Annotated in this window: 58 protein-coding genes and 4 pseudogenes (1 of these 62 running past the window's edge); 52 read left to right on the top strand and 10 right to left on the bottom strand. The window is 44.3% G+C overall.

The window, feature by feature from the left end:
* The 10 genes from BTA30_RS10015 to BTA30_RS09970 all read left to right on the top strand — a co-directional run.
* Positions 1-770: the 3' portion of a murein hydrolase activator EnvC family protein gene (locus BTA30_RS10015; RefSeq protein ID WP_076761111.1), read on the top strand. It extends 481 nt beyond the left edge of the window; 770 of the gene's 1251 nt are visible here — the last part of the coding sequence; its start codon lies beyond the left edge, outside the window; its stop codon occupies positions 768-770.
* A gap of 190 nt (positions 771-960) precedes the next feature.
* Positions 961-2019 carry a tartrate dehydrogenase gene (locus BTA30_RS10010; RefSeq protein WP_076761110.1) on the top strand — a complete coding sequence of 353 codons (1059 nt, stop codon included), beginning with the start codon at positions 961-963 and terminating at the stop codon, positions 2017-2019.
* Between the two features lie 133 nt (positions 2020-2152).
* Positions 2153-3598 (top strand): carboxy-terminal processing protease CtpB, encoded by a 1446-nt coding sequence (ctpB, locus tag BTA30_RS10005; protein ID WP_076761109.1) that lies wholly within the window; start codon positions 2153-2155, stop codon positions 3596-3598.
* A gap of 353 nt (positions 3599-3951) precedes the next feature.
* Complete coding sequence (gene swrA, locus BTA30_RS10000; RefSeq protein ID WP_034326694.1) at positions 3952-4305, top strand: swarming motility protein SwrAA; 354 nt, start codon at positions 3952-3954, stop codon at positions 4303-4305.
* Positions 4306-4600: 295 nt separating this feature from the next.
* Positions 4601-5809: a PDZ domain-containing protein gene (locus BTA30_RS09995; protein WP_076761108.1), complete on the top strand. Its 1209-nt coding sequence runs from the start codon at positions 4601-4603 to the stop codon at positions 5807-5809.
* Positions 5810-5948: 139 nt separating this feature from the next.
* Positions 5949-6242, top strand: a complete 294-nt coding sequence (locus tag BTA30_RS09990; protein WP_076761107.1) for a DUF5316 domain-containing protein — start codon at positions 5949-5951, stop codon at positions 6240-6242.
* A gap of 124 nt (positions 6243-6366) precedes the next feature.
* The gene (locus tag BTA30_RS09985) at positions 6367-6600 is read left to right on the top strand and encodes a CsbA family protein (RefSeq protein WP_076761106.1); all 234 of its coding nucleotides are present in this window, start codon (positions 6367-6369) and stop codon (positions 6598-6600) included.
* Positions 6601-6779: 179 nt separating this feature from the next.
* Entirely contained in the window at positions 6780-8765 is a 1986-nt protein-coding gene (uvrB, locus tag BTA30_RS09980) for an excinuclease ABC subunit UvrB (RefSeq protein WP_076761105.1), read from the top strand.
* Between the two features lie 7 nt (positions 8766-8772).
* Positions 8773-11646: an excinuclease ABC subunit UvrA gene (uvrA, locus tag BTA30_RS09975; protein ID WP_076761104.1), complete on the top strand. Its 2874-nt coding sequence runs from the start codon at positions 8773-8775 to the stop codon at positions 11644-11646.
* Positions 11647-11786: 140 nt separating this feature from the next.
* Positions 11787-12170 (top strand): VOC family protein, encoded by a 384-nt coding sequence (locus BTA30_RS09970; protein WP_076761103.1) that lies wholly within the window; start codon positions 11787-11789, stop codon positions 12168-12170.
* 46 nt (positions 12171-12216) lie between these two features.
* Here BTA30_RS09970 and BTA30_RS09965 read toward each other — a convergent pair whose 3' ends face one another.
* Positions 12217-12450: a hypothetical protein gene (locus tag BTA30_RS09965; protein WP_076761102.1), complete on the bottom strand. Its 234-nt coding sequence runs from the start codon at positions 12448-12450 to the stop codon at positions 12217-12219.
* 227 nt (positions 12451-12677) lie between these two features.
* Here BTA30_RS09965 and BTA30_RS09960 point away from each other — a divergent pair, with 227 nt between their 5' ends.
* The 5 genes from BTA30_RS09960 to BTA30_RS09940 all read left to right on the top strand — a co-directional run bounded on the left by BTA30_RS09960 (position 12678) and on the right by BTA30_RS09940 (position 18995).
* Positions 12678-13004 (top strand): hypothetical protein, encoded by a 327-nt coding sequence (locus BTA30_RS09960; RefSeq protein ID WP_076761101.1) that lies wholly within the window; start codon positions 12678-12680, stop codon positions 13002-13004.
* Between the two features lie 21 nt (positions 13005-13025).
* The gene (locus BTA30_RS09955) at positions 13026-14120 is read left to right on the top strand and encodes a DUF4097 family beta strand repeat-containing protein (protein ID WP_076761100.1); all 1095 of its coding nucleotides are present in this window, start codon (positions 13026-13028) and stop codon (positions 14118-14120) included.
* Between the two features lie 4 nt (positions 14121-14124).
* Positions 14125-14322 (top strand): PspC domain-containing protein, encoded by a 198-nt coding sequence (locus tag BTA30_RS09950; RefSeq protein ID WP_076761099.1) that lies wholly within the window; start codon positions 14125-14127, stop codon positions 14320-14322.
* Positions 14323-14682 carry a phage holin family protein gene (locus tag BTA30_RS09945; RefSeq protein ID WP_076761098.1) on the top strand — a complete coding sequence of 120 codons (360 nt, stop codon included), beginning with the start codon at positions 14323-14325 and terminating at the stop codon, positions 14680-14682.
* A gap of 230 nt (positions 14683-14912) precedes the next feature.
* On the top strand, positions 14913-18995 hold the full coding sequence (locus tag BTA30_RS09940) for a lamin tail domain-containing metallophosphoesterase family protein (RefSeq protein ID WP_076761097.1): 4083 nt from the start codon (positions 14913-14915) through the stop codon (positions 18993-18995).
* Positions 18996-19009: 14 nt separating this feature from the next.
* Here the strand turns inward: BTA30_RS09940 and BTA30_RS09935 are convergent, their stop codons facing one another.
* Positions 19010-20596 carry an MFS transporter gene (locus tag BTA30_RS09935; protein ID WP_076761096.1) on the bottom strand — a complete coding sequence of 529 codons (1587 nt, stop codon included), beginning with the start codon at positions 20594-20596 and terminating at the stop codon, positions 19010-19012.
* 221 nt (positions 20597-20817) lie between these two features.
* On the opposite strand from BTA30_RS09935, the pseudogene BTA30_RS09925 reads away from it, so the two are divergent.
* The 9 genes and pseudogenes from BTA30_RS09925 to BTA30_RS09880 form a co-directional block, all read left to right on the top strand.
* Positions 20818-21315, top strand: a pseudogene (locus BTA30_RS09925) (IS3 family transposase).
* Between the two features lie 186 nt (positions 21316-21501).
* Positions 21502-22155 (top strand): YIP1 family protein, encoded by a 654-nt coding sequence (locus BTA30_RS09920; protein WP_076761094.1) that lies wholly within the window; start codon positions 21502-21504, stop codon positions 22153-22155.
* A 24-nt stretch (positions 22156-22179) separates the two neighbouring features.
* On the top strand, positions 22180-22524 hold the full coding sequence (locus tag BTA30_RS09915) for an uberolysin/carnocyclin family circular bacteriocin (RefSeq protein WP_083696964.1): 345 nt from the start codon (positions 22180-22182) through the stop codon (positions 22522-22524).
* 72 nt (positions 22525-22596) lie between these two features.
* Positions 22597-24291: a hypothetical protein gene (locus BTA30_RS09910; protein ID WP_076761093.1), complete on the top strand. Its 1695-nt coding sequence runs from the start codon at positions 22597-22599 to the stop codon at positions 24289-24291.
* Positions 24288-24995, top strand: a complete 708-nt coding sequence (locus tag BTA30_RS09905) for an ABC transporter ATP-binding protein (RefSeq protein ID WP_076761092.1) — start codon at positions 24288-24290, stop codon at positions 24993-24995. The genes BTA30_RS09910 and BTA30_RS09905 overlap by 4 nt, the downstream gene beginning before the upstream one ends.
* Positions 24992-25546: a stage II sporulation protein M gene (locus tag BTA30_RS09900; RefSeq protein ID WP_076761091.1), complete on the top strand. Its 555-nt coding sequence runs from the start codon at positions 24992-24994 to the stop codon at positions 25544-25546. The genes BTA30_RS09905 and BTA30_RS09900 overlap by 4 nt, the downstream gene beginning before the upstream one ends.
* Positions 25547-26008: 462 nt before the next feature.
* Complete coding sequence (locus tag BTA30_RS23795; RefSeq protein ID WP_239693710.1) at positions 26009-26149, top strand: hypothetical protein; 141 nt, start codon at positions 26009-26011, stop codon at positions 26147-26149.
* A 36-nt stretch (positions 26150-26185) separates the two neighbouring features.
* The gene (locus tag BTA30_RS24235; RefSeq protein ID WP_478209651.1) at positions 26186-26329 is read left to right on the top strand and encodes a hypothetical protein; all 144 of its coding nucleotides are present in this window, start codon (positions 26186-26188) and stop codon (positions 26327-26329) included.
* Positions 26320-27030: pseudogene (locus BTA30_RS09880) on the top strand (IS3 family transposase); the annotation flags it as partial. The gene BTA30_RS24235 and the pseudogene BTA30_RS09880, both read left to right, overlap by 10 nt.
* A 68-nt stretch (positions 27031-27098) precedes the next feature.
* On the opposite strand, the gene BTA30_RS09875 reads toward BTA30_RS09880, so the two are convergent.
* Positions 27099-27581 (bottom strand): MarR family transcriptional regulator, encoded by a 483-nt coding sequence (locus BTA30_RS09875; protein WP_076761089.1) that lies wholly within the window; start codon positions 27579-27581, stop codon positions 27099-27101.
* A 198-nt stretch (positions 27582-27779) separates the two neighbouring features.
* Between BTA30_RS09875 and hprK the strand changes: the two genes are divergently transcribed.
* From hprK to BTA30_RS09850, 5 genes and pseudogenes are all read left to right on the top strand, one after another.
* Positions 27780-28712 (top strand): HPr(Ser) kinase/phosphatase, encoded by a 933-nt coding sequence (gene hprK / locus BTA30_RS09870; RefSeq protein WP_076761088.1) that lies wholly within the window; start codon positions 27780-27782, stop codon positions 28710-28712.
* 11 nt (positions 28713-28723) lie between these two features.
* Positions 28724-29536: a prolipoprotein diacylglyceryl transferase gene (gene lgt, locus BTA30_RS09865; RefSeq protein WP_076761087.1), complete on the top strand. Its 813-nt coding sequence runs from the start codon at positions 28724-28726 to the stop codon at positions 29534-29536.
* A 24-nt stretch (positions 29537-29560) separates the two neighbouring features.
* A pseudogene (locus BTA30_RS09860) lies at positions 29561-30510 on the top strand (nucleoside recognition domain-containing protein).
* Entirely contained in the window at positions 30500-31147 is a 648-nt protein-coding gene (gene ppaX, locus BTA30_RS09855; RefSeq protein WP_076761086.1) for a pyrophosphatase PpaX, read from the top strand. The pseudogene BTA30_RS09860 and the gene ppaX overlap by 11 nt, the downstream one beginning before the upstream one ends.
* Positions 31144-31662: an acyltransferase gene (locus tag BTA30_RS09850; RefSeq protein ID WP_076761085.1), complete on the top strand. Its 519-nt coding sequence runs from the start codon at positions 31144-31146 to the stop codon at positions 31660-31662. The genes ppaX and BTA30_RS09850 overlap by 4 nt, the downstream gene beginning before the upstream one ends.
* A gap of 18 nt (positions 31663-31680) precedes the next feature.
* Here BTA30_RS09850 and BTA30_RS09845 read toward each other — a convergent pair.
* Positions 31681-32247 (bottom strand): annotated as a pseudogene (locus BTA30_RS09845) (pectate lyase).
* Between the two features lie 261 nt (positions 32248-32508).
* Here BTA30_RS09845 and BTA30_RS09840 point away from each other — a divergent pair.
* Positions 32509-33540, top strand: a complete 1032-nt coding sequence (locus BTA30_RS09840) for a glycosyl hydrolase family 18 protein (protein WP_076761084.1) — start codon at positions 32509-32511, stop codon at positions 33538-33540.
* A 119-nt stretch (positions 33541-33659) separates the two neighbouring features.
* Here the strand turns inward: BTA30_RS09840 and BTA30_RS09835 are convergent, their stop codons facing one another.
* Complete coding sequence (locus BTA30_RS09835; protein WP_076761083.1) at positions 33660-34409, bottom strand: C39 family peptidase; 750 nt, start codon at positions 34407-34409, stop codon at positions 33660-33662.
* A gap of 232 nt (positions 34410-34641) precedes the next feature.
* Here BTA30_RS09835 and BTA30_RS09830 point away from each other — a divergent pair, with 232 nt between their 5' ends.
* The 8 genes from BTA30_RS09830 to hisIE are packed head-to-tail and all read left to right on the top strand — an operon-like array spanning position 34642 to position 41066.
* Positions 34642-35817 carry an ATP phosphoribosyltransferase regulatory subunit gene (locus tag BTA30_RS09830; protein WP_076761082.1) on the top strand — a complete coding sequence of 392 codons (1176 nt, stop codon included), beginning with the start codon at positions 34642-34644 and terminating at the stop codon, positions 35815-35817.
* Positions 35810-36451, top strand: coding sequence for an ATP phosphoribosyltransferase (hisG, locus tag BTA30_RS09825; protein WP_076761081.1), 642 nt, complete (start codon positions 35810-35812; stop codon positions 36449-36451). Before BTA30_RS09830 ends, hisG begins: the two co-directional genes overlap by 8 nt.
* Positions 36448-37728, top strand: coding sequence for a histidinol dehydrogenase (gene hisD, locus BTA30_RS09820; protein WP_076761080.1), 1281 nt, complete (start codon positions 36448-36450; stop codon positions 37726-37728). The genes hisG and hisD overlap by 4 nt, the downstream gene beginning before the upstream one ends.
* Positions 37728-38312 (top strand): imidazoleglycerol-phosphate dehydratase HisB, encoded by a 585-nt coding sequence (gene hisB / locus BTA30_RS09815; protein ID WP_076761079.1) that lies wholly within the window; start codon positions 37728-37730, stop codon positions 38310-38312. Before hisD ends, hisB begins: the two co-directional genes overlap by 1 nt.
* Positions 38313-38951 (top strand): imidazole glycerol phosphate synthase subunit HisH, encoded by a 639-nt coding sequence (gene hisH, locus BTA30_RS09810; protein WP_076761078.1) that lies wholly within the window; start codon positions 38313-38315, stop codon positions 38949-38951.
* A complete protein-coding gene (hisA, locus tag BTA30_RS09805; protein WP_076761077.1) occupies positions 38948-39685 on the top strand; it encodes a 1-(5-phosphoribosyl)-5-[(5-phosphoribosylamino)methylideneamino]imidazole-4-carboxamide isomerase in 738 nt (245 codons plus the stop codon). Before hisH ends, hisA begins: the two co-directional genes overlap by 4 nt.
* Complete coding sequence (gene hisF / locus BTA30_RS09800) at positions 39682-40440, top strand: imidazole glycerol phosphate synthase subunit HisF (RefSeq protein WP_076761076.1); 759 nt, start codon at positions 39682-39684, stop codon at positions 40438-40440. Before hisA ends, hisF begins: the two co-directional genes overlap by 4 nt.
* The gene (gene hisIE / locus BTA30_RS09795; RefSeq protein WP_076761075.1) at positions 40437-41066 is read left to right on the top strand and encodes a bifunctional phosphoribosyl-AMP cyclohydrolase/phosphoribosyl-ATP diphosphatase HisIE; all 630 of its coding nucleotides are present in this window, start codon (positions 40437-40439) and stop codon (positions 41064-41066) included. Before hisF ends, hisIE begins: the two co-directional genes overlap by 4 nt.
* Positions 41067-41144: 78 nt before the next feature.
* Here hisIE and BTA30_RS09790 read toward each other — a convergent pair whose 3' ends face one another.
* Complete coding sequence (locus BTA30_RS09790; RefSeq protein ID WP_076761074.1) at positions 41145-41624, bottom strand: GNAT family N-acetyltransferase; 480 nt, start codon at positions 41622-41624, stop codon at positions 41145-41147.
* 327 nt (positions 41625-41951) lie between these two features.
* On the opposite strand from BTA30_RS09790, the gene BTA30_RS09785 reads away from it, so the two are divergent.
* The 9 genes from BTA30_RS09785 to BTA30_RS09740 all read left to right on the top strand — a co-directional run bounded on the left by BTA30_RS09785 (position 41952) and on the right by BTA30_RS09740 (position 49527).
* Entirely contained in the window at positions 41952-43412 is a 1461-nt protein-coding gene (locus BTA30_RS09785; RefSeq protein WP_076761073.1) for a tetratricopeptide repeat protein, read from the top strand.
* A gap of 178 nt (positions 43413-43590) precedes the next feature.
* Positions 43591-44541, top strand: coding sequence for a thioredoxin-disulfide reductase (gene trxB / locus BTA30_RS09780; protein ID WP_076761072.1), 951 nt, complete (start codon positions 43591-43593; stop codon positions 44539-44541).
* A gap of 418 nt (positions 44542-44959) precedes the next feature.
* Complete coding sequence (locus BTA30_RS09770) at positions 44960-45433, top strand: 8-oxo-dGTP diphosphatase (RefSeq protein ID WP_094777312.1); 474 nt, start codon at positions 44960-44962, stop codon at positions 45431-45433.
* A 20-nt stretch (positions 45434-45453) separates the two neighbouring features.
* Entirely contained in the window at positions 45454-46341 is an 888-nt protein-coding gene (gene rapZ / locus BTA30_RS09765; protein ID WP_076761070.1) for an RNase adapter RapZ, read from the top strand.
* 1 nt (position 46342) lies between these two features.
* Positions 46343-47296, top strand: a complete 954-nt coding sequence (locus BTA30_RS09760) for a gluconeogenesis factor YvcK family protein (RefSeq protein WP_076761069.1) — start codon at positions 46343-46345, stop codon at positions 47294-47296.
* A gap of 27 nt (positions 47297-47323) precedes the next feature.
* Positions 47324-48274 carry a DNA-binding protein WhiA gene (gene whiA / locus BTA30_RS09755; RefSeq protein ID WP_076761068.1) on the top strand — a complete coding sequence of 317 codons (951 nt, stop codon included), beginning with the start codon at positions 47324-47326 and terminating at the stop codon, positions 48272-48274.
* Positions 48275-48297: 23 nt separating this feature from the next.
* Entirely contained in the window at positions 48298-48555 is a 258-nt protein-coding gene (locus tag BTA30_RS09750; protein ID WP_076761067.1) for an HPr family phosphocarrier protein, read from the top strand.
* A 47-nt stretch (positions 48556-48602) separates the two neighbouring features.
* Positions 48603-49361, top strand: coding sequence for an arylamine N-acetyltransferase (locus BTA30_RS09745; RefSeq protein WP_076761066.1), 759 nt, complete (start codon positions 48603-48605; stop codon positions 49359-49361).
* Positions 49327-49527 carry a hypothetical protein gene (locus tag BTA30_RS09740; protein ID WP_076761065.1) on the top strand — a complete coding sequence of 67 codons (201 nt, stop codon included), beginning with the start codon at positions 49327-49329 and terminating at the stop codon, positions 49525-49527. The genes BTA30_RS09745 and BTA30_RS09740 overlap by 35 nt, the downstream gene beginning before the upstream one ends.
* Here the strand turns inward: BTA30_RS09740 and BTA30_RS09735 are convergent.
* Complete coding sequence (locus tag BTA30_RS09735; RefSeq protein ID WP_076761064.1) at positions 49522-49815, bottom strand: barstar family protein; 294 nt, start codon at positions 49813-49815, stop codon at positions 49522-49524. The genes BTA30_RS09740 and BTA30_RS09735 overlap by 6 nt on opposite strands.
* Before the next feature lie 4 nt (positions 49816-49819).
* A complete protein-coding gene (locus BTA30_RS09730) occupies positions 49820-50221 on the bottom strand; it encodes a ribonuclease (protein ID WP_411813140.1) in 402 nt (133 codons plus the stop codon).
* A gap of 242 nt (positions 50222-50463) precedes the next feature.
* On the opposite strand from BTA30_RS09730, the gene BTA30_RS09725 reads away from it, so the two are divergent.
* The 4 genes from BTA30_RS09725 (at position 50464) to BTA30_RS09710 (ending at position 55025) form a co-directional block, all read left to right on the top strand.
* On the top strand, positions 50464-51168 hold the full coding sequence (locus tag BTA30_RS09725) for a response regulator transcription factor (protein ID WP_076761062.1): 705 nt from the start codon (positions 50464-50466) through the stop codon (positions 51166-51168).
* 1 nt (position 51169) lies between these two features.
* A complete protein-coding gene (locus tag BTA30_RS09720) occupies positions 51170-52243 on the top strand; it encodes a sensor histidine kinase (RefSeq protein ID WP_076761061.1) in 1074 nt (357 codons plus the stop codon).
* Positions 52244-52327: 84 nt separating this feature from the next.
* Complete coding sequence (locus BTA30_RS09715) at positions 52328-53107, top strand: ABC transporter ATP-binding protein (protein WP_076761162.1); 780 nt, start codon at positions 52328-52330, stop codon at positions 53105-53107.
* Complete coding sequence (locus BTA30_RS09710; RefSeq protein WP_076761060.1) at positions 53082-55025, top strand: ABC transporter permease; 1944 nt, start codon at positions 53082-53084, stop codon at positions 55023-55025. Before BTA30_RS09715 ends, BTA30_RS09710 begins: the two co-directional genes overlap by 26 nt.
* A 16-nt stretch (positions 55026-55041) precedes the next feature.
* On the opposite strand, the gene BTA30_RS09705 is transcribed toward BTA30_RS09710, so the two are convergent.
* Positions 55042-55749, bottom strand: a complete 708-nt coding sequence (locus tag BTA30_RS09705) for an ArsR/SmtB family transcription factor (protein ID WP_076761059.1) — start codon at positions 55747-55749, stop codon at positions 55042-55044.
* A gap of 87 nt (positions 55750-55836) precedes the next feature.
* Between BTA30_RS09705 and BTA30_RS09700 the strand changes: the two genes are divergently transcribed.
* Complete coding sequence (locus BTA30_RS09700; protein WP_076761058.1) at positions 55837-56436, top strand: flavin reductase family protein; 600 nt, start codon at positions 55837-55839, stop codon at positions 56434-56436.
* Between the two features lie 18 nt (positions 56437-56454).
* Here BTA30_RS09700 and BTA30_RS09695 read toward each other — a convergent pair whose 3' ends face one another.
* Positions 56455-57426: a 2-hydroxyacid dehydrogenase gene (locus BTA30_RS09695; RefSeq protein ID WP_076761057.1), complete on the bottom strand. Its 972-nt coding sequence runs from the start codon at positions 57424-57426 to the stop codon at positions 56455-56457.
* Positions 57427-57671 lie beyond the last annotated feature (245 nt).

Here is a 57671-nt window from a genome sequence, read left to right as displayed (position 1 = left end):
TTGTTGAAGCGGACAAGGACTTAATGGAAGAGCAGAAAAGGGATCTTCAGCTGGTTGAGAAAAAGGAAACAAAGCTGAGTGAGGACCTTGAAACCCTTGAAAAAGCCCTTAAAGACCTGGAAAAATTAAAAAAGACATTAGATGAACAGCAAAAAGAAAAATCAAAAGTGATGGAAAAAGTGAAACAGGATAAAGATCATGCCCATGAAGCGCTTGGTTCACTTGAAAACGAAGCCGAGATTTTAAAGCGGCAGAGTGAAGCGATAAAAGCCGAAGAGGCGCATAGAAAAAAACAGGAAGCTGAAGCGCGCCGCCAAGCGTCAAGCGGAAGTTCAGAAGCTTCTTCATCTAAACCGTCTGCTCCAAGCAGCTCAGGCTTTATTCGTCCTGCTTCCGGCACATTTACTTCCGGATTCGGAAAACGTTCGCTCGGAGACCATTTCGGTGTAGATATTGCCAAGCGCGGCTCAGGCGTTCCGATTTATGCCGCTGCTGCGGGTACCGTTTATAATGCGCACTATTCGTCAAGCTATGGAAATGTTGTCTTTATTACCCATAACATCAATGGCCAGACGTATCAAACGGTCTATGCCCACATGTCTTCACTCAAAGTGCGGACAGGCCAGCGCGTTGAGCAGGGAAAAGTTATTGGAACGATGGGGAATACAGGACATTCCTACGGCCAGCATCTCCACTTCGAAATTCATAAAGGGCTATGGAACAACGCAAAATCAAACGCTGTTGATCCGGCCAATTATATACCGCTTTAAAAAAGCTTCAAAGCCGGTTCGGTCCATGTTGGCCGAATCGGCTTTTTTTTATCGGGGTAAAAGGCTCAACCCTCTTTTTCTCTTGTCATCGTCTGCCAAAATTCATCTTGTCAGAAAATAACACAACGTATAGAATGAAAGTAATATCTGTCGACAGTCGACAATTTTTGAAAAGCGAGGGGATTGTCCGATGAAAGTATTCAACATTGCCAGCATACCCGGAGACGGTGTAGGAAAAGAAGTCGTGCCTGCCGCACAGCGTGTTTTGAAAGCGGTTTCTGATGTTCATGGGGGAATCTCATTTCATTTCACTGAATTTCCATACAGCTGCGAGTATTATTTGGAACATGGCCAAATGATGCCTGATGATGGATTGGTGAAGCTGAAAGATTTCGACAGCATTTTCTTAGGCGCTGTGGGCAACAGCAAGCTTGTACCAGACCACGTTTCTTTATGGGGCCTGCTTATTAAAATACGCCGCGAATTCGAACAAGTCATCAATATAAGGCCGGCGAAATTTTTGCAGGGGATCAAGTCCCCTTTAGCCAGTCCGAAAGATTTTGATCTGCTTGTCGTTCGGGAAAACAGTGAAGGAGAATACAGCACGGTCGGGGGACGAATTTATCGCAATGAAGAGGAAATCGCCATTCAGAATGCCGTTTTTTCACGAAAAGGAGCGGAAAGAGCGATGCGTTTTGCTTTTGAAATGGCGGCCAAACGGAAAAAGCATGTAACAAGTGCGACAAAGTCAAACGGAATCATTCATTCGATGCCTTTCTGGGATGAAGTCTTTGAACTGACGGCAAAAGATTACCCTGATATTGCAGCTGATTCGCAGCATATCGATGCATTGGCGTCGTTTTTTGTTACGAAGCCGGAGACATTTGACATCATCGTTGCCAGCAACCTGTTCGGAGATATTTTAACAGATATCGGGGCAGCGATTATGGGAAGTATCGGTATTGCACCAGCGGCCAATATCAATGTAAATGGCAAATTTCCTTCCATGTTTGAACCGGTCCACGGCTCTGCACCGGATATCATCGGAAAAGGGATTGCCAATCCAGTGGGGCAAATATGGACGGCAAAAATGATGCTGGACCATTTTGGAGAAGAGGAGCTTGGAAGCAAACTGCTGGATGTCATTGAAGATGTTCTAAAAAGCGGTATCTTAACACCGGATATCGGCGGTACAAGCACAACGGAAGAAGTCACAGATGAAATCATCAAACGTCTTAAAGCCTTATAAAGAGCGATGAAAGCTGCCGGAGTGATTCGGCGGTTTTTTTTTCGTATCGAAATCAACTACATGAAATCATGATGTTTGACACATACTACATCAAGCAACAGAAACATAGTGCAGCCAGAAGAGGAGGTATAGGATGAATCAGAAGATTGCGCGGCTCATCATGGCCATCAGTCTGCTATGCGGTCTGCTGACAGGGGTTGACCTGAACGCCTTGCATGGACACATCCCGAAAGCCGCCGCCGCAGCTGAAGCGGGTTCAGATAGAGACGCCGACAGAAGCGAGGCAATGGAGAAAATTGAAAAAGCATACGATCTCATCTCAAATGAATATGTGGAGCAGGTAGACAGGGAAAAGCTGTTGGAAGGAGCCATTCAGGGCATGCTTTCAACATTAAATGACCCATATTCGGTTTATATGGATAAACAGACAGCGAAACGGTTTTCCGATTCTCTTGATTCCTCTTTTGAAGGAATCGGAGCGGAAATTGGAATGGAAGACCGAAAAATTATTATCGTCTCTCCATTCAAAAAATCCCCGGCAGAGAAAGCCGGATTAAAGCCAAACGATGAAATCCTCAGCATTGACGGACAATCAATGGCTGGAATGGATTTGAATGATGCCGTATTAAAAATCAGGGGAAAAAAGGGATCGACGGTTACGTTGAAGGTTCACCGTCCCGGTATGAAGGATCAGCTGACATTTACGATCAAACGCGACGATATTCCGCTTGAGACCGTTTTTGTTTCAATTAAAAAAGTACAGGATAAGCCGGTCGGGTACATGGCTATTTCTTCTTTTTCCGAACATACAGCCAAAGATTTTGCCGCAGAGCTGAAAAAGCTCGAGAAAAAGGGAATAAAAGGTCTTGTATTAGATGTAAGGGGCAATCCTGGCGGATACTTACAAAGTGTTGAAGACATTTTAAAACATTTTGTGACAAAAGATCATCCATACATTCAAATCGCCGAAAGAAACGGCAATAAAAAGCAGTACTTTTCAAAACGTAAAGAGAAAAAACCATATCCTGTTAGTGTGATCACAGATAAGGGCAGCGCTTCCGCGTCAGAAATTCTGGCTGGTGCACTAAAAGAAGCGGAAGGATATCAAGTAGTCGGTGATGCTTCCTTTGGAAAAGGCACCGTTCAGCAGGCCGTTCCAATGGGAGATGGCAGCAATATCAAGCTGACTCTGTATAAATGGCTCACACCAAAAGGAAACTGGATCCATAAAAAAGGAATTCAGCCGACCGTTTCGGTAGCACAGCCTGCTTATTTTTCAGTGGGGCCTGTTCAGTTGAAAGAGCCTCTCAAGCTCGATATGAACAACAATGAAATTAAGCGTGCACAGCTGCTGTTAAAAGGTCTAGGTTTTGCTCCGGGCCGGGAAGACGGCTATTATCATGAGGGCACTAAGCAAGCTGTGATGGCTTTTCAGGCCCAAAACAAGCTGAAACAAACTGGAGTAATTGACCAAAAGACAGCAAATACAATGAACCTTCGGATTGAGGAAAAAAAGATGGATGATAAAAATGATTTGCAGCTTAAAGCCGCATTAAAAGTGCTCTTTAAGAAAAAGTGAGGGTGGCAATATGTCCTCACTTTTTTTTATACTCAGAAAGTAAATTCTCAACCTTTTTACCTAAAATTTTTGTTTTTTCATAAAAAAAACATTCATAATGAATAGAAATGACCCGATAACATAAGTATATGGGAGACTTTATAAGGATGTAAAGATGCAGTAAAAATGTAACTTTTGCAAGTTGTATAATAAATGAAAAGTTTTTAAAATGGAAACAAGGCTTACACGATTTATAATGCGTGCATTTTTTTTGCGAAGAATGTTAGCGCTGTTTGCGTTCTTCGTCTCTGGTTGGTGGAGTCGTCTGACGCTTGCGCTTTTCTTATACATAAATAATAAATGGGGGTACACGATTGAAAAGGGCAAGTATTGTGAGAGAGAAAAAATACTATGAATTAGTGGAGCAATTAAAAGTTCGATCACAAGACGTTACGTTTTCCGCTACAAAGGCAGTGGGATTGCTTATGCTGTTCAGCAGATACCTCGTGAACTACACTTCAGTTGAAAGCGTGGATGACATTAATGAGGACTGCGCGGAACTTTATTTCAATTACTTGATGGACAACCACAAACGCCTGGGCATCAATTTAACAGATATTAAACGCTCCATGCAGCTGATTGGAGATATTTTGGATGTCGAGGTCAATCATTATTTAAAGGATTTTTCGCTGTCGAATGTGACGCTTTGGATGAGTCAAGAAAAATAAACCTCACGTTTACCATACCCAAGCATTTTATTATTTGATAGAATAATAATAAAACGCACCAGCTTGCCTGAAGGTGCTGGCATTTGTCGTCACGAATGCGCATTTAAAAGCGCCCGGCGTTTTGCAAATGACGAAGATTCATGCGGCTGACGGCTCAGGCATCCCCGTCTGAACGCCGCTCTGACGTCTCCTCGCGTGAACGCCAAGACAAGCTGGGTTTCTAAAATATCCAACGTGAAAAGGCTGCCGCATGTTCGGCAGCATTGAATGATTGGCTGAGGCGGTGAACGTTTCCTTGTCAGTTGAAGAAAGCTTAATTGAACTTTTAAAAGGAGCCGGCTGGTTTTTTGTGCACCCGCTCTTCTACTTTATGATGGCCATGAGTCTGGCTTACGGCTATGCCCGGATCAAACGTGAAAGAAAAACTTTTCATACGCGCATTGAAGATATTTATGATGAATTCAAGTTTACATACTCAAAAGGGCTTTTGGCGGGAATTTTGCTGTCCATTGTTTCATTCGGCCTTGGGCTGTCTCTCCCGTTCGGAATGCTCATCTTAATAGCAGCGGTGACCGCAGCTGCCGCTTTAACCTTCAGACAGAGCCTGCTGTCGTCGGCTTATACGCTTGGCGTGAGCATCGTGATTGGTTTAAGCATAGATTACGCAGGTTCAGGTATGGCTGAGGCGTTTCTTCCGCAGCTGTCCCTCGCCAATTGGTCAGCCGCCGCCGTTTTGCTCGGGCTTCTTCTTTTTGCGGAAGGGATATTGGCTTACAAAACGGCTCACATCAGAACTTCCCCGGCAATTGTCATGAGCAGAAGGGGGCTTCCGATCGGACAGCAAATCGCGAGCCGCGTTTGGTTTCTGCCGTTGTTCATTCTCATTCCGGGACATGCAATCGAATCCTCTGTGCCTTGGTGGCCGGTTCTGTCTTTTAACGGAGGCGCCTTTCAATTGCTGTGGATTCCTTATTTTATCGGTTTCGGACAAAGGGTGCAGGGATCGCTTCCGAGCGAAAGCATCAAAATTACAGCGAGGCGCATAAGTGTTCTCGGGATCATGACGCTGTTGATTGCAGCCGGAAGCATATGGTGGACGCCGCTTGCAGCAGCAGCAGCAGCTGCCGCTGTGGCAGGCAGAGCCTTTTTAACATGGAAGCAGCGGGTGAACGATAATTCCGCTCCTTTCTATTTTTCAAAAAGAGATCAGGGGCTGATGGTGCTCGGCATCATTCCGAACACACCGGCTGCCGGTCTCGGCCTGCAGATCGGCGAAATTATTACGAAAGTAAACGGAATCCAAGTAAAGAATGAAGCCGATTTTTATGAAGCACTGCAAAAAAACGGCGCCTTCTTTAAGCTTGAAGTGGTCGGCTTGAACAATGAGATCCGATTTGAGCAAAGGGCTTCATACGAAGGGGAGCATCATGAGCTCGGAATCCTGTTTGTGAAAGATGAAGAACCGGCGCTTCAAGAAACTGCCGCATCTTCGGAATCTGATTAAGATGATTGTACAAAAAGCGTCTGGTTCAGGCGCTTTTTCTGTTGCCGGCCCTTGCCCGAAACGGCGAAACTTTTTGATTGTATTTTTCAAAGCGTTCAGATAGGATGGTTGATATATCTGCTTGAAGGAGAATGACATGATGAAAAAGGCTTTTCTCTCAGGGGTTGCCGTTTGTTTGATTAGTGTATTGATCTCGGTTGCAGCCGGGGATTGGGCATATCTTTACAAAATTTCCGGAGCTTGCGGCCTCGGTGCCATTCTTCTGTCGGCCTTGCTTTCAGGTGTGTTTGCAAGCGGAGGCCGATTCGGGGGAAATCATCACTCAGAAACAAAAGAACATAGAGACTCGAGCAGCAAAATGACGAATGGACTTGCCGTTTTTGGGCTGCCAAATCTGCTGGCTGCCGGAATCTCCTTCTTTTTCGCTTTTTAAAGAGGCCGTTTTCGAATAACACGGCTTTCAAATGGGTAACATAAAGAAGTGAGTGTTCAGGTTTGTCCGTTTCTTTGTTCTTTAATATAATCAAATAAGATCAAGAAACGTGAGGAGGGTTTTTGTGTTTACAAAAGCCGTTTTTGCACTAATTTTTCCTTTCTTGCTTGTCTTGTTTTTTACAAGGGTTACCTATAACCATTATGTCGGAATTGCGCTTACCGCTGCGTTATTGTTTGCTTCCTATTTAAAAGGTTATACGGAAACCTTTTTTATTGTAGGACTTGATATTGTTTCGCTTGTCGCCGGTGCGCTCTATGCAGCCAAAAAGGCTGGCGAAAAGAAGGAAGAATCATAGAAATCCCGTGGATAATTGCCGTGAAGCCCTGCTTTTGATAACAAAAAGGAGGGGTTTTTTGATAGATCGGAAAAAACGGATATGTAAAAAACACAAAAACCGAACTTTAGTTCGTATTTTTGTTTTGGATGTGTTAAAATAATAACAGGAAGATTTCGTAAAGAAACGGAGGCTTTTTTGTGAAAGACAGCTTTGAATTAGTCTCGAATTATCAGCCCCAGGGAGATCAGCCGAAAGCGATTGAACAGCTTGTGGAAGGCATTCGGGAAGGCAGAAAGCATCAGACACTTTTAGGTGCAACCGGTACGGGCAAAACGTTTACAATGTCAAACGTGATTCAGGAGGTCAATAAACCGACCCTTGTCATCGCCCATAACAAAACGCTTGCCGGACAGCTGTACAGTGAGTTTAAGGAGTTTTTCCCAAACAACGCAGTCGAGTATTTTGTAAGTTATTATGATTACTACCAGCCGGAGGCCTATGTTCCTCAGACTGATACGTTTATTGAAAAAGATGCCAGCATCAATGATGAAATAGATAAATTAAGGCACTCAGCCACATCCGCTCTGTTTGAACGCAAAGACGTCATCATCGTGGCGAGTGTCTCTTGTATATACGGTTTGGGTTCGCCGGAAGAATACAAAGAACTCGTACTTTCACTGAGAACGGAAATGGAAATTGAGCGCAATGAGCTCCTCAGAAAGCTCGTTGACATCCAATTTGCCCGAAATGACATCGATTTTCAGCGCGGCACATTCAGGGTGCGCGGCGATGTCGTCGAAATTTTTCCAGCTTCAAGGGATGAACACTGCATTCGCGTCGAGTTTTTTGGAGATGAAATCGAACGGATCAGAGAAGTGGACGCCCTCACAGGCGAGATTTTAGGGGAGCGCGACCATGTAGCGATTTTCCCTGCATCCCACTTCGTAACGCGCGAAGAGAAAATGAAAAAAGCGATCATGAATATTGAAGAAGAGCTCGAAGAACGTCTAAAGATTCTTCATGATAACGGCAAGCTTCTTGAAGCGCAGCGTCTGGAGCAGCGGACGAGATACGATCTGGAAATGATGCGGGAAATGGGATTTTGCTCAGGCATTGAAAACTATTCAAGGCATTTGACGCTGCGGCAGGCAGGGGCGACTCCATATACCCTGCTCGATTATTTTCCGGATGACTTCTTGATGGTTATCGATGAGTCTCATGTCACCATTCCGCAGGTCAGGGGGATGTACAACGGAGACCAAGCCAGAAAACAGGTGCTCGTCGATCATGGATTCAGACTGCCTTCGGCTTTGGATAACCGGCCTTTGCGGTTTGAAGAGTTTGAAAAGCACATTCATAACATTGTATATGTGTCTGCCACACCCGGTCCTTATGAGCTTGATCATACTCCTGAAGTGGTTGAGCAGATCATCCGTCCGACCGGTCTGCTTGACCCAGTCATTGAGGTAAGGCCGATCAAAGGGCAGATCGATGACCTGATCGGTGAAATCAGGCAGAGAATCGAACGGAATGAGCGCGTCCTCGTCACTACTTTGACGAAAAAAATGTCCGAGGATTTGACGGATTATCTCAAGGAAGTCGGAATAAAGGTTACATATCTGCATTCCGAAATTAAAACGCTTGAACGGATCGAAATCATTCGCGACCTGCGCCTGGGCAAGCATGACGTTCTCATCGGCATCAACCTGCTGCGGGAAGGGCTCGACATCCCTGAAGTTTCACTTGTCGCGATATTGGATGCGGATAAAGAAGGCTTTCTCCGCTCTGAACGTTCCTTAATTCAGACGATCGGCCGGGCAGCAAGAAATGCCGAAGGCCGGGTAATTATGTACGCGGACAAAATCACCAACTCCATGGAAATCGCGCTCAATGAAACGAAACGCCGCCGCGAACAGCAGGAAGCGTTTAACAAGAAACACGGCATTACACCGAAAACGATCAACAAGAAGATCCGCGACGTCATCCGCGCAACTCATGCGGCTGAGGAGCAGGAAGAATATAAAGCAAAAGAGGAGCCGAAGCTTTCAAAACTGACGAAGAAAGAGCGGGAAAAAGTGATCGCCCAGATGGAGCACGATATGAAGGAAGCGGCAAAAGCGCTTGATTTCGAACGGGCAGCTGAGCTTCGGGACTTACTCCTAGAGTTAAAATCGGAAGGATGAATGCAATATGGCAATGGAACGAATTGAGGTGAAAGGGGCAAGGGCCCATAACCTGAAAAATATCGATGTCTCTATTCCGAGGGATAAGCTTGTCGTGCTGACTGGCCTTTCAGGTTCAGGGAAATCGTCTCTTGCGTTTGACACGATTTATGCTGAGGGACAAAGGCGTTATGTCGAGTCTCTCTCCGCATATGCCCGCCAGTTTTTAGGGCAGATGGACAAACCTGATGTGGATGCGATCGAAGGTCTTTCACCTGCTATCAGCATCGATCAGAAAACGACGAGCCGGAACCCCCGTTCAACGGTCGGAACAGTTACGGAAATCTATGACTATCTTCGCTTATTGTTTGCAAGAATCGGAAAGCCTGTTTGTCCGGTACACGGAATCGAAATCACGTCACAGACGATCGAACAGATGACAGACAGGATTTTGGAATACCCTGAGCGCACGAAGATTCAAGTGCTTGCGCCGGTCGTATCGGGAAGAAAAGGCACGCATGTGAAAGTGCTTGAGCAAATCAGAAAGCAGGGCTATGTCAGGGTTCGCATCAACGGCGAAATGAACGATCTTTCCGAGGATATCGAACTTGAAAAAAACAAAAAGCATTCGATCGAAGTCGTTGTCGACCGCATCGTCATAAAAGAAGGCGTGACAGCCCGCCTCACAGACTCGCTCGAAACTGCGCTCCGCCTAGGTGAAGGCCGGGTGATCATCGATGTGATCGGCCAGGAAGAGCTGCTTTTCAGCGAGCATCATGCCTGCCCGCACTGCGGTTTTTCAATCGGAGAGCTGGAGCCGAGAATGTTTTCTTTTAACAGTCCGTTCGGCGCTTGCCCGAGCTGTGACGGCCTCGGGGCCAAGCTTGAAGTCGATGTTGAACTGGTGATTCCTAATGGGGAGCTGACGCTTAAGCAGCATGCCATTGCTCCTTGGGAACCGCAGAGCTCACAGTATTATCCGAAGCTTTTGGAAGCGGTTTGCAGCCATTATGGCATCGATATGGATGTGCCGGTTAAAGATCTGCCAAAACACCATCTTGATAAAATTCTTTACGGCAGCGGAAATGAACAAATCTATTTTAAATATGAAAATGATTTCGGACAGGTCCGGGAAAGTTATATTGAGTTTGAAGGCGTGATTCGCAATATCGAAAGACGCTATAAAGAAACAAGCTCCGATTACATCCGGGAGCAGATGGAGAAATACATGGCCAACCAGCCATGCCCTTCCTGCAAAGGCTACAGGCTGAAAAAAGAAGCGCTGGCCGTTCTGGTAGCCGGACTTCACATCGGAAAAATAACGGAAATGTCGGTTACAAACGCCCTGCAATTTTTCCGTGCGCTGGAGCTTTCAGAGAAGGATATGAAGATTGCCAACCTGATTTTGCGTGAGATTGAAGAACGGCTCGGGTTTTTAAATAATGTCGGTCTTGATTATTTGACGCTCAGCCGCGCTGCCGGCACCCTCTCAGGGGGAGAAGCTCAGAGGATCCGTCTCGCGACGCAAATCGGTTCAAGGCTGACCGGTGTTCTCTATATTCTTGATGAGCCGTCGATCGGCCTTCATCAGCGCGACAATGACCGCCTGATTGATACGCTGAAAAACATGCGGGATATCGGTAACACATTGATTGTCGTTGAACATGACGAGGATACGATGCTTGCCGCCGATTATTTAATCGATATCGGTCCGGGAGCGGGCGTTCACGGGGGAGAAGTGATTTCCGCCGGAACACCGGAAGAAGTGATGAACGATGATCAATCACTGACAGGACAATATCTTTCCGGGAAAAAGTTTATTCCTCTGCCGGCTGAGAGAAGAAAACCCGACGGCCGCTTTATCGAAATAAAAGGGGCAAAGGAAAACAATTTGAAAAATGCTTCCGTTCAGTTTCCGCTCGGCGTGTTTACGGCAGTTACGGGTGTATCCGGATCGGGAAAAAGTACGCTTGTAAACGAAATTTTACACAAAACCCTCGCGCAAAAGCTCCATCGTGCGAAGGCTAGGCCGGGGGAGTATAAAGAAATCAAAGGGATTGAGCATCTCGACAAGGTGATTGACATCGACCAGTCTCCGATCGGACGGACGCCGAGATCAAATCCCGCCACCTACACGGGCGTGTTTGACGATATACGCGATGTATTTGCCCAGACTAACGAAGCTAAAGTCAGAGGGTATAAGAAAGGCCGCTTCAGCTTTAATGTGAAAGGCGGCCGCTGTGAAGCCTGCAAAGGCGACGGAATCATCAAAATCGAAATGCATTTTCTGCCCGATGTATATGTGCCTTGTGAAGTGTGCCACGGAAAGAGATATAACCGGGAAACGCTCCAGGTGACATACAAAGGGAAAAATATTTCCGATGTACTCGAGATGACAGTCGAGAATGCGGTGCAATTTTTTGAAAACATACCGAAGATTAAACGCAAGCTTCAGACCCTTTATGATGTCGGTCTTGGCTATATTACGCTCGGACAGCCAGCAACAACGCTTTCCGGCGGTGAAGCGCAGCGCGTCAAACTGGCATCTGAGCTGCACCGGCGGTCAACCGGAAGATCCCTCTACATTTTGGACGAGCCGACGACAGGGCTTCATGTCGATGATATTGCCAGGCTGTTGGCCGTTCTTCAGCGTTTAGTAGACAATGGAGATACCGTTCTGGTGATTGAACATAATCTTGATATTATTAAGGCGGCCGATTATTTAATCGATCTGGGCCCTGAAGGCGGGGACGGAGGCGGAAAAATTATCGCAGCCGGTCCGCCTGAAAAAGTGATAAAGGTTGAAGGTTCATATACGGGCCGTTATTTAAAGCCAATCATCGAACGCGACAAAAACAGAATGAAAAAGCGGCTTCAGGAGAAAGAAGCTGTCAGACCTTAAAAAACGAAGCTGCCGACACCGAGTCGGCAGCTTCTTCGAATGCTTGATGCACCGGCGGCTGCTTGTTCAAGATTTTTTTATTGCTCTTTCAAGAAATAGCTGTTATAACGTAAAAACAAGGCATGAAAGGGATGGTGTGAATGAACATCGACCGCATTGATCATCTCGTTTTAACTGTAAACGACATGGCGGCCTCATGTGATTTTTACAGCACGGTTTTAGGAATGAAAGTGGTCACTTTTGGCGAGGGGAGAAAAGCGCTGCAATTTGGCCGCCAAAAAATCAATCTGCATGAAGCGGGAAAAGAATTTGAGCCGAAAGCTAAGCGTCCGCTCCCCGGTTCTGCAGATCTATGTTTCATTACGGATGTTGGCCTTGATCATGTCATCCGCCATCTAAGAGCCAACCGGATTCAGATTGAAGAAGGACCCATAAGGCGAACAGGGGCGACGGGGCCGATCCTTTCTATTTATATCAGAGATCCTGATGAAAATCTTATAGAAATTGCAAACGATGTCAGCTAAAAGCCGCATGCTGTCTCGGCTGGCGGCAGCGCAAAATGAAAAAAGGTTAATCTTGCTCTTGCCTGCCGATTTGTTTAGTCACCTCAATCAGGCTGTTTAAAATGTGTGTACTGCTGCTGCTCAGCAGAACCTTTAAGTAGCGGATTTCATTGGAAAGCGGAGGAGCGGAGTTGATCGCTTCCAATCGGTTAATGATCTCCTGATTCACCTTTTTTTGTTCCTGAATCAGTTCAAGAAGCTTTGGAGTTGGTGATGCGTATTCATCCGATTTTTGTTTCATAACGCTCCCTCCTTTTTATACTAGCTTTTCCACATATTTTAAAGGGTTATAAAAAAAGAATCTATTCATAAAATCTAAAAAAATCAATTTGCGAAGATTGACGCATGCCCATCGAATGAAAATGAAACCAAACGGCTATGATACACGTAAACTTGAGTATAAGGTCATTGTCCATTAGACTCAGGGAAAGTTTAACATTGACAAGCTGGTACAGGAGAGTGGTATGAATGACTAGAAACAACGCGCTGATTTCTGCAATTTGTTATTTTAGCGTTTTTTTTGCCCCGCTTATTTTGCCTATCGCTGCGTATTTTATAACAGATGATCAAGAAACGAAAAAACATGCGCTGCGCTCGCTTATATCGCATATTATTCCGTTTATAAGCGTAGTCATATTGGCAGCCGGAGCGATTAGCGGTACGATTATCTTTAATGACAGCGGTTATTTGGCGTTTATGTCTATTTTCGGCGGCTTCATTTTTTTCGGGATCATCAGTTTGATCATTGTTATCTGGAATGTCGTCCAAGGGATTAAAATGCTGACTCAGGCATAAAAGAAGAACGGGGGAGCTTTCATGAAAAATGAAAAAGAACGGATTTTAAAACTCGTTGAAACAGGCAAACTGTCGGCGAAAGAGGCGCTGATTTTAATCGAAAAACTTGAAGAAGACTACAGGCAGACTGAAAGCAAGGTGACGGCCTTATCAGAGGATGTCCTTGATTCAGATCAGTTTTACAGCGAAAAAAAGCAAGAGCCGAAGCCCTCTATAGGTTCGAAATTGTTTGAATGGATCGATACCGCTGTAAAAAAAGTAAAAGACGTTGACTTGGATTTGAATTTCGGGCAATCATATGATGTCCAGCATATTTTTCAATTCAAGGATGTCGATTTCTCCACTCTTGATATTCAGCTGGCTAACGGCAGCGTCAACCTTGTGCCATGGAACGATGGCGACATTCGGGTCGAGTGCCAGGCGAAAGTGTACCGGACCGAAAATCAAGAGGAAGCAAGAAAGGCATTTCTTCAGCATATCGACTGCGGTGCAGAAGGTGAGAAGTTTACGATCCGTACGGAGAAAAAAACGATGAAGACGAATCTCACCGTCTATATACCAGACAAGGAATACAGCAAAATCCGCTTTAAACTGTTTAATGGTCCCATCAGGGGGGAACATTTAAACGTAAAAGAGCTTGCTGCCAAAACGACAAACGGCGTTTTGTCGTTTTCCGGCCTGACCGCAAAAAAGGCATCATTGGAAACGGCCAATGGACAGATCAAACTCGCCGACCACGATTGCGTGGAGATTGAAGCGGAAACCATCAACGGCTTGATCGATCTTAAAGGTTCATGTGAGGCTCTTGATCTGCAAAGCTTTAACGGAAATATTGCAGCGACTGTCAAAAGTCCGCATTGCCGTACGGCATATGTTAAAACAACCACCGGCAGCATCGAATTGAACGTTCCGCGGGACTGTTCCGTGACAGCGGAGCTGAAAAGCAATTTAGGTTCTCTGTCTAACGATCTTGCAGATGCGGAAATCTTGAAAGAAAAAAATGAGACCATTCAAAAAGAAATGTATGTAAAAGCAAATCAAAATCATGATCACAATATGACAGTGTTTTTGGAATCGAAAACAGGATCGATCCATTTAAACCATACACAGGAGTGATATAATGAAAAGACTATATCGATCCGAAACAGACAGGAAAATCGCCGGGGTCGTTGGAGGACTGGCAGAATATTTGAACTTTGATGCCTCATTGCTGCGAATCATCACGGTGCTGTTGTTTATATTTTCGACGGGAATTCCCGTGGGGCTGATTTATATCGTCTGGGTGTTTCTCGTTCCGAATGAAGGAGACGTCAAATAGATGATGAGATGGATAATAAGCGTTCTTGTTAACGCCCTTTTATTAATCGTAATTGCCGGTTATTTTGATGCGGTTCACGTCAGAAGCATCGGTGCTGCCATTACGGCAAGTTTGATTTTATCGATTTTAAATATGTTTGTGAAACCGGTGCTGATCGTTTTGACACTGCCCGTCACAGTGATTACACTTGGTTTATTCTTATTTGTGATCAATGCGATCACCTTGTATATGACGGCATCCATTATGGGTGACAGCTTTGACCTTGACGGTTTTGGGACAGCCGTTTTTGCATCCATTGTTCTATCGGTATTCCACTTGCTGATCCAAAAAACGATCATCGAGCCGATGACCAGAAAATAAAAAAGCTTGATATGATCATGCTGAGGCTGTCGAGAAATTCTCGACAGCCTTTTTTATATTCAAGAGCATAAATCAGAAATAAAATACCCGTATCTTGTGTTTTGGAGCTTGTAGAAAAGGTTTGGGCTGTTTCTGACACTCGATATCAGAACCCCCGCTTTCTTTTTTTGCCTTCGAGAGGGTTTCATAAAAATGAGATGAAAAGGCAAAATACGAAAGGGAGGTAGACGATGAAAATGAACAGAAACCGCCATACCCTTTTGCTGCTTGCGGCAGCATGCTTTTTGATGCTGCCGTTTCCAATCGGTCATGCAGCCGAAAAACAGCATGTTCAATCTGAAAAGAGCACCCCTGTCATCAGGCATATTCCCGCAGAAAAAAGCCGGCAAGGGGATGATTTGATTTTTCATGCACAAACCGCTGCTGATACTGTTATCCTCTATTACAAACAACATGACGAATTGCCGTTCCGGGCGATTCCGATGGATATTGAACCAGGCAAACAAAACAGCTATATTGCCAAATTGGAGAGCGAAAGATTAACTTCCGACACAATCGTTTATTTTATTGAAGCGCAGACCGGCGGCCGCTCATCCAAGACGAAGCTGTATACGGTTGATATCAAAGGATTGCAGGCTGATGTTCAAAAGCTGCCAGAGCTTTTCATTACCGAAGTCGTTGTTGATACAGCAAATACCGGCGGAAAAGACGGTTATGAATTTATCGAAGTTTATAATAATACGAATAAGCCTGTTCATATGAACAATTACAATATAAGATACCGAGATCCCGAAAAAGGAAAGGAATCCGAGCAGATTTGGCCGTTTGAGCAGAATGATATGACGGTTCCTTCAGGGGAGACACATGTGTTCTGGGTTAAAAACGGTTCGAACCGCCATTTGACAGCCGCTGATTTTAACCGCCATTACGGCGTGCATCTCCAGGAAGGCAAAAACCTTTCAGGATTGAAAGGAGGCGGCATGGCCAACAAGGAGGCGCGGGAGTTGGTCATCAGCACAAACAGCGGCGAAGATGTTGCCGCCGCCCATTATAACAGTGAGCCGGGCCGGACCGATTCAGTCGATAACAAAGCAATACTTTATAAATATCCGCACGACGGAACAAAGCACATGATGAAAATATCAAGCGGAGAACAGAAACCGTCTCCAGGTTCTCTTTTAAAGGGGCAGACGCCGTCAGAAATGGTCGCCGTTGTTCCTGACAGAGAAAAGCCGCAGATCCAGGATATGACGGTTCATCAATCGGCAAAGCCCGGGGAGACGATTCAGCTGTTAGCGGATATCAGCGACAATCAGCAGGTCAAAAACGTGCAGTTCTTTTACCGGATGAATGAAGATGAAGCGTTTAACGGAGTAAGTGTCGAAAAAAGTCGGAATGACGGCCTTTATCGCCGTAATATTTATTTTGCAGAACTCATTGGCAAAGAAAAAGTGGAGTATTATATGAAAGCCAGCGACGGAGAACATGTAGTGACGACTGAGAAGAAAAGCATTGCGCTTGAACAGAGCTTTTTGAAAGGACTGCGATTGAATGTGAATGACGGCGGTACTGTGTCCGGAAATACACTGCTGAAAGCGACATCAGAGAGGCCGCCGAAAGAAACGAACATTCGGATAGACGGGAAGGAACAAAAAGCCGGTCATACAGCACTTGAAAAAAAAGCATATTTTGCTTTTGACGTCAATCAAACGAATCTCTATTTTAAAAATGCGGTCACCATCGGCAAACGGGTTCATAAAATATTTGACGACTCACGGCGCCGATATGCAACCATCACTGTTCCGGTTTCTCCTGAAGAGTTTACGAAAGGAAAACCCTTTGCCATTAAAGTCCGTTCAGGTACAAAATCAACCCCATTTGAACAATCTTCCGCAGAAAACCGGGATGATTTCCTTTTGAGAAACCCGCGTCTGATTTTGGCCGATGGCACGGTTATCCATGATGAACGCTATAACGACGCAAAAGCAGAGCTTCCTGTCGGAGACAACCCGAATGCAAAAGAATGGTATGAATTTCACTTTTCCCTGCCGGACAAGAGCTTTCAGTCGCTTGCCGTTAAGTGGAATACGAATGCCTGGAAAGAAGGTGCACATACGATTGAAGCAGAGAATGCAGAAGAGAGAGTGATACACAAGGTAACGGTTGATAACACGGGACCTGAGATCAAAGCTTCTGTCAAAAACGGCAAAACGTATAAAGGGGCATTTATGCTTGATGCAGCCGTTACGGACAAGTGGAGCGGGGTCAATGAAATAAAGGCCTATCTTGACGGCAAAAAAATTGCGTTGCCTTACTCAGCATCTTCCGCCAGCTTGGATCACGGCAGACACGTTTTGAAGATTAAAGCAGCTGACAGCGCTGGAAACATTTCGGTTCTAAAAAGGGTTTTTTATATCGAGGAAGAACAGCCGCACAAGCCTGAACAAGCGAAAGTGAAGGCCGGCAGCAGACAAGCAAAATTAGCTGTCCGTGTCAAAGATCCGACAAAGGACAAGATGAATGTTTCTTTCTATCAAGGGTATCAATATGCCGCAGGGGATGAAGAGCATGTCAAAGTGTCAGCTAACGAAAGCGATACAGAGCCGCCGCGACGTTTTGCGATAAATGGTGAAAAGACGCTGACAAAAGAGGAGCGCGGCAGAATGTCTTCTTCTGACGGAAAAGGTTTTGAAACAGTTTCGACCGCCCGGTTTCCCTATCATCGCTTTGATGTAAAAGTCGATGAACACGTCGGGAAACATGACAATGTGGAAGTCGTATGGCGAGGAAGCTCTCTACCTGGGAGAAGAGTGTCAATGTTCGCCTGGAACTACAAAAAAAAGCAGTGGGAAGCGCTGACTTTTCATATCGCAAAGGATGATAAATCTTTTACGCTTAAGGGAAGCGTAAAGTCTGCGGACTTTGTCCGCGATTCACGAGCCAGCATCATCGTGCAGGATCAGATTCAGCTTTCCCAAGATGACTATACATTGATCTGGATGTCCGATACCCAGTACTATTCGGAAAGCTATCCACACATTTTTGAAAAACAAGTCAAATGGATCGCCGAACAGAAAGACAAGCTGAAAATTAAGTATGTCTTTCACACAGGGGATCTTGTTGATGAAGCGGATCAGCCGATTCAATGGAAGCGTGCCGATCAGTACATGAAAGTGCTGGATGATCATCGGGTGCCGTACGGTGTGTTGGCGGGAAACCACGATGTCAGCCATAAAGACCGCTCTTATGTGAAATACGGTCAATACTTTGGGGAAAAGCGCTTTAAAAACAAACCTTTTTACGGAGGCTCATTTCTTAATAACAAGGGGCATTATGATTTAATTTCCAGCGGCGGCAATGACTATATTATGCTGTCCATGGGCTGGGGAATCGGAAAACAAGAGTTGCAGTGGATGAATGATGTGCTGAAACGCTACCCTGACCGAAAAGCGATTTTGGCATTTCACGAATTTTTGCTGGTCTCGGGAGGCAGAAGTCCGATTGGCGAGAGGATATTTGAGCAGGTGATCAAACCGAATCAAAATGTCATCGCCGTTTTAAGCGGCCATTACCACAGTTCCAACTTAAAAGTCGACAAGCTGGATGATGATGGAGACGGTCAGCCGGATCGAAAAGTTTATCAAATGCTTGCCGATTATCAGGGCGGCCCTGAAGGCGGCCAAGGCTATATGAGGATTTTTCATGTCGACCCAAAGCATGACACCATTCATGTCAAAACCTATTCGCCGTATCTGGACGACTATAATTTCTATGATCCCCATCAATACGGTCCAATAGATGAATTCAGCATCAAAACAGATCTGAAACCGCGGAGGAAAAAAGTCAAAACCGACTATTTTGAACTGAATGTTTTTTCGAATCGCCAGATTGGAAAAGCAAAAAAAGTGAAAAGCGGAAAAACAGCCTCTGTGACCTGGAAGGATTTGAACCCGAATACCGCCTATTTTTGGTATGCGGCAGCTTCAGATCAATACGGCGGAAAAAGCCGCTCTAAGATGTGGAGGTTTATGACAAAGCAAGATGATATTGATGTATTTTCCGGTGATAAAGGATCTCAGACAGCCTTCGCACATCGAAAAATGAGCGGAGGCACTGAGGCCGGCGGCGGACGGTCACCAGCCCCTCCGGCCGCAGATCTTCAATTAGAAAACCTAGAAGCACGAATGTTGCGGCTGAAGCAGCTCCCGGCTTTAATCAGTGCCTTGAAAAGCTCTTTTACGTATGCAGAAATCGGCTTTATACTGGTGCTCATCATGCTGCGTCATCGTTCTAAACACTTGTTATCCCGATGAGGGGACAAGTGTTTTTATTTTGACAAGTCCCGGCTTCGAATAGATGAAGACACTGCCTGTTTCTTTCTGTATACGGCTAATACCGTGATGGCGGCAATCACAGCAGCGGACAGGACCGCGGCAGTTAAGTAAAGGTTTCCGAAACCTGTGCCGATGCTGTCGTGGATTGCTTCCTCAATGAGTTTTTTCACTTTTGGATCTGGAATTTGGCCGAGCATGTTTTCGAACTGCGATCCATTTGTGCCCTCGCCTGAAAACGCCTGAAAGGGAATGCCTGCCTCCTTTAATTTGCTCGTGATATGACTGCCGATATTCTCATATCCCGCTGTGATAAATCCGGCGTAAAGCGCAGGGGCTAATGTCATCCCCATCTGTCTGACAAGCGACAATGTTCCGAGGGCTGTTCCGTAATCTTGTTTTGCCGCCTCTGATACGAGCATGTTTAAAGGCGCTCCTAAAAGAAAGCCAAAACCGACGCCGGCGATCACGCTGGCTAAGACGAACTCCCATTTCTCCGTTACCCAGACGGACAGCATGAAGAATCCCAAAAATGAAATAGCTCCCGACAGCAATGTCGCCTTGACCGGTCCTTTTCTATCGGCGAGCATCCCGCCCAGGCCAGCTCCAATCCCTGAAGCGAGTGCGAGCGGCGTCATCCAGTATCCTGCTTTTTCAGGAGCGACATGCAAATATTGTTCTGCATATGAAGGAATAAAAATAACCGCCGCTAAAAGACCTCCTGATAAAAACCCGATAAAAAGCGTCCACTGAAACACTTTATTTTTCAGCAGGCTGTAAGCGAGTATCGGATCGCCGCCTTTCAGCTCGACGCGTTTTTCATAAAAAAACAGTCCCGTAAACAGAACAAGGCCGATGATGAGGAAAAGGAAGACTTGCGGATCAGTCAGGCCGGCGAGTAATTGTTGGCCATTTAGATTCGTTATTCCGTACATCACAGATAAAATCGACAAAGACAAGATCACGGTACCGGCCATATCAAGCGGTTTTGCTCGGGCTGCTTTGGTTTCGATCATAAACGGAAAGCTCAGTGCGATCAGTCCCGCTGCAATCGGCAAGTTAATCAAAAACAGCCAATGCCAGCTTCCGGTGAGATCTAAAATAAAGCTGCCGATATTTGGACCGAGCACTGCTGCGATCCCATTCATCGCACCTAAGAGGCCGAGTGCCGTTCCTTGTTTTTCTTTTGGCAATGTCGTGAGAATGTGAGAGCTTCCGATAATAAAAATTCCGCCGCCGCCAAGTGATTGAATCAGCCGCGCCAATAAAAACATCGGGAAGTTCTGGCTTAGTGCAACGAGCAGCGAGCCGATGCCAAACAGCAATACTTCAATGATAAACAGCTTTTTGCGTCCATAGCGGTCCGATAATTTTCCAACAATCGGAACACTGACTGCCAAGCCGAGCGTATAAAGCGTAATCCCCCAGGCCCCCCATGAAGGCGATACTTGAAAGGATTGATTGATAGTCGTTAGTGCGGCTGAAATGATGCCGTTGTCTAAGGCAGCCATAAACACTCCAATTGTAAACAGAAAAATGGCCCGCTTCTGTTTCGCCTCATGTTTCAACAAAGCTTTGGACATGTATTTTCCCCCTTATTTATTAATTTAGAATAAATAATTCATTTAGAGTTAACTATTTTTATCATCCTTGAAAAAACTGGTTTTGTCAAAAGGAATTTTTCATCAAAAAAAGCTGCACCGGCATCGGGGACTAACCCCATAAGATGAGACAAATAAAAAACACCTTAAAATTTGAAAATGGATAGTTGTTATTCGAAATAAGACGTGGAGGTGTTTTTTCTATGGGGACAAGTGTGAGTTATCCGGTTGAAGTCAAACGTAAGGCTGTAGAAATGAGATTGGCAGGCGTTCCTATGAAAGAGATCACGCAGGAATTGAATATCAAGAATAAGACGCAGGTTCAGACACGGGTGAGGTGGTATAAGGCTGGGGATACACACCGATTCGAACAGCCTTCAGTTGCCAACACTGCCTAAGAACTGCGTGTTACATAGCGACCAAGGTTCTGTGTATACATCTTACGAGTATCAGAAAGCTGTTAATATAAAAGGCATTACCATGAGCATGTCCCGTAAAGGGACGCCCGCTGATAATGCCTCCATCGAATCGTTTCATTCCTCACTAAAGTCTGAAACGTTCTATCTTAACAGCATTGATCGAACTACGACCGCCATCGTAGAACGCACTGTCAAAGAATACATTCATTATTATAACAACATTCGTATTAAACGAAACTAAACAACCAATCACCGATAAACTATCGGCAATTGGCTGTATAAAGGTGTTTTGATCCCTGTCTCAAAAACATGGGTCAGTCCCAGAGGCACTCTTTTCGATTTTTACGAAACAATTCAACCTTAAATTTACCTTATAAATAAAATTCCATCTTGAACAAACATTGGAAAATATGATACATTATTTAATAGAATTAACAAAAAATACTTTTGTTTATATAAGGAGCATTTATGGATAACAAACACAACTTTATTACTCTCATACATCATTTCATATTTTCTCCTAAGGAGTTTCTTTCAATCAAGTATTCTAGTGATAAGAATTATCGTCATTCTTGGTTTGTCTTCCTAGCTGTATTGAGTCTGTTTTTAGGCTTTTATTTAGCTATCTTCCCAACACTCTCTACCTTGATTAATAATTCATTTCGAGTCAATGGAATTGATTATACAACTGATATGAATACACTCATTATGATTATTACATTAGTATTAGGTATTATTCAATTTACCTCGATGGTTCTTGTAAGCTTTTTTATTATACATATTATTGGGATATTAATTGGCGGGGCCGCTACAGCCAAAGAATTTTTCCCTAGTTTTATTTATTCAATCATACCCATAGGCATCAAATTTACAATACTCATTATTTTTTCTTTCTTTTTAGGTAGTGATTTCGCCTTTTCAGTTATTTACCCAAATTCTCAACAGCCACTAGATATTATCTTGAATATTATTATCGACCCTTTCTTTTGGTGGTCTACCATTCTAGGGTGTATTGCCTTAAAAGTAATACATCAAATTTCTTATAAAAAAACCATCATAATCATTAGCATTACAATGTCTTTAGGTATTATTTCTCTTTTTTCAACCAGTTTATTTTTATAAACTGAAAGGAGGTGAAATTTCAAGATGAAAAATAGCAATCTTTTTAAAATTGCAAGTGTTACAAGTGTAGTTTCTCTCTTTGCCATTGCTACTTTCCTTATGGGCTCTTCAGAAGGTATTGCAGGTTTAGCTTCTATTGACTTTAGTTCAGGTCATCAGTTCGCTTTAGACCTTTCAACAAACCTAGGAATTAGTAGAAAAACAGCCTATGTAGCAATCGGTGTTATTATGACAACAGGTGATGTATTAACAATTCTCAGCCTATTGGCTGTTGTTTTGGGCGGAACTGGTCTAATTACAGCTGCAATGGTAGCTACAGCGAAAAAGCTAGCTAAAAAATACGGCAAGAAATATGCTGCTGAATGGTAAAATGATCAAATGGAAGAGGTTGAGGAGTATAATTATACTCCTCCTTATTTTCGTTCTAGGAGGAATATACACATGCTCAGCAAAAGGGTTCTCATTGCAAACTTTAAACTAACCTATAGACGAACTTTAAATCGCTTGATTTATTTTTTTCCATCAAGCGAAAATTTACTTAAATCAAATAAAATTCTATTTGTCTTTGCGCCCTTTTTCTTAGTGTATCTATTTATTCTATATAAAGCCTCACAGACTCTTTTAACTGGAGTTCCAGAGCATATTCTAACTCTAGGTACTAACTTTATCATTCTCTTTTTTGTTTTGAATATATTAAAATCATCGACTGATATCATACATCGATATGTATATCCTGAAGATTTTCTTCTTCTCCATACTTTAAAAACGGATCCAAATAAAATTTTATTATCAAGGTTCTTCACAACAATTTTTCTAAACATCCTGTTTAAATTAACAGTAGTGTTATTCCCTATACTCTTTTTTATAAATTTTTCTACACATGGTCGTATATATCTTTTGTTATCCTTTCCATCATTGCTAATATTTATTGTTGGACTAACAAGTCTTTATTCATCGCTTACATACATCGTTTATTCTAAATTTCTACATAACATTTTAAATTCACGATCAAAAAGCTTGTTATCCCTTATAGGAATTGCCTGTTTATCTGCCATTTCAACTACTTTTCTTGGCTGGATTGGACTTAATTATTTTTATCAAAATGATCTCCTTGAAGCTATTGGCAATTTCATATATCTATTTAAATTAGATACGATATTAACCACCAATTGGCTTCCTACAAATTGGTTTTTACTTTCAACAAGTGATGTACATTTATTTTTTATATGTTCTATAGGTTATATTGCTTTAGGTTGCCTTTTCGTCTTTATTACCTTTCATTTAATTTTGAAAGTATTGATTATAAAAGAAGCAGTACCTAATAATCTTTTGCCAAAATTAAAACCAATCAAGTTGCCTTTTTTAAGTTTCTTACAAAAGGCCTTACCACGGCAAAATATTGCTATTCTAAAGAAAGACCTTACTGCATTATTAAGAGCTAATTTTACAATAAAAAAACGACTGGTACTTTCCATTAATATGATTGCAATAGAACTAGGTGTATTGATAGGTCTTAGTTTAAATCAAATGTGGTTTGATTTCTCAGATATCTTTGTTATCTACCCAATTTTATTTGCTGTGACTTATAACACATCTTTATTAGGAGAGGGATTACTTGGCGTAACTTCAGCAGATGCAGAGCGTGAGAACCTTTATGTTTATAAGAGTTCGGGTGCTTCTATTTTTAAATTGATCGCAGGAAAATCTTTATTGCACTTATCTGTGATTCTTATTTTAATGAATACGTTATATCTATTTATCTTATTGTTATTCAACTTAGATATTATGACGCAATTTATATTGTTCATCATGATTAACTCCATCAGTCTTATCATAGGTGCTGGGCAAATTATTGGAACATTTCTCTATCCTCGTTTAGATTGGGAGAACTTTGAAGACATTGGTTCATCTGTTAAAGCATCATTTTTTGAACATACTATTCTTGGAGTGTTACTGGCATTTTACCTTCAGTTGTATGGTATCACAGGCGTTCTCGTTACATTTGATATTATTAATAGGGGAATATTCTTTTTAATCATTGTGACAGGTACCATTTTATTTGTTATAGGTATTGGATTCTTTTATTACTTTTGGATTAAAAGAATAGGAACGAAAAATTGGGAGATGAAAACATGAACATTGAAAATGTGTCTTTCAAATATAAAGATAAACTGATCCTTGAATCTATTAATTTAAAGGTAGAGAAAGGCAAAGTGTACGGCTTACTTGGACCAAATGGAGCTGGTAAATCAACTCTTTTAAAATGTATCCTTGGTATAGTGAAACCTTACGAAGGTAAAATCACTATCAAAGGAGAAACCTTAGAATCTGAAAGATCCTCTTACCTTAAATATATAGGATACGTTCCAGACGCACCTTTTATCTATCATTATTTAACACCTAGAGAGTACCTTGAGTTTGTTGCTGATTTACAAGATGTCCCTTATGAGATTAAAAATGATAGAATAGATCTTTTGTTAAGTCAATTTAACTTGAAAGATAATGAAAATGACATGATATCTACATTTTCTTTTGGTATGAAACATAAGTTATCTGTTGCAGGAGCCATACTTCATGAACCAGAAATATTAATATTAGATGAACCATTAGGTGCATTTGATCCTCCAACTACAAAGATGATGAAAAGTTTTCTCAAACGTTATGCTGAACAGGGAAACACTGTCATCATGTCTACACACCTTGTAAACATAGCACAACAACTATGTGATAAGGTTGGAATACTGATTAATGGTACTTTAGTTAAAGAATATAATCACCTTACAGACATAAAGGATTTTGAAGATTTGATTATAAGGGATATGGATACGATACTAAAATGAAGGAATTAATAAAAAGAAATAAGCGTATACTCTATATAGCAAGCTCCTTTTACATAGTGGGTTTAGTTCTTGGTGTGATTTTTAACAATATTCTACCTAGCCTTAGTCAAGATAATGTTCAAAATATCACAGTATTAGGTTATTTTACACATAATTTTGCAGCAAATTTATTTCTCATTTTTTCAATGTTTACATTTGGAATTTTGACATCTATCTTATTAATATTGAATGGCTTCTTAGTCGGTCTATCTTCTTTACATAGTATCACCGACCATGGAAACGATGTCTTATTTATATTAACTGCTTTGGTTCCTCACGGTATTTTTGAGATTCCCGCAATGATTTTGTCGGGAGCACTTGGCTTCAAATTGTTAGATTACGTATATATGAAGATAAGGGGTATTTATTTTTCAAAAAAACAGTTTTTACTAGATTTTTTGTACTTTGTTATTATACTATTTTTATTGACATTACTTGCTGCTGTTACAGAAGCATTAATAACGCCTTATTTACTTAACAAATTAACATTAGGAGGCTCTTATGTTCTTTAATAAAAAGCAGATAGATAAATTATTGGATGATCATACAGAAGAAGAACAAAAAGAAACGAAAAGTAAAGTTAATACTTCATTTATAATAGTATTTTATTTTTCAATACTACTATCAATCTGTACTTTCTTTTTTGATTATAGGTACTTTTTGATTACTTTGTTTGGCCCGACCATTTTAGTAACTTTTATATCTCCACCTTTACAAATCAAAAAAGGTATTTATAGAATTTTTTCGGCCATATATTTAATACTTTTAATTACAGTTACCTTCTTTTGGTTAAAGTAAATGATTAATTCTCAATCAAAAACGTCCTTAATGGATGTTTTTTCATTTTATATCGTTTTAAATAAATAATTTGAATTATTTTTTTGACATGTTCCATCCCGCACTACGAATGGGTTCTTTATCCTTTTTTATCATTGTATAGGTATGTAAACGGTTTATTGTAGGGGGAGGGGCTTATGTTAACGCTTATTGGTTTGCTGATTATTTTAACGATTGTCGTATTGCTGATTTTGGGAAAAGCAAGTCCGATTGTTGCCATGGTTATGGTGCCTTTGATAGGGACGCTCATTGCTGGATTTGGCATCAATGATATTTAAACCTTTTTTGAAGAAGGGATTATCAAAGTACTGCCAGTGGCGACCATGTTTATCTTCGTCATTTTATTTTTTGGCATTTTACAAGATACAGGGTTCTTTGAACCTGTAATCAAAGCATTAATCAAGCTGACAAAGGGGAATGTTGTCACCGTTTCCATGGGTACAGCTGCAAGGATCTGACTAAGAGTAACTCTAAGAGGCGACTAGAAAAACAAATCGGCACGTTGTGCCGAGAGCACAAGTATCGATATGGATATCGGAAAATCACAGCCATACTAAAAAAGAGAATGCGTTTAACCATAAAACTGTTCAACGTATCATCCAGAAAAACCAGTGGCAGTGCCGGGTTAAAGTGAAAAAGCGTAAGAAGAATGGGCAGCCCTATGCCGTGGTCGATAATATACTGGATCGGAACTTTCAGTCTGACCGCCCTCTTGAAAAACTAGTAACGGACATCACGTATTTGCCTTATGGACAGAAACAGTATATTGGATTTATACAAGTTGAGAAGTGATTGCTTTTACGATTGGGGATAAGCAGGACACAGACTTTGTCTTAAACACACTTGATCAGTTGCCAACACTGCCTAAGAACTGCGTGTTACATAGCGACCAAGGTTCTGTGTATACATCTTACGAGTATCAGAAAGCTGTTAATATAAAAGGCATTACCATGAGCATGTCCCGCAAAGGGACGCCCGCTGATAATGCCTCCATCGAATCGTTTCATTCCTCACTAAAGTCTGAAACGTTCTATCTTAACAGCATTGATCGAACTACGACCGCCATCGTAGAACGCACTGTCAAAGAATACATTCATTATTATAACAACATTCGTATTAAACGAAACTAAACAACCGATCACCGGTAAACTATCGGTAATTGGCTGTATAAAGGTGTTTTGATCCCTGTCTCAAAAACAGGGGTCAGTCCCATCGGCTGCAGCTTTTTTATTCTTCTTGATTCGCTTTAAGCGCTTTTTCAAGAATGGTGAGGCCTTCATTTACTTTGTTTTTTTCCTGCTCGCTCAGCATTTGGAGCGCTTTTTTTAGTTTTTCATGCCCTTTTTGATACAAGTTTCGAAAAATATTTTTCGCTTCTTCTGTTAATTCGACAACGATTGTTCTCCGATCTTGTACTGAGTGTGTTCTCTTAATAAAGTTTGCTTGCTCGAGACGGCTGAGCAGACCTGTCATATTCGAAAGGGAGGCTCCCATTTTTTCGGCAATTTCAGAGACTTTCAATGTTCCATGGTTGTTGAGAAGCATTAATACTTTCATTTGCGGCATACTGATATCGAGTTTCATCCATTCTGAGACATCTCCGAGTCCGGCGGCTGTCAGCACTTTCATATAAAGAACCCATGTTTCTTTTTCTTCTGGGGATAGGATATCCTCATTCAGCACAGTCGTGTCGTGAATGTTGTATTTCACGGTCTTTTCACTTCCTTTAATCGTTTCCTCTTTTCATACTACTGATTTTTTGCTGTGAAAGAAAGTCCGGCTGACCATGAGTTTTTTGATCGGCGATAAGATGTCCACTTTTTAAAAAATGTTTTAGGTTCATTTTGAAAGTGATAGAATAAAGCTGAATGTCTAGTTCTTCATCGGAGAAGAGGAGGGTGCATCAACGTGCCGAAAGTTCGAACAAAAGATGTGATGGATCAATTCAAGCTGGAACTAATCAGCGGAGAAGAAGGAATCAACCGCCCGATCACGATGAGTGATTTATCCAGACCGGGGCTTGAAATGGCGGGGTATTTTACATATTATCCAAAAGAAAGAGTTCAGTTGCTGGGAAAAACTGAAATTACCTTTTTTGAGAAGCTTCCTCAGGAAGAAAAAAAGCAGCGGATGCTTTCTTTATGTACTGAAATTACGCCGGCGATCATTCTGTCGCGGGATCTGCCGATTCCGTCTGAACTGATTGCAGCTTCCGAAGAAAACGGTGTGCCTGTGCTGCGTTCACCATTAAAGACAACGCGCTTGACCAGCCGCCTGACGAATTTTCTTGAAAGCCAGCTTGCTCCGACGACTGCGATTCACGGAGTGCTTGTCGATGTTTACGGCGTCGGGGTTTTAATCATTGGAAAGAGCGGCGTCGGCAAAAGTGAAACGGCATTGGAGCTTGTTAAAAGAGGCCACCGTCTTGTTGCGGATGACTGCGTGGAGATCAGGCAAGAGGATCAGGATACATTGATCGGAAGCGCGCCCGAATTAATTGAACATCTCCTTGAAATCAGAGGTCTCGGCATCATCAATGTCATGACTTTATTTGGCGCTGGCGCTGTCAGAAGTTTTAAACGGATTACCCTTGTGATGAGCCTCGAGCTTTGGGAGCAGGGAAAACAATATGACCGTTTGGGGCTTGAAGAAGAAAAAATGAAAATCATCGATACTGACATTCCAAAGCTGACCATTCCGGTCCGTCCGGGAAGAAACCTTGCCGTCATTATTGAAGTGGCTGCCATGAACTTCAGACTGAAGCGAATGGGTCTGAATGCGGCGGAGCAATTCACCAATAAGCTGGCGGACGTGATTGAAGATGGTGACCTTGAAGAATAGGAGCTGACAAAATGAACGAAACGATTGAACCTTTAAATCCCATTGCTTTGCAACTTGGGCCGATTGCCGTCCACTGGTACGGCATCATTATCGGTTTTGGCGCTTTGCTGGGATTGTGGCTGGCGGTCAGGGAAGGCGAACGGAGGGGACTCCATAAAGATACCTTTGTTGATCTGGTGCTTTTTGCGATCCCGATTGCCATTTTATGTGCGAGGGCGTACTATGTCATTTTTCAATGGGGCTATTACAGCGAACACCCCGATCAGATTATTCAGATATGGAACGGCGGCCTTGCGATCCACGGCGGCCTGATAGGGGCTGTGCTGACGGGAATCATCTATGCAAAGGTCAAAGGCCTTTCATTTTGGAAGCTGGCCGATATCGCGGCTCCAAGCATCCTGCTGGGCCAGGCGATCGGCCGCTGGGGAAACTTTATGAATCAGGAAGCGCACGGGGAAGCGGTATCGAGAGCGTTTCTCGAAAATCTGCATCTGCCTGATTTCATCATCAACCAAATGTATATTAATGGGCAATATTATCAGCCTACCTTTTTGTATGAGTCATTATGGAGCTTAACTGGAGTCATTGTTCTGCTTCTGTTAAGAAAAGCAAATTTAAAGAGAGGCGAACTGTTCTTAATCTATGTCATTTGGTATTCGATCGGACGCTGCTATATCGAAGGCCTCCGGACGGACAGCCTGATGCTGACGGAATCGCTTCGCATTGCACAGGTCATTTCGATTGTGCTGATTTTATGTGCGGCTGCGCTTATTTTGTTTAGACGTTTTAAAGGCGGAGAGATTAAACGATACCAAGAGATGTAGGTTTTCATTAAAGGGGAGACAGCAATGAAGGGAACCTTAAAAGCCGGATTGGAAGCGGGGCTGAAAACGACGTGGACGCTCGGAAAAGTGATTTTTCCGGTTACGCTGATTGTCAGCCTGCTCCAGCATACACCGGTGATGGACTGGATGATCAAGATGATCACTCCGGCGATGGGAGTTTTCGGCCTTTCGGGTGAGGCGGCGATACCGCTTGTGTTAGGCAATACGCTTAACCTGTATGCCGGGATTGCAGGGATTTTGACACTTGACTTAACTGTCAAAGAAGTTTTTATATTGGCTGTCATGCTGTCGTTTTGCCACAACCTGATCATCGAATCGACGGTCGCTTCAAGGGTCGGAATTAAAATAGGGATCATTCTGCTTGTGCGCATCGGACTTGCCGGCTTCTCGGCCGTCATCATCAATCTTGTGTGGCACGGAGGGCAGGATGCGGCCAAATACGGTTTGATTTCGGCAAAAAGCGCGGCTCCGTCCGGGTGGTGTTTGAAATTGCCGTTGAAGCTGTTGCAAAAGCGGGGCTGGGGATACTTCAGCTTGCCGTCATCGTGATACCGCTGATGGTCATCATTCAATATATGAGAGACTTAGGCTGGCTGAATACTTTTTCAAAGTGGTTTGCACCGCTGACGAGATTGCTCGGAATGAAAGAAAACACATCAATGACAATGGTTGCCGGACTGACGATCGGATTGGCGTACGGAGCCGGTGTCATGATCAAAGCCGTTGAGGAAGACGGTGTCAGCAAACGCGATGTGACACTTGCCTTCATATTTCTCGTTGCCTGCCATGCTGTTGTTGAAGACACGCTCGTATTTATTCCGCTCGGCATTCCGGTCTGGCCGCTTCTTGTCATCAGGCTTGTGACTGCGGTTCTTTTGACGGTCGCCGTTTCGCGTTTGTGGAAAAAGCCGGGCTATTCCGTTCGGAGAAAGGAAGCTTTGAATGAAAATTAATACTGTTTTATTTGATTTGGATGGAACGCTTATCAATACAAACGAGCTGATTATCGCATCATTTTTGCATACGCTCGATCATTATGCCCCGGGCCGCTATAAGCGGGAGGATGTGCTTGCATTTATCGGTCCTTCCCTTTACGACACCTTCAGCGGTATACATAAGGATAAAACAGATGAAATGATCAGAGTGTACCGTGAATTCAATCATAAAATGCATGATGAGCTTGTAACAGAGTATGATACGGTTTTTGAGACGCTTAACCGCTTAGCGGATGAAGGGTATAAGCTCGGCATTGTCACGACCAAACTGCGCGATACCGTCAACATGGGTCTTAAGCTGACCGGCCTCGATTCTTTTTTTGAAACTGTGGTGACCCTTGATGACGTAGAGCGGGCCAAACCGGACCCGGAGCCTGTCTTGCTCGCGCTTTCCAAGCTCGGCAGCCGTCCTGAGGAAGCAATCATGATCGGTGATAACTACCATGACATTTTGGCAGGAAAAAATGCGGGGACAAAAACCGCAGGCGTGGCCTGGACGATTAAAGGCGAAGAAAGCCTTGCCAAGCATCGCCCTGATTATATGCTGGGCAAGATGAACGATCTCCTTCAGATTCTTGGAGTGGAAACAGCTTGAGAAGAACGAAGCGTTATCCTGTGTCAGGTGTCAACTCCTTATGGCACGTCTATCAAACGGTTCCGTTTTTCAAAGTGGTCAAAAACTTCATCGTGATTCAAGCGGCCCGCTATACGCCGTTTTTGGGGATCAAAAATTGGATGTACCGGACGTTTTTGCGAATGAAGATCGGTGATCAAAGTTCATTCGCCCTGATGGTCATGCTGGACGTGATGTTTCCCGAAAAAATTTCTGTCGGCCGAAATACTGTGATCGGATACAATACGACGATTCTAGCCCACGAGTATTTGATTAAAGAGTATCGGCTCGGTGAGGTCGTCATCGGTGATGAAGTGATGGTCGGAGCAAATACGACGATCCTTCCCGGTGTTGAAATTGGTGACGGCGCGGTCATCTCCGCCGGCACGCTCGTCCATAAAGACGTGCCGCCCGGCGCATTTGTCGGCGGCAATCCAATGCGGCTCATCTATACAAAAGAAGAAATGGAAAAACGTTTGGAACCCCCTGCTGAATAAACAGCAAGGGGCTGCAGCTTAAAATTCGTGATTGTTCCTTTCGATAACATGTTTCACTCCGATCCATTTCTGTCCGACTTCACGATCTCGTATTAGTCATCGTGACAGAAAACTTGTGCTGCTAATAGCTTCTTTCATGTTTATAGACACCGAAACCTTAAAGGTGGAGCCCCCGAGCTGGCGAATGAACTTGCCGCCTTGATCAGCGGCGAAGTTTTTTACCGTAAATGTGCTTGATTTGAAATGTTTGATCTGAACCAATGCGCGCAGATCCCCCGTCAACCGTGACCTTTCTTTCCTGTTTGACAGTCAGCGCATCATCTTCCTAAACGACATTATTGGCAAAAGCGTTTCTCTAAGTGTGAACGCCATCTACTAGCAGGGGCGCGCCGAGCCCGGCGCTTTTAAGTGTCGCGCCATCCTTCACTCTGCCGTCTCCAAGGTCAGGGCCTGCTGCCAAACGTTCTCCCTGTTATCCTAAGTCTCTCCTTTTCCAACGACGATCGTTTGATGAACGGTCTCAACCGCCGAAGCTTTTTCAGGCAAAGCTTGCCCCAAATCCCCGACAAAACCAATCCTATTTATGAATTACACAATTTTTGAAAACAGACCGTTTCCTTTCATGATTCTTATCCAAGAATGAGTAGAAGACAACCTTTTTCGCTAATCAAATGAAACTCAGAAAAGGACAACTCTGTTTTAATTCTGATTTTTTCAAGTGTAGACAGCACTATTATTTAACAGAAAAAGTGACCTAAAAAAGCCTTTTATTCCTCAGAAAATTCACACTTTGCTTATCTGTTTTCATGTTAAAATGTGTAAAAAGGAAAAAGGAGGAACTTGGCAATGAAAAAGAACTTGTGGATATGGATGACGCTTTCGGCTCTTTTAACGTTTTTTGCATATGCAAAAGCAGACGCTGCCGAGAACATGATTCTTGGCTATACGACAGGAGACAGCGCTTCATATCAATCACTTACGGCGTATCATAGCTATATCGACTCTATCGCGACCGATACGTTTGCTTTTGATACAAAGGGAAATCTCATAGGCGAGACCCCTGAAAACCAGCTTGCATTTGCAAAAAAGAACCGGATTAAGACATGGGCCGTGATCTCAAATTATAGCGAATCGATTCAAGATTTTGACGGAGATTTAGCCTCCCAGGTCATCACAGACGAAACAAGCAGAAAACATTTGACAAATCAGCTCGTAAGCCTGGCAAAAGAGCATGGTTATGATGGAATCAATATCGATTTTGAAGCGGTTTTTCCAGAAGACCGCGCGGCGTATTCAAGCTTTATCCGATATGTCTCAGAGTCCCTAGAAAGAGAGCAGATTCAGATCATGGTTTCCGTGCCGGCAAAAAGTGCGGATGATCCTGAGGATGATTGGAGCTGGCCTTATGATTACGCCAAAATTGGACAGGCTGCCGATTATGTGCAAGTGATGACTTATGACGAACATGGCAGCTGGAGCGATCCGGGCTCTGTTGCAAGTATGGACTGGATCAAAAGCTCTCTGAAATTTGCAGTCCGAGAAATCAGCGCAGGCAAAGTGATCATGGGGATTCCTTCGTATGGGTATGATTGGGATTTAACCGATCAAGAGAACAACGCATTAAAACAGTGGAATGAGATTCAGATGCTTAAAAACGAGACGGGAGCCAAACCGGCATACGATGTACAAACAGCATCTATGACTTTTTCCTATGTCGATCAAGTGCGCCACCGGCATGTTGTTTGGTATGAAAACGAAGACACCGTGGAAATGAAAAGCCGTCTCTCAAACGATTATCATCTTGCTGGGGTCTCTGTCTACTCTTTAGGCTATGAATCCGAATCCTTCTGGCAGGCTGTTCAGACAGGTACAAAATAAAAAGCGGGCTTGCCGAAAATGTCCATTCATTGGATTGATCGGCAGGCTCTATTTTGTTTTAAGCGAAAGGAGGACATGAAAAAGAGCTGGATTTTTTTCCGTTCCAGCTCTTTTTTATTTTAAGAAGCAATCACAATCGCCTGGCTGCCCATTTGTTCCCATGAGTTTTCAAAGCTGGTTTTGTCTGCTTTCCGGTTTTTATAGCCATATGGATCATTCAAGTAAACATAGTCTTCATCATAGCCTGTAACCGCGACACTATGAACGCTGTAAGTCACATCGGCTGTGCCTGTCGGGGTATCCCACGTTTCCATATCGTTTACCGTACTGAAATTCACAGTGGTAATGACCCAGACCGGTCTCCCTTGATTCAGCTGTTTGTAGATGGCTTCAGGGCTGTTTCCCGTCAGGTCAATGGCTTTGTTTCCCGCATAGGATGAGGCCAAATCGTAAACCGGGCCGTGATAGACGCTGAGTCCGGGGCCGTTTTCCATATCGCCGACAAAGCCGTCATTTGGGTTTCCTTTTAAGCCGTTTTCATACTGCAAAGGCACCCTTTTTACTTTTTCAGCGAGTTCATTTTTTGTTACGTCATATCCGCTGTAGTTTAAAATCATCGCCAAGCTGGCTACTTCACAGCCGTTATAAAGCTTTGGCGGGTCCATTTGTTTAATTAATGGAACATCCAGCGGTTCACGTTCCGCCTGTTTTTTCGTTTTAGTTTTCACTTCTTCGCTATCCGCAGATGTCTGATTGGATGCGCGCTTTTCTGTCAGCGGACTTTGTACTTCTTTAGAAAACAATATGAACACAGTAATGATAACGGATGTAAAGAAAAGTGCGGCAAAAAGTGTTTTGAAGAAATTCATATTCAGTCTCCTGTTCCCGATAGTACTAATTAACTGTGCATGAGTAAAGCATTGCATTTTTATTATATCATCAAGATGTTCACGAAATAAAAGTTAGCATTTACCAGAGCCAAATGACCCATTTTGTAAGCGGTTGTTGATTTTGACTCTTTTATCTGTTAGCATATTATCATATTAGCGAACTAAAGGATTCGGAATTTTCCTTCTAACGTTTTTGGGGGTGCAAGTGCAGATGTTTATGTTTGAAAAACCGCACGGTATGAGAGACACATTGCCAGGGCTTTATGAAACAAAGAAAAAGGTGCGCTCTTCATTGACAGAGGTTATGAGTCTGTGGGGATATCAGTTCATGGAGACGCCGACACTCGAATTTTATGATACGGTCGGAGTTCAGTCGGCCATTTTAGATCAGCAGCTTTTTAAGCTCCTTGACCAGGAGGGGCAGACGCTTGTGTTAAGGCCTGACATGACCGCTCCTATTGCAAGGGTGGCGGCGTCAAAGCTTCATAAGGAAAACCATCCGCTCCGGGTAGGATATGCGGCAAATGTTTACAGGGCGCAGGAACGGGAAGGCGGCCGCCCTGCCGAATTTGAACAAATCGGGGTCGAACTGATTGGCGATGGAACAACAAGCGCTGATGCAGAAGTGATTGCACTTGCTATTTTTTCACTTAGAAATGCAGGACTGACCTCTTTTAAAATTTCGATTGGTCATGTCGGCATTGCCGATGCTTTGTTCATGGAGGTTGTAGGCAATGAAGAGAGAGCGCATGTGCTAAGGCGTTTCTTATATGAAAAAAATTATGTCGGCTATCGGGAGCATGTGAAGGCGTTGAATTTATCATCCATCGATAAAAGCAGGCTGCTTGAGCTTTTGGAGCTCAGAGGCGGTGTTGAAACGTGCAGCCAGGCAATGACGCTAGTCGATTCGGAAAAAGGAAAAAATGCGATCTCAGAGCTTGAGGCTCTTTGGGAGACGCTTGGCGACTATGGATGCACGAATGATGTCAAACTCGATTTAAGCATGGTCAGCCATATGAGCTACTATACCGGCATTTTATTTGAAATATACGCTGAAAACGTAGGTTTTCCAATTGGAAACGGCGGCCGCTATGATCAGCTTCTCGGTCATTTCGACTTTCCGGCTCCGGCCACCGGCTTTGGAATCCGGATTGACAGACTGCTTGAAGCCTTAAACCCAGAAGAGATGCAGGAAAAAATGGATGTCGTGATTTTCAGCACAAAACAGCGGGCAGAAGCGATCAAATTTGCCGAAGAAGAACGGTGCAAGGGTAGAAAAGTCGTTGTCCAGGATTTATCGGGAATTGAAAATATCGATCAGATGACAAAATCTTTTCAAAAAGTGACCTATTTTATCGGGGCCAGAAAGGAAGAACAGCATGGGTAAGGTATTGACGATTGCGATGCCGAAAGGGCGGATTTTTGAGGAAGCCGCCGGAATGCTGCGGCAAGCCGGTTATCAGCTTCCTGAAGAATTCGATGATTCAAGAAAACTGATCATTGATGTACCAGAAGAAAATCTTCGTTTTATTCTGGCAAAGCCGATGGATGTGACGACATATGTGGAACATGGAGTGGCTGATGCCGGAATCGCCGGCAAAGATGTCATGCTGGAAGAAGAGCGCGATGTCTACGAAGTACTCGATTTAAAAATCAGCAGATGCCATCTTGCTGTGGCCGGCCTGCCGCATACAGCGCACAGCGGAGTTGCACCCCGGGTCGCGACAAAATATCCGAATGTCGCTTCAAGCTATTTCAGGGAGCAGGGAGAGCAGGTGGAAATGATCAAGCTGAACGGTTCAATCGAGCTTGCTCCGCTCATCGGCCTTGCGGACCGGATCGTAGATATTGTTTCAACAGGACAGACTTTACGGGAAAACGGACTGGTTGAAACAGAAAAAATTTGCGACATTACCTCACGATTGATTGTAAATCCCGTCAGCTACCGAATGAAAGATGAAGTGATTGATGAAATGGCTTCACGGCTTTCTCTTATTGTGGAAGGGGATAAGACAAAATGAAAATGACATCCATCAGCGGAAAGACTGCTGTTTCGCTAAAACGCACCATCGGTTCAGGCACGGAAGAACAGAGAAAAACAGTCAGCACAATCATCGAGGAAGTAAAGAAAAACGGGAACGCGGCTGTTTCTGCTTTTACTAAGCGATTTGACGGAGCTGATGTTGCCGATCTCCGCGTAACCGAACAGGAAATGAAAGAAGCGTACGGCATGATGAAACAGAGTGAGATCGACATTTTAAAATCGGCCATCTGCAACATCAAAGAGTATCATAAACGTCAGCTGGCATCCTCATGGTTTTATCACCGGAAGGACGGAACGATGCTCGGCCAAAAAATCACGCCGCTTGATTCAGCAGGTGTTTACGTTCCGGGCGGTACGGCTGCTTATCCTTCATCCGTCCTGATGAATGTGATTCCGGCGCTCGCCGCGGGAGTCGAACGCATCGTCCTCGTCTCTCCGCCGGGAAAAGACGGCAAATTATCGCCAGGCGTATTGGCTGCGGCGGCAGAGCTCGGCATCAAAGAAATGTACAAAATGGGGGGAGCTCAGGCGATTGCGGCATTGGCATACGGAACGGAAACGATTGCTCCCGTCGATAAGATCACGGGACCCGGGAACATTTATGTCGCTTTGGCAAAGCGGGAAGTATTTGGCCAGGTTGACATTGATATGATCGCAGGGCCGAGCGAAATCGCCGTTCTTGCCGATCAGACGGCAGATCCGCGGGAAATTGCCGCCGACCTGCTTTCCCAAGCGGAACATGACACGATGGCGTCAAGCGTTCTCGTCACAGATTCCCGTCCGCTTGCCGAAGCTGTTCAAAAAGAAGTGGATCAGCAGCTGGAACGTCTGCCGAGAAAAGAGATTGCCCGTCAGTCGATTGAGAACTACGGCCGTATTTATGTTGCAGAAACACTTGATGAAGCCGTCTCTGCCGTCAATGAGCTCGCCCCTGAACACCTTGAAATATTAACGGTGCAGCCTGAGGCGCTGCTAGGAAAGATCAGGCATGCCGGCGCCATTTTCTTGGGACCGTACAGTTCTGAGCCTGTCGGCGATTATTTTGCTGGGCCGAATCATGTGCTGCCGACGAATGGAACAGCCAGATTCTCAAGCCCGCTCAATGTCACAGACTTTCAAAAGCGATCAAGCATCATTTCATACAGCAGGGAAGCTTTTTCTGAGAATGCTGAGAAGATTGCAGCCTTTGCCAGATTGGAAGGACTTGAAGCCCACGCAAGAGCCATTGAATCCAGAATCCGGGAGGAAGACTGATGAGAAAAGCCGAACGGGCAAGAAAAACCAATGAAACAGACATTAAACTATCCATCAATATCGATGGGGAAGGAAAAGCGGATATTCAAACGGATGTGCCGTTTATGACGCATATGCTTGATTTATTCACAAAGCACGGCCAATTTGACGTTTCTGTAGAGGCGAAAGGCGATGTGGAAATCGATGACCACCATACGACAGAGGACATCGGGATTTGCCTGGGACAGGCGCTGTTGGAAGCGCTCGGGGATAAAAAAGGCATTAAACGCTATGGCTCAAGTTTAGTGCCGATGGATGAAGCGCTTGCCCAGGTTGCAGTCGATTTAAGCAACAGGCCGCACCTTGAATTCAGGGCCGAGCTGCCAAGCCGGAAAGTGGGGACATTTGATACTGAGCTAGTCCACGAATTTTTATGGAAGCTTGCTCTCGAAGCGAGGATGAATCTTCATGTCATCGTTCACTACGGAACGAATACCCATCACATGATTGAAGCTATTTTTAAAGCGCTCGGCCGCGCGCTTGATGAAGCGACGATGATTGATCCCCGTGTCAAAGGAATTCCATCAACGAAAGGGATGCTGTAAATGATCGGTGTCATTGATTACGGTATGGGAAATCTGTACAGCGTTTCTAAAGCTCTGGAACGGATCGGCGCACCATATTTTGTGTCAGATCGGATCGGTGAGCTGCAGAAAGCGGACAGCTACATTCTTCCAGGAGTCGGCGCTTTCAGGGATGCGATGGAGATTTTGGATAAAACAGGCCTGAAAATCTTTATTCAGAATGCTGTCAGTGAAGGAAAGCTTCTTCTCGGCATTTGCCTCGGCATGCAGCTTTTGTTTGAAGAGAGTGAGGAGCAGGGAGCAACAGAGGGGCTCGCCCTTTTAAAGGGGAAAGTCACCAAACTCGAGGAGCGCGGTCCATTGAGAAACCGGCTGAAAGTCCCCCACATGGGCTGGAATCGCCTCACAATCCACCGCGATTCTCCGCTCTTAAAGGAAACTGAGGAAGGATACGCTTATTTTGTCCATTCCTATTATGTCAGCGGAATGGATGAAGAAGCTTTGCTGGCCAGTGCGGATTACGGTGTGCGGGTACCCGCCGTCGTCGGTTTTGACAATGTGTACGGGGCCCAGTTCCATCCGGAAAAAAGCAGTACGGTCGGAATGTCCATTTTAAAGCAGTTCAAACAGCTGACAGAAGAACAGAAGGTGAAAAAATGAGTGAATTTATTTTATATCCGGCTATCGATATGAGAAATGGCAAATGCGTAAGACTTGTGCAGGGAGACTATGCAAAAGAAACAGTATACGGCGACTCTCCACTTGAAATGGCGTCGTTGTTTGCCAAAGAAGGAGCAAAATGGATTCATCTCGTTGATTTGGACGGCGCCAGAGAAGGGAAAAAAGTAAACGACAGCCATGTGATATCCATAGCCAAAGAACTGAATATCTACGTACAGGTCGGCGGCGGCATCAGAACCGAAAAGGATGTGTATGAATATCTATCACAAGGCGTAGAAAGAGTGATTTTAGGAAGCTCTGCCGTTTCAAACCCGAATTTTGTGAAAAAGATGCTGAACACTTACGGTCATCACATCGCGATCGGTCTTGATGCGAGAGACGGCTTTGTTTCGACGGAAGGCTGGCTTGAAACGTCGGCGGTGAGAGCGGAAGAGCTTGGCCGTGAGCTTGCAAATGAAGGTGCAGAGGTTTTTATTTTTACGGACATTGCAACAGACGGAATGCTGTCCGGCCCGAATATCGGCAGCACGGTTGAGCTCGCAAAAACAACCGGTAAACAGGTCATTGCCTCAGGAGGCGTCAGCTCTCTCACTGATCTTGAAGCATTGGCCGGCCGCCGTATGGACGGCGTCAGCGGCGCTATTGTCGGAAAAGCTCTTTATACGAACCAATTCACTGTGTCTGAAGCGCTTGAAAGGGTGGGGTGCAAGTGATTACAAAGCGAATTATCCCGTGTCTGGATGTGAAGGACGGCCGGGTTGTTAAAGGCATTCAATTTCTTGAATTAAAAGATGCCGGGGATCCTGTAGAACTGGCTGAGATATATGACGAAGAAGGCGCAGATGAGCTCGTCTTTCTCGATATTTCCGCTTCTCACGAAGGGAGAAAAACGATGGTTGATGTCGTCGAAAGAGTGGCGGCCAAGCTGGCTATTCCTTTCACCGTCGGCGGCGGCATCAATCGTCTGGAAGATATGAAAACGATTTTGAGGGCCGGAGCAGACAAAGTTTCCGTTAATACGGCCGCGGTTCTCCGTCCTGAGCTGATTACGGAAGGCGCGGCTTTCTTCGGTTCGCAATGCATCGTCGTCGCTATTGATGCAAAATACGATCAAGATGAAGACCGCTATTTTGTTTACACTCACGGCGGCCGGAATAAGACAGACCTTGAAGCGGCATCGTGGGCGAAGGAAGCCGTTCAGAGGGGGGCCGGCGAAATCCTGTTGACGAGCATGGATTCCGACGGAGAGAAAAACGGTTTTGACCACAGATTGACAAAGCTTGTATCAGAAGCCGTTCCAGTCCCGGTCATTGCTTCAGGAGGCGCGGGAAATGCCGCACATATGCACGCGGTGTTTAAAGAAGGCCAAGCGGACGCCGCTTTGGCTGCTTCGATTTTTCATTATAAAGAAACGTCTGTGAAAGAAGTGAAAGCTTATTTAAACGAGCGCGGGGTGAATGTAAGATGATAACGGCAGATGAATTGACATTTAATGAAGCCGGTCTGATCCCGGCGATCGTCCAGGATGCAGCAAGCAAAGAGGTGCTGACCTTGGCATATATGAATAAAGAATCGTTTGAAAAAACGCTGGAAACGAGGGAAACATGGTTTTTCAGCCGATCCCGCGGGGAGCTTTGGCATAAAGGGGCGACATCCGGGAATGTCCAGCATGTCAAAGACATCCGCCTTGACTGTGATCAAGACGCACTTGTCGTGCTTGTCGAACCAGCCGGACCTGCCTGCCATAAAGGAAGCTACAGCTGTTTCACATCAATGGACGACAGAAAGGCGGCAGACGGCGGCCGTTTCGCCATCATAAACGAGCTTGAAGCCGTGATTGCCAAACGGCAGGCGGAAATGCCTGAAGGCGCCTATACGACTTATTTATTTCATGAAGGCATTGATAAGATTTTGAAAAAAGTCGGCGAAGAAGCCGCGGAAGTCATTATCGCTTCAAAAAACAGGGATCATGAAGAATTGAAATGGGAAGCGGCGGATCTTATTTATCATCTGCTTGTCCTCTTAAGGGAACAGTCCCTCCCGCTTGATGAAGTACTGGAAGTGCTGAAAAAACGCCATAAAGGAACAGAATAAGCTTGAAAGTTTACTTGCCAAAAGGGATTGCATGCCCTTTTGGTTGTTTTTTTTGCCCGTTTGGAGCCTTTCATTTGCTTATTTAACTTTCAGGCTCATCACGATCTGCTCTCCGATGGGGCCCATTTTTCTTTCGCCGGTGTCAACAAACCCGGTTTTTAAATACAGATGCTGAGCAGCTGTGTTTTTTTGATTGACAGCTAAAACGACTTCATCACAATGGCTGAATTCCCTGCTGATCCATTCCGGAAGCTTCAGCATCCCTTTTTTTCCACAGCCTCTGCCTTGCTGCTTATGATCAATTGATAAAGCGGTCAAGAGCATCGCTTTAGGATTTTCTGAATAGTCCTTTACTCTCTCAGTAGCGTGCAGTATAAAAAATCCAACAGGCTTCCCTTCGTTTAAAATGACAATTGGATGCTGTCCGGCCGCATCTGTTAAGACATCTTTAGGAAGCGCGGTAAATGGGCTTTGTTCTGCAGGAAGCTCGAACTCATTCAGTTCAGCTGAATGCTCGTCCGAGAAATGCGCCAATTTAATTGAGCTGTTGTTTTGCATAGCATAACCCCCTTGTTTATTATCATATAATGAGAACGTACTTTCGTCATCCGTTTTCGCTGAAATCAGTTTTAGAGAACAGGAGTGGAAAATTCTCTTTTGAAAGGCTGTTGACTGGAAAATGATCGTTAAAAATGAAAACACTCAGCCGATATAAAACGTAAACCTTGCCGATGCAGACTTGAGCAAAAACGATTTTGGTTTCGTCATCAGACACCAAAAGTGGAAAATGCAGAGAATTTTCTCGAAACTTGTTTTTGGCCTATTAAGCCTGCCGGAAACTATGTTATACTACTCACGGTATACAGTTTGAAATGGAGGGTATCTGTGGGAAAGTACACTTCTGAACATCATAAAAATACGAGGATTGTCCAGCTTTTTCAAGATGGGCAATATTTTTATCATAAAGGGCTCAAAGCATACAGAGAACGAAATTTATCCCGCGCGAGCAAACTCATCCAGAGAGCGATTTTTCTTGAACCGGACAATACGGGCATGCTGTCTCAGCTTGCTGTCATTTATACAGAAATGGGTTTTTACCAGCAATCAAATGAACTTTTAGACTTTATTCTGAAAAACATCAATGAAAAAATGACAGAATGCTACTATTTTAAAGCGAATAATTATGCGCATCTCGGTCTTTTCCAAGAAGCTTATAAAGCAGCTGAGACTTACATGAAAGAAGATCCCAATGGCGAGTTCAGCGCGGAAAATGAAGAGCTCCTTGAATTATTGGATATGGGAGAAGAAGATCAAGGCTACTCAGAGTACGACCAGGACGACTTAATCCTTAAACAGGATCGGGCTAAGTCGCTGCTGGAGAACGGACAGCTTCAGGAGTCCATTGTGATGCTTGAAGAGATTATAGCCGATTATCCGGAATTTTGGTCAGCTTATAATAATCTGGCGCTTGCTTATTTTTACGCAGGGGATGTTCAAAAAGCAAAGACGACGATTTTTACCGTTTTAGAAAAAAGCCATGGAAATCTGCATGCGCTTTGCAATCTGCTCATTTTTTACCACTATGAGCGGAAGGATGAAAAGGTTCGGGATCTTTCTGAACAGCTATCCAATATTTATCCGATGCTGCTTGAACAAAGGTATAAGCTCGGCGCCACACTTTCGCTCGTCGGCAGGTATGACCTCGGGTTTAAATGGCTGAAATCTCTTTACCGCATGGGATTTGAAGGAGATGAAACCTTTTATTACTGGCTCGCCTGCACCGCTTACTTTACCGGCCGCACTCAGTTTGCCCGGTCCGTATGGAAGAAGATGCAGGAGGAGTACCCTGATGCCGCCCGCATGGAGCCGTGGAAAGAACGGCAAGAAAAGGCACCCGTCCAGCGAACGCTTGAGGAACGCCTCGCCGCATACTATATAAGCGGAAGAAAAGGGGAGAAGGAACAGCTCCAAGCTGTGCTTGATTCAAACATCGCAAAAACGTCGTTTGAAGACCAATTTGTCAGGCTTCTGCTTTACGGTGAAGACGGGGCAGCTGTTGCTTCAAAGGATGCACTCCTTGCCTACAGAACCGCGAAAGCGATTGAACAAGCGGATCGGTCAGCGATCGAACAAGAGGCGATGTGCTTTTGGATATTTCATGTCATTCAGCAGATCAGGGCTTACGGCCTTCAGCTGAAAAACGCCGGCGGTTTGGCTGCAGCCATCTATTTCATCTGGAAAACAGAGCACCGGGAGCGTCTCACCAAATCTGAAACGGCAAAGCTTTTCAGCATTTCTCCGGGAACGCTTACGAAATATGAACGTACATTAAAAGAACACCTTTAAAAACAGGTTTGAACTGACCATTCAGCCTGTTTTATTTATTGTGTGAGCAAAAAAATAGCGCTTATTCATGATATTTTATAGGATATGGGTAAGGAAGATACAAGAAGGGAATCTTATTTAGAGGATTGGACTGCTTGCCAGCATAAGCAGCAAGAAGATTCATGAAGGAGTGAACATTGTGTCAGAAGAAAAAAATTATGACTGCATTATTATAGGAGCGGGTCCTGCAGGTATGACAGCGGCTGTCTACACGTCGAGAGCGAACCTGTCAACCTTGATGGTTGAAAGAGGAGTTCCCGGCGGGCAAATGGCCAATACAGAAGATGTTGAAAACTATCCGGGGTTTGAAAGCATTCTGGGGCCGGAACTTTCAAATAAAATGTTTGAACACGCGAAAAAGTTTGGTGCGGAATATGCATACGGCGATATTAAAGAAGTCGTTGACAATGGAGACTATAAGGTCGTCAAAGCGGGTTCAAAAGAATTTAAAGGACGCGCTGTCATCATCACAGCAGGCGCTGAATACAAGAAGCTCGGCGTTCCGGGTGAAAAAGAGCTTGGCGGCCGCGGTGTTTCTTATTGTGCGGTATGTGACGGCGCATTCTTTAAAAACAAAGAGCTTGTCGTTGTCGGCGGCGGAGATTCCGCTGTAGAAGAAGGCGTCTACTTAACCCGTTTCGCTTCTAAAGTAACGATCGTTCACCGCCGCGATAAGCTGAGAGCGCAAAGCATTCTTCAGGCGCGGGCGTTTGACAATGAAAAAATCGATTTTATCTGGAACAAGACGGTAAAAGAAATCCATGAACAAGATGGAAAAGTCGGCAAAGTAACGCTTGTCGATACAGTGACAGATGAAGAAGAAGAATTCCGCACCGACGGCGTCTTTATCTACATCGGCATGCTGCCGCTGTCTGAGCCGTTTAAAAACCTTGGCATCACAAATGAAGAGGGCTATATCGTAACCAACGAACGCATGGAAACAAAAGCGGAAGGGATTTTTGCCGCGGGGGACATCCGTGAAAAAACCCTTCGCCAAATTGTCACGGCAACAGGAGACGGAAGCATTGCAGCCCAGAGTGTTCAGCATTATATTGAAGAGCTGAAGGAGAAAGAAAAGGCTGTAAAATAACGCATTCTAATCGTCATCATGTTTTAACCGCCCTGTAACACCAGTGAAACAATTATTCGTTATGATTGGTACAGTAATTGACCCCCTTTTATAATGAATTCTTTTGGCACGGATGATCATGTCCGTGTCCTTTTTTTGCACTGTTTTTCCTAAAAGTGTAATTTTTACAAATTTTCACAATTTGTTCATATTTACATGATGAATAAGCGGATTTTGCTGTAAAATAGAATGAAAGTACGGTTTTCGCAAGCGCTTCCATTCGCTGGTGGTCTTAATTTAGAATAGGCTCAGGCACGTTCCCAAAAAAGGGCGGCTGGATTTATGAAAAGGCGATTTTTGCAGTTGGGCTGCATGTTCATTGTGAGCGGCATCAGGAAGCGGTATAATAGAAAAAAGAATTGAAGGAATTAAAGGATGGGTGACAGACTTGCAAAGAGTGACGAATTGTGTGCTGATTTCAGATGATCAAGTCCTTTTGCTGCAAAAACCGCGCAGGGGCTGGTGGGTAGCTCCCGGCGGGAAAATGGAGAGCGGGGAAACAGTCAGGGATGCCGTCATCAGGGAATACCGCGAAGAGACGGGCCTATATGTGCTAAACCCGCAGTTGAAAGGGATATTCACCTTCATCATAAAAGAAAATGACCAGGTTGTATCAGAATGGATGATGTTCACGTTCGTCGCCGATCATTATACAGGCAGACATGTAGATGAGTCTGAGGAAGGCATCATTCAGTGGCATCAGGCAGGAGAAATAGAGAACTTGCCGATGGCGCCCGGCGATGTTCACATTCTCGACTTTATGCTGAAAGGCGAAGGACTGCTTCACGGCACCTTTACGTATACATCTGACTTTGAACTGCTGTCCTACCGTCTGGACCCGCAGAGCGACTAAACATAAGGGGGGAAAGAAGCATGAATGCGAATGGAGTCCATGAAATTCGGCTTGTGATTATAACCGGAATGTCAGGAGCAGGAAAAACAGTGGCGATTCAAAGTTTTGAAGACCTCGGTTTTTTCTGTGTTGATAATTTGCCGCCATCTTTGCTTCCGAAGTTTTTGGAGCTGATGAAAGAGTCAAATTCGAAAATGAGCAAGGTGGCCTTAGTGATGGACTTGCGCGGCCGTGAGTTTTTTGACAGGCTGATTGAGGCGCTTGATGAAATTGGAGAAACATCTTGGATCACTCCGCGCATTTTGTTTTTAGATGCAAAGGATTCGATTCTCGTTTCAAGGTATAAAGAGACAAGGCGGTCCCATCCTCTGGCCACAACAGGGTTGCCGCTGGAGGGAATTGAAACCGAACGGGAGCTTTTGGAAGAACTGAAAGGGCGCTCTCAGATTATTTACGACACATCTGACATGAAGCCGAGGGACCTGCGCGAAAAAATCGTCCAGCATTTTGCGACAGACCAGGGCCACACCTTTACGGTGAATGTGATGTCCTTTGGTTTTAAATACGGAATTCCGATTGACGCAGACCTTGTATTTGATGTGAGGTTTCTGCCAAATCCGTACTACATCGACAGTCTGAGACCGCTGACAGGAGAAGATCGCGAGGTATCCTCCTATGTGATGAAATGGAATGAAACACAAAAGTTCCTCGAAAAGCTGACAGAGCTTTTGGCCTTCATGCTTCCATCGTACAAGCGCGAAGGCAAAAGCCAGCTCGTCATTGCGATTGGCTGCACAGGCGGACAGCATCGTTCTGTGACGCTTGCGGAATACCTTGCCGATTATTTTAAAAAGGACTACTATACTCATGTTACTCACCGGGACATCGAGAAGAAAAGCAAAAAATAGCATGGCAAATCAGAAAAAAATCGCGATTTTTGGCGGGGGAACAGGACTTTCTGTTTTGCTGAGAGGATTAAAGCATCAGCCTGTCGACATTACGGCGATTGTGACAGTTGCAGACGACGGGGGAAGCTCGGGGCGATTGCGCAATGAGCTGAAAATCCCTCCGCCCGGGGATGTCCGGAATGTGCTGGCTGCGTTATCCGATGTGGAGCCTCTCGTTGAAGACCTGTTTCAGCACCGCTTTAGCAAAGGCAGCGATTTAATCGGCCATTCATTAGGAAATTTAATTTTGGCGGCGATGACGAATATAACCGGTGATTTTTTTCACGCCGTCACCGAAATGAGCAAGGTTCTGAATGTACGGGGCAGGGTGCTCCCGGCTGCAAATACAAGCGTTGTGCTTCACGCGGAGATGGACGACGGGCGGATCATATCAGGAGAGTCGACGATACCGTCCTACGGCCAGCGGATTAAAAGGGTGTTTTTAACCCCTGAAAAGATCGAGCCTGTTCCGGAGACCATTGAAGCGATCCGTGAGGCGGATCTGATTATACTTGGCCCCGGCAGCCTTTATACGAGTATTTTGCCAAATTTGCTCGTCCCGAAGGTCAGGGAAGAAATTTTAGCCGCTTCGGCTAAGAAAGTCTATATTTGCAATGTGATGACTCAGCCTGGCGAAACGTTATATTACAGTGCTGCCGATCATGTAAAAGCGCTTAATCAGCATATGGACGGTTCGTTTATTGATACGATCCTCGTCAACAGCGAGGAAATTCCTGACGATATTCGGGAACGATATGCAAAAGAACTGGCTCAGCCTGTACAGTTCAACATTGATGATCTGTCTGCGATGGGGCTTGAAGTCATCAGAGATCAGATTGTGACGTATGAAAATGGCGTAATCCGCCACGATACACATAAAGTTGCTTCGCTTCTTGTTGAGTTGTTAAAAGAATAGCAGGCCTTGGAATGGGGGTGTCTATAAATGTCATTTGCATCGGAAACCAAAAAAGAACTTACAAACCTTGAAGTAAAGGATTGCTGCGCTAATGCGGAACTATCTGCCCTCATTCGGATGAACGGTTCATTGTCTTTCTCAAACCGAAAAGTGGTTCTCGATGTCCAAACCGAGAACGCGGCCATCGCAAGAAGGATTTATACATTGCTCAAAAAGCAATATGAAGTATCCGTCGAACTGTTGGTTCGAAAGAAAATGAGACTGAAAAAAAACAATGTGTACATCGTGCGTCTGATCGAAAACGCAAAATTCATTCTCGAAGATTTAAAAATTCTCGGAGGCAACTTTGTGATTGCCAGAAACATCTCAGAAGACCTTGTCAAGAAAAGATGCTGCAAACGGTCTTATATGAGAGGAGCGTTTTTAGCCGGAGGTTCTGTCAATAATCCGGAGACATCTTCGTACCATCTCGAAATTTTTTCGTTGTACAAAGAGCATAATGATTCATTATGCAGGCTCATGAACCTTTTTCATTTGAACAGCAAAACGCTGGAGCGGAAAAAAGGATATATCACTTATCTCAAGGAAGCCGAGAAGATCACGGAATTTTTAAATGTTATCGGCGCGCATAATTCCCTGCTTCGCTTTGAAGATGTCCGGATCGTGCGCGACATGAGAAACTCGGTGAACCGCCTCGTCAATTGCGAAACAGCTAATTTAAACAAGACGATCGGCGCTTCGCTCAGACAGGTAGAAAATATTAAATTCATTGATGAAAAAATCGGTCTTGATGCTTTGCCGGAAAAGCTGAGGGAAATCGCTCAGCTTCGCATCGATTATCAGGAAGTGACTTTAAAGGAACTAGGGGAAATGGTCACCAGCGGAAAAATCAGCAAATCGGGCATCAATCACCGCCTCAGAAAATTGGATGAAATAGCTGAACAGTTGCGTTCAGGACAATCTGTCTCTTTAAAATAATTGCAGGGAATGGGGGAGATCGTATGGTTCAACAAAAAGTGGAAATCCTTTTAAAAACAGGACTGCAGGCTCGGCCGGCGGCATTGTTTGTTCAGGAAGCCAACCGCTTTCAATCAGACATCTTTCTGGAAAAGGGAGATAAAAAAGTAAATGCAAAAAGTATTATGGGGCTGATGAGTCTTGCTGTCAGTTCGGGGTCAGAGGTCACGCTCATCGCTGACGGAACTGATGAACAAGATGCCCTTGATGTATTGACTGCATATGTTCAGGAAAAAAGCTAAACCTCTCTGGGGTTTGGCTTTTTATTCAAAGTGAAAGGAGAATCATCATGACTATTCAGCTCGACTCGCTGTATGAAAGGATCGGATACCGCCCAACTAAATCTGTGACATTTGCGGATCTGCCTGAGTTTTTGTCTTTGCTGGCTTTGCAGTTCCCTTTTGAAAATGGCGCGGTATTAAACAATGAACGGACACCGATGACGAAAAATGCTCTGACAGATGCCTTTTTGAACAAAAAGAGGGGCGGTTTGTGCTATGACTTAAACGCCTTTCTTTATTACATTCTGAAGGAGATCGGTTTTTCTGTTCATATGGTCCAAGGTACGGTCTTCAATCAGCAAGAACGAGCGTGGGCGCTGACGGGGACACATATCGCCGTTATTCTTCAGAAAGAGAATGAAACGTATCTCCTCGACACCGGGTTTGGCATCAATCTTCCGCTTGCACCTGTTCCGTTTTCAGGGGAAACCGTCGCTTCAAAAACAGGTGCTTACCGCATCAGAAAGGTGAAGACGGATAAAGGGGATTATCTTCTTGAAATGGATAAAGGGGAAGGATGGCAGACGGGCTATGCATTTGCGATGAAGCCAATCGATGAAAAAGTGCTTGCAAGGGTTCGCGATGCGATTTTCGATGATGAAGCATCACCATTTAATAAACATCCGCTCGCTTCGAAGCTGACAAAAGACGGAAAAATCATTTTGTCAAAAGACCACTTCACAAAACATACGGACAGCGGTATCACGAAAGAAAAGGTGGAAGACGGAAAATTTGCCACCATTTTTAACCAAGCGTTTTTTGACTGAATCAGCGGATTCCGAGCGATCTGCCGCAAGCTTTATCGAAAGCAGGGGGGCGCCAAAGAGCCTGTCCGAATTCCGCAAAAATAAGCGGGCGTACTGCTCCAGCGCCCGCTCGTTCCTGCAATTGCTGCAGGAACCGGCGGCTGAGAGGCCGGCCGCCGATTTATAGATTTTGCTGTGATGACTCATCTGTCTTGAACTGAAAGCCGTCCAGCTCCTCCTCTGCTTCGCGAAAAAGCTGCAAGTAAGCAGATGCTTTATCACCTAAATATACACGGCTCTTCTCAACATGTTTCCATTCGATCACCAAGGGCATGTTCACCCAGCCCGTCAGGCAATCCCATAGCGCATCAAGGTTTTCGCCGTAATAATCCGGGAGCCCAAGCTGTTCTTTCAGCTCTTTGTGCAGGTCTGATATGCTTAATATTGATTCTCCGTTTAAGATTACTTTATTCATGCTATCATCTCATTCTAGTAAAAGTTTTATAGTGGTCTGTCGTTTTATAGACCAGCCGGTCGTTTGAATAGACGATCCGGTCCGATCCGCGGAAGCCCGATGTATAGTTGATGTCGGCTTCTCTCCATACCCGTCCTTCTGCATCAGGGAGCAGCTTTTCCCTGTTTTTGAAAATATCGCCGCCGATGGTTTTCCCCGGCGCGACTTCGGCCAGGTTTCCTTTTTGCGGTTCCCACCCTAACTTTGCCGCCTCGGCTTTGGTGATAAAGTTGTCAGGCAGCCTGCCGTATTTCACAATGTAGTCGGCGACACCTTCAAAGGTATTGATGATGCTGTCTGTCTGAACAGAGCTGCCGTCTGTTGTCTGCGGCCCGTCAGCCGAACTTGGAGGCAGGATGCCCGCCAGAAAGCCCAACGTGAGAATGACTCCCAGCGCGAGCGATGTCAACAGTTTTTTCACGGATAAAGTCCTCCTCTAATTAAGACTTTATAACTTAAACATGAAGAAAATAAATGTCTTCATGGGATTTAATGAGCCGTATTTCCATCTATCGTCTATAATCATATTGAATCGTTTGCAACAGCATGTCAAAAATCAATTTTTATTATAATCATATTTTCGAACTTTTTCCATGAAGGGTGACAAACATGTATAAAATATTAATCGTGGAAGATGATGAGCGGATTGCTTCCATCTTGTATGATCATTTACATAAATACGGCTATGAAGTGAATGCGGTGGAAAAATATGACCAGATCAAACAGGAGTTTATTGAAAAAGGGGCTGATTTGGTTCTATTGGATATCAATCTCCCGTATTTTGACGGCTTTTATTGGTGCAGGCAGATCCGGGCCGTTTCAAATGTGCCGATCATTTTTATTTCTGCGCGGACCGATGAATTGAATCAGGTGATGGCGATTGAACATGGCGGAGACGACTATATCACAAAGCCGTTTCACCTTGAAGTCGTACATGCCAAAATCAAAAGCGCGCTTCGCCGCACATACGGAGAATACTCGGCAGCCGTCCATCAAGAAGCGCAGGTGATGGAACTTGGCGGCCTGTATATCTATCCTGAAAAATTTGAAGCGGAATGGCAGGGCAGGCGGATATCCCTTTCGCAAAAAGAGTTTCAGCTGCTGTTCATCTTTGTAAAGGAGCATGACCGAATTGTCACTAGGGATGAACTGCTTGAAGCATTGTGGGATGAAATAGAATTTGTGGATGACAATACACTGACCGTTAATGTGAACCGATTGCGTAAGAAGCTTGGGGAGCTGGGGCTTGAGAATGCTATCGCAACCGTCCGGGGACATGGATACAGGTTTTTAAGCAATTGGAAGGATGAGTAGGATGATCAAGACATATTTGCAGGATCGGGCCTGGCTCATTCTTTTTTCTTTGCTGGGCACAGGCTTTGTCGTTGCGGCCGCAGCACTTGGTGTGTTTGAAAGCGGAGGCGGCATTTCAGGAGCGAATATCTGTTATGTGTTTATCTTGACGGCTGCCTTTCTCATATCAGGCTTTGCGATTGATTACGGGAGGCAGCGTTCGTTTCTACTCCAGTTAAAAAAACAGCAGGCTGATGTCTCATCCATGCAAACTGGAGAAGCATTGAAGGCTTATCGCCCGCAGACGGAAGAACAAGAGATGTGGACAGCGCTTATTTCTGACATCAATAAAGAATACCGCGAAAAGCTTGCCCATTTTTCGAGACAGCGCCAACAGCATGTTCACTTTACAAATCAGTGGATTCATCATATGAAAACGCCTGTGTCCGTTATTTCGCTTTTGATTCAGGATGGAAAAAAACAGTCCGATATCCAGCATATCCGTTTACTGCTCAATGATATAGAAGAAGAGAATGAACGATTTCGATACGGTTTAGATATGATGCTTCATATGGCGAGACTGGACCATTTTTCCATTGACTTGAAGGCTGAGAAAATAGATGTCGTTCAATTGCTGAGGGACATCATCAACGAAGAGAAAAGACAATTCATTAAAAGGCGCATCTTTCCAAAGCTCAAGACAGCGGACGATTCCGTGTACATATACAGTGATCAAAAGTGGCTGAGAGTCGTTTTTCAGCAGATCGTCTACAATGCGTTAAAATATTCACCTCAAAATAAGGGTGCAGAGATTGAATGTTTGGTAGAGAAAAAGGAAGACAGGACTGCTATTTCGATTATTGACCGCGGCATCGGGATTCCCGCTCATGACCTTCCACGTGTGTTTGATCCTTTTTTCACTGGGGAAAACGGCCGGACACAAAAGGAAGCGACAGGAATGGGGCTCTATTTATCGAAAGAAATCTGCCGCCATTTGGGCCATGAGCTGAGTGCGGCTTCAGAACCCGGAAAAGGAACGGCCATAACGGTGACATTTTCAAGCAGCACTCTCCATGGCAATGTGACAAAATTGTAAGGTTAACCGCCTGATTTGCAAGGAAATTCGATGGGAGATATGTTGACTCCTTTTTATAATGAAAGAAAAAAGGAGAAGGAAGCAATGAACGTACTCGAAACAAGGCATTTATCAAAAATGTATTTTTCAAAAAAAGGCGGCTTTTCGCATCAGGCGCTGGACAATTTTAATATATCTGTCGAGAAGGGAGAATTTGTAGGCGTGATGGGTCCTTCGGGTAGCGGAAAAACAACGCTTCTCAACCTTCTGGCAACGATAGACAAACCGACAAACGGTGATTTGATCATTAACGGAACGAATCCGGCAAAGCTGAAGGACCAAAAACTGGCTTTATTTCGCAGACGTGAGCTCGGTTTCATTTTTCAAGATTTTAACCTGCTAGAGACGTTAACGATTCGGGAAAACATACTTCTGCCGCTGGCTCTTGATAAGGTAAGGCAGAAAGAAATGGAATCCAGGCTGATGGATTTGGCCGGAACACTCCAAATTGATCATATTCTCAATCACCGCACATACGAAGTGTCGGGCGGACAGCAGCAAAGAGCGGCATGTGCCCGCGCGATGATTCATGAGCCGGCCTTGATTTTGGCGGATGAGCCGACAGGAAACCTTGATTCAAAATCAGCCAAACAAGTCATGGATTCGTTGACAAAGCTGAACCGCGAAAAAAATGCGACGATTTTAACGGTTACCCATGACCCGACAGCTGCAAGCTTTTGTGAAAGGATCATTTTCATAAAGGACGGCAAATTTTTCTCTGAAATTCGCAAAGGGACAAACCGCCAGGATTTTTATCAAAGCATCCTCGACACGGTGAGTGTATTGGGAGGTGATTTCCATGAACATGAGAGTCATCGCCCGTAAAAATGTTCAAGGCAACCTCCAGCGCTACATGGCATATTTTTTAAGCTGCGTGTTTGCCGTTTCCGTGTTTTTTATTTTTTCTTCGTTTATTTACCATCCTGATGTAACAGAGGATAAAATCTACGGAGGTGAAATTGTAAAAGTCTGCCTTTATGCGGCTGAAGTGATCATCATCGTCTTTTCCATCTTTTTTATTATGTATTCGAATTCCGCTTTTCTGCAGGCCAGAAAAAAAGAATTTGGTTTGTTAAGCATGTTTGGGACGTCAAAATTTCAGCTGCGGAAAATGATTTATTATGAACAGACGATCATCTCTTTCATTTCGATTGCAGCGGGGATCGGTGTGGGGCTTTTATTTTCCAGACTGTTCTTCATGGCGATGACGGCTCTGATGGATGTGAAAGCTCCGATTGGGTTTACGATTGTTCCGAAAGCCCTTGTCATTACGGCGGTCGGCTTTATCATCCTGTTTCAGACGCTGACCATCATTTCATTGGCACGGATTCGGAAGCTTGAGATCATTGATTTGCTGAAAGCTGCACAACAGCCGAAGGGAATGCCTGTCTATTCGAAATGGCTAACAGTCCTTTCCGTCATTTGTTTAGCCGGGTGTTATACCCTCGCGGCTACGGCCGGGATCATTGATATGATCTTTCGGGTGTTTCCGATTTTGATCCTTGTGCTGATCGGGACCTATTTCTTTTTTACGCAGAGCAGTGTGGCGATTTTCCGAAGCCTGTATAAGCATAAATCGAGTTTTTATAAAGGAACGAACATCATCACCCGCTCGAATATCATGTTTCGTCTGAAAGATTATGCGCGGATGCTGTTTTTGACATCGATCATCACCGCTGTCATTTTAACTGCGACTGGTGTCATCTATATGTTCTACGCCGATCTGAAAAATCAGGGGGAAACCGGCATTCCGCAGGCCATCTCCTGGGTTGAGCAAGATGCGTCTGCATATCATGTTATCAAACCGGACGAGGTGGAGGATGCGCTGAAAGATGCGGGAGCCGCTGTCGAGTATCGGGTCGATGTGACAGGGATTCCTGTTTCATTCAAATCAGATCGCATGAAATGGAAGACAAAAGGTGATGAAGGGTTGATGATCTCAGAAAAAGACTATAATGATGCAGCCGAGAAAAAGAACCTTCCACCCGCACACCTCAAAAAAGGGGAAGCCTTTATCAGTTTTCCGTTTGTTTACGGCAATCAAACATTTTTTGAATCTGGAGAGACGACGGAGATTCAAACCGCAGGCGAAAAGAAGATGACCTTAATGATGGGCAAAGACCGTAACAAAGGGGTTCTTTTCAGTATGGGCAGGGCGAGCAAATTAGTTGTCGTCGACCAGGAAACGTATGATCAAGCCGCCGAAAGCGTTCCTCTCAACAAAAAAATGAGAGTGCTGGGATACGAGCTTTCCGATTGGGAACATCAAGTCGAGGTGTCTGAGAAGCTGGAAAACATGGTGCCGAAAGAACACCAAGATTCTTTTCAAGTCAGAGCGCCAGGCTATCAAATCATGAAGCAGGCGACGGCGCTTACCTTGTTTATCGGTCTGTTTGTCAGCGTTGTGTTTTTCGCGGTGCAAGGAAGCATGATGTATTTGCGGCTTTTCACAGAAATCGAAGATACGAGAATACAAGTATTTGCGTTAAGAAGAATCGGTGTCACAAAAAAGGAAATCCGCGCGATTCTCGGAAAACAAATGGGCTTTCTGTTTTTTATACCGTTTCTCGTCGGCACTATACATGCCGCGTTTGCGTATAAAGCCCTCAGCAATATGCTCGGCTCCAATCTGTTTTTCAGTGCAGTGATCGTCATCGGCGTCTATTTTCTCTTCCAGGCCATTTACTATATGATCACCAGAAAGGTTTATGAACGGGCCGTTTTGAAAAACATGGATATTTAATAAAAAAAGAACTGGTTCAAGACGGAATCAGTTCTTTTTCTATAGAAATATTGAAAACACGTTCAAGTTCCTTCTTACCTTTAGGTGTGATGGTGACAGCTCTTGTCTGCGGACGGCGCTTGATCCAGTCCATGCGGATGAAAGCGTCCAGCAATGCGGCACCTAAAGCGCCGGCAAGATGATGCCGCCTTTCACTCCAATCGAGACAGCGATGGCAAAAGGAGCGGCGCTTTCTTTTGACATTTTGAATGTCGATGCCCAGTTCCTTGAAAAATGCGGCGCCTTTTTCAGTGACAGTGAAGTCCTTTTCTTCTCCTTTCAAAACCTCCATGTTCACCAAACGCTCCGTCAGCATAACGCCGAGGGTTCCAGCGAGATGATCATAGCATGTCCGTGCTTTTCTGATCGCTTTATCCTCAGCGGACTGCCGGAAGGACCGAATTTCGGCGGGCGGCGCCATGTTCAGCAGGCTCTCCAGCGCTTGCGCAATGTTTGAATCTTTTAGACGGTAATAGCGATGCCGGCCTTGTTTCTGGCTGATCAGCATATTCGCATCCGCCAATTTGGCAAGGTGGAAGCTGGCTGTCTGCTGTTTGATTCCTGCACAGCCGGCAAGCTCAGTCGCTGTATAAAAGCGGTCATCGAGCAATGCGGTTAAAATGGCTGCCCGTGAAGGATCACTGACAAGCTTGGCAACTTCGGCAATATTCGGATTGGCATTCATCTCGTTTCCTCCAAAATGTAATCGATACTTCGATGATAATTGAAATATTGATGATTTACAATGAAATCATGAAAGGAAGGGATAGAGATGAATCAAAAAATCAAAGACATTCAGCCAAGTATTTTATATTACGGGACGCCTGTCATTTTGCTCAGTACGCTCAATGAAGATGGTTCCACAAACCTCAGCCCGCTGTCATCTTCCTGGGCGCTCGGAGACTGCATCGTGCTTGGAGTCAGCACCGGAGGAAAAGCGTTTGAAAACATGCAGAGGCAAAAACAATGCGTCATTAATGTGCCTGATCCTTCTTTATGGAGACATGTAGAAAAACTGGCTTCCTTCACTGGCAAGCAGCCTGTCCCTGAAGAAAAAAAGCGGCTCGGCTTCAAATATCTTAAAGAAAAATTTGCGGCAAGCGGTTTAACGCCGGCCGCTTCACATTCGGTAAATCCCGACAGGATCACTGAATGTCCGATTCAAGTCGAAGCGGAAGCCGCAAATATTCGCATTCCTGAACATTCCCCATTCTTCGCCGTCATTGAAACAAAGGTGCTGCACGTTCATGCACATGAGCGGATCATCAAGGGGGAAAACCATATTGATCCTGAAAAATGGAGTCCTTTAATTTATAATTTCAGACATTATTTTGGATTAGGAAGTGAACTTGGCAAAACATTTCGGGCATAGAGCGAAAGTTTCTAATGGCTATTTCAATTCCTTCACGATATTTTTCGGCTGTCTGCCTTTCAGACCGTCAATCAGGTTTTTGGCGGCGCATTCCAGCATGTTGATATGGGTGACGAGGGTAGATGAGCCTATGTGGGGAACGAGCGTCACATTGGGAAAGCTTACGAGCGGATTGTCCCCGGTAATCGGCTCTTTTTCAAATACATCAAGCCCCGCGCCTTTGATCCATCCCTCTTGCAGCGCTTTGATCAAAGCTTTTTCGTCAACGGTTTGCCCGCGGGAGATATTAATGAAGATAGCGGACCTTTTCATTTGCTTAAGTTCGCGTTCTCCAATGAGATGGTATGTTTCGTCTGTCAGCGGCGTGATCAGGACGATGAAATCTGAGCGTTCTAAAAGTTGATTGAAATCTGTATATATGGCGCCCGTTTTCTCCTCGGCATCCGGTTTGCGGCTGCGGCTGTAATAAAGAACCTCCATGTCAAAGCCGAATGCAGCCCGTTTGGCGACCTGTTCGCCAATCCGTCCCATTCCGATGATGCCGAGCGTCTGATGATGGACATCGCTTCCAAACAACGTTTCATCATCCTCGGACTTGGTCCATTTGCCATCACGGACGTAGCGATCCAGCTCGGCGATTCGGCGCGCTGAAGAAAGAATCAGTCCAAAGGCGAGGTCTGCGACTGTATCATCAAGGATATAAGGGGTATGTGTGCCGATGACAGATTTCTCTTTCATCGCGTCAATATCAAAATTGTCATAGCCTACAGAATTGTTGCTGACGATTTTTAATTTTGGCGCATTGCATAATAATTCATGGTCAATTTTTGTTCCGGATGTTAAAAGGCCTTCCGCCTCCCTGATTTTTTGAAGCAGAGTCTCCCTGGGGATACGCTCGCGCGACGGCCAGATTTCATATGTGCAATGTTCGGCAAGAAGCTCTTCAATTTCTTTCGGGATCGGTTTGGTTACGTATACAAACGGCTTCATCTGCATTCTCCTTCCGTAAATACGATCTACTGCCATTATAGAGGAAAAACGAATTTTACAAAAATCTCAGAATTCAACTTAAAAAATGCGGGACTATTAGATCAATTGCTGTTTTTTTCAATTTCATAGACGGTTATTGAACTTTTTTTATTTATTTTAATACATGATTATGACTATAAATCCAAATATTTGATATCCTAATTCATTTCCAATTGTGTTTTTATAGGTGAAGAAAAGTGTAAATT

The sequence above is a fragment of the Bacillus swezeyi genome (assembly GCF_001969815.1).
GTDB lineage: Bacteria > Bacillota > Bacilli > Bacillales > Bacillaceae > Bacillus > Bacillus swezeyi.
The sequence above is the reverse complement of the archived record's forward strand: the minus strand, read 5'-3'. Positions and strand labels throughout refer to the sequence as shown.

Bases quoted from the DNA above. Each gene is read 5' to 3' on its own strand.
- BTA30_RS10010 (WP_076761110.1), top strand. From the start codon at position 961: ATGAAAGTATTCAACATTGCCAGCATACCCGGAGACGGTGTAGGAAAA.
- ctpB (WP_076761109.1), top strand. From the start codon at position 2,153: ATGAATCAGAAGATTGCGCGGCTCATCATGGCCATCAGTCTGCTATGC.
- BTA30_RS09990 (WP_076761107.1), top strand. From the start codon at position 5,949: ATGAAAAAGGCTTTTCTCTCAGGGGTTGCCGTTTGTTTGATTAGTGTA.
- uvrA (WP_076761104.1), top strand. From the start codon at position 8,773: ATGGCAATGGAACGAATTGAGGTGAAAGGGGCAAGGGCCCATAACCTG.
- BTA30_RS09970 (WP_076761103.1), top strand. From the start codon at position 11,787: ATGAACATCGACCGCATTGATCATCTCGTTTTAACTGTAAACGACATG.
- BTA30_RS09965 (WP_076761102.1), bottom strand. From the start codon at position 12,450: ATGAAACAAAAATCGGATGAATACGCATCACCAACTCCAAAGCTTCTT.
- BTA30_RS09960 (WP_076761101.1), top strand. From the start codon at position 12,678: ATGACTAGAAACAACGCGCTGATTTCTGCAATTTGTTATTTTAGCGTT.
- BTA30_RS09955 (WP_076761100.1), top strand. From the start codon at position 13,026: ATGAAAAATGAAAAAGAACGGATTTTAAAACTCGTTGAAACAGGCAAA.
- BTA30_RS09950 (WP_076761099.1), top strand. From the start codon at position 14,125: ATGAAAAGACTATATCGATCCGAAACAGACAGGAAAATCGCCGGGGTC.
- BTA30_RS09945 (WP_076761098.1), top strand. From the start codon at position 14,323: ATGATGAGATGGATAATAAGCGTTCTTGTTAACGCCCTTTTATTAATC.
- BTA30_RS09940 (WP_076761097.1), top strand. From the start codon at position 14,913: ATGAAAATGAACAGAAACCGCCATACCCTTTTGCTGCTTGCGGCAGCA.
- BTA30_RS09935 (WP_076761096.1), bottom strand. From the start codon at position 20,596: ATGTCCAAAGCTTTGTTGAAACATGAGGCGAAACAGAAGCGGGCCATT.
- BTA30_RS09920 (WP_076761094.1), top strand. From the start codon at position 21,502: ATGGATAACAAACACAACTTTATTACTCTCATACATCATTTCATATTT.
- BTA30_RS09915 (WP_083696964.1), top strand. From the start codon at position 22,180: ATGAAAAATAGCAATCTTTTTAAAATTGCAAGTGTTACAAGTGTAGTT.
- BTA30_RS09910 (WP_076761093.1), top strand. From the start codon at position 22,597: ATGCTCAGCAAAAGGGTTCTCATTGCAAACTTTAAACTAACCTATAGA.
- BTA30_RS09905 (WP_076761092.1), top strand. From the start codon at position 24,288: ATGAACATTGAAAATGTGTCTTTCAAATATAAAGATAAACTGATCCTT.
- BTA30_RS09900 (WP_076761091.1), top strand. From the start codon at position 24,992: ATGAAGGAATTAATAAAAAGAAATAAGCGTATACTCTATATAGCAAGC.
- BTA30_RS23795 (WP_239693710.1), top strand. From the start codon at position 26,009: ATGTTAACGCTTATTGGTTTGCTGATTATTTTAACGATTGTCGTATTG.
- lgt (WP_076761087.1), top strand. From the start codon at position 28,724: ATGAACGAAACGATTGAACCTTTAAATCCCATTGCTTTGCAACTTGGG.
- ppaX (WP_076761086.1), top strand. From the start codon at position 30,500: ATGAAAATTAATACTGTTTTATTTGATTTGGATGGAACGCTTATCAAT.
- BTA30_RS09840 (WP_076761084.1), top strand. From the start codon at position 32,509: ATGAAAAAGAACTTGTGGATATGGATGACGCTTTCGGCTCTTTTAACG.
- BTA30_RS09835 (WP_076761083.1), bottom strand. From the start codon at position 34,409: ATGAATTTCTTCAAAACACTTTTTGCCGCACTTTTCTTTACATCCGTT.
- BTA30_RS09830 (WP_076761082.1), top strand. From the start codon at position 34,642: ATGTTTATGTTTGAAAAACCGCACGGTATGAGAGACACATTGCCAGGG.
- hisG (WP_076761081.1), top strand. From the start codon at position 35,810: ATGGGTAAGGTATTGACGATTGCGATGCCGAAAGGGCGGATTTTTGAG.
- hisD (WP_076761080.1), top strand. From the start codon at position 36,448: ATGAAAATGACATCCATCAGCGGAAAGACTGCTGTTTCGCTAAAACGC.
- hisB (WP_076761079.1), top strand. From the start codon at position 37,728: ATGAGAAAAGCCGAACGGGCAAGAAAAACCAATGAAACAGACATTAAA.
- hisH (WP_076761078.1), top strand. From the start codon at position 38,313: ATGATCGGTGTCATTGATTACGGTATGGGAAATCTGTACAGCGTTTCT.
- hisA (WP_076761077.1), top strand. From the start codon at position 38,948: ATGAGTGAATTTATTTTATATCCGGCTATCGATATGAGAAATGGCAAA.
- hisIE (WP_076761075.1), top strand. From the start codon at position 40,437: ATGATAACGGCAGATGAATTGACATTTAATGAAGCCGGTCTGATCCCG.
- BTA30_RS09790 (WP_076761074.1), bottom strand. From the start codon at position 41,624: ATGCAAAACAACAGCTCAATTAAATTGGCGCATTTCTCGGACGAGCAT.
- rapZ (WP_076761070.1), top strand. From the start codon at position 45,454: ATGAATGCGAATGGAGTCCATGAAATTCGGCTTGTGATTATAACCGGA.
- BTA30_RS09760 (WP_076761069.1), top strand. From the start codon at position 46,343: ATGGCAAATCAGAAAAAAATCGCGATTTTTGGCGGGGGAACAGGACTT.
- whiA (WP_076761068.1), top strand. From the start codon at position 47,324: ATGTCATTTGCATCGGAAACCAAAAAAGAACTTACAAACCTTGAAGTA.
- BTA30_RS09750 (WP_076761067.1), top strand. From the start codon at position 48,298: ATGGTTCAACAAAAAGTGGAAATCCTTTTAAAAACAGGACTGCAGGCT.
- BTA30_RS09745 (WP_076761066.1), top strand. From the start codon at position 48,603: ATGACTATTCAGCTCGACTCGCTGTATGAAAGGATCGGATACCGCCCA.
- BTA30_RS09735 (WP_076761064.1), bottom strand. From the start codon at position 49,815: ATGAATAAAGTAATCTTAAACGGAGAATCAATATTAAGCATATCAGAC.
- BTA30_RS09725 (WP_076761062.1), top strand. From the start codon at position 50,464: ATGTATAAAATATTAATCGTGGAAGATGATGAGCGGATTGCTTCCATC.
- BTA30_RS09720 (WP_076761061.1), top strand. From the start codon at position 51,170: ATGATCAAGACATATTTGCAGGATCGGGCCTGGCTCATTCTTTTTTCT.
- BTA30_RS09715 (WP_076761162.1), top strand. From the start codon at position 52,328: ATGAACGTACTCGAAACAAGGCATTTATCAAAAATGTATTTTTCAAAA.
- BTA30_RS09710 (WP_076761060.1), top strand. From the start codon at position 53,082: ATGAACATGAGAGTCATCGCCCGTAAAAATGTTCAAGGCAACCTCCAG.
- BTA30_RS09705 (WP_076761059.1), bottom strand. From the start codon at position 55,749: ATGAATGCCAATCCGAATATTGCCGAAGTTGCCAAGCTTGTCAGTGAT.
- BTA30_RS09700 (WP_076761058.1), top strand. From the start codon at position 55,837: ATGAATCAAAAAATCAAAGACATTCAGCCAAGTATTTTATATTACGGG.
- BTA30_RS09695 (WP_076761057.1), bottom strand. From the start codon at position 57,426: ATGAAGCCGTTTGTATACGTAACCAAACCGATCCCGAAAGAAATTGAA.